We start from the raw sequence: 53,901 nt of genomic DNA, 5'->3' as shown, positions 1-53,901 counted from the left end.
CGCGGGGCAAGCCCGCTCCCACAGGTTTTAACAGTGTACCTGTGGCAGCGGGCTTGCCCCGCGAAGAGGCCTTAACTGACCCACCACCGCCCTGAGAAGTAGCCCGATGAAAAAGACCGTCCTGGCCTTCAGCCGTATCACCCCGGCCATGGCCGAGCGCCTGCAGCAAGACTTCAACGTGATCGTGCCGAACCCCAAGCTCGGCGACATCAGCGCCCAGTTCAATGAAGCATTGCCCGAAGCCCACGGCCTGATCGGCGCGGGGCGCAAGCTTGGCCGCGCCCAGCTTGAAGGCGCGGCGAAGCTGGAAGTGGTATCGAGCGTGTCGGTCGGCTATGACAACTACGACGTCGACTACTTCAACGAACGCGGCATTGCCCTGACCAACACCCCCGACGTGCTCACCGAGAGCACCGCCGACCTTGGCTTCTCGCTGATCATGGGCTGCGCCCGCCGCACCGCCGAGCTGGACGCCTGGACCAAGGCCGGGCAGTGGCAAGCCACAGTCGGCCCGGCGCACTTCGGCAGCGATGTGCACGGCAAGACCCTGGGCATCGTCGGCCTGGGCAACATCGGCGCGGCCGTCGCCCGCCGTGGCCGCTTCGGTTTCAACATGTCGGTGCTGTATGCCGGCAACAGCCGCAAGGCGGCGCTGGAGCAGGAACTGGGCGCGCAGTACCGCAGCCTTGAGCAGCTGTTGGCCGAGTCCGATTTCGTCTGCATCGTGGTGCCGCTGTCTGACGCAACCCGCAAACTGATCGGTGCTCGCGAACTGCAGCTGATGAAACCGAGCGCCTTCCTGATCAACATCGCCCGTGGCCCGGTGGTCGACGAAGCGGCGCTGGTCGAGGCACTGCAGAACGGCACCATTCGCGGCGCCGGCCTGGATGTGTACGAGAAAGAGCCGTTGAGCGACTCGCCGCTGTTCAAGCTGCCCAATGCACTGACCCTGCCACACATCGGCTCGGCCACCGCCGAAACCCGCGAGGCCATGGCCAACCGGGCGATGGGCAACCTGCGCGCGGCGCTGCTGGGTGAGCGGCCGCAGGACCTGGTGAACCCGCAGGTGTGGAAGGGCTGAGCCCCAGCCTAGCGCGCCAACACCATTGCCGGCTTGACCTTCGGCTTGCGAAACACCAGCACATTGCCCGCCATCACCGCGACCAGCCCCAGCAACGCTGGGGCAGTCCATTGGTAGCCCTCGGCAAACGCCGATACGTTCAGCGCCACCAGCGGGAACAACACCGTGCAATACGCCGCCCGCTCGGGCCCCATGCGCCCGACCAAGGTCAGGTAAGCGGTAAAGCCGATCACCGAGCCTGGAATGACCAGGTACATCAGCGAACCGATGTAGCGCGTGTTCCACTCCATGGCGAAAGGAATACCGCTGACCACGCAATACCCCGCCAGCATCGCAGCACCATAAGCCATGCCCCAGGCATTGGTGGTCATCGGTTTGAGCCCGGCCCTCTGCTGCATGCTCGACAGCATGTTGCCCGCCGAGAAACACAGCGTGCCGAGCAGGGCCAGGCCCAGGCCATACAGGGTTTCGCGGCTGGCTGCATGGTGTGAAAGCTCCGGCCAGAACAGCAGGCCCAGGCCCAGCAGGCCGAGCGCGCCACCCCCGAGCACATTGCTGGCGATCCTTTGGCCGAAAAAGACCCGTGCATTCAGCGCATTCCACAGTGTCGCGGTAGAGAACACCACGGCGATCAGGCCACTGGCGATCCACTGGCTGGCGGTGAGGAAGCACATGAAGTTGACGCAGAACAGGCACAGGCCCTGGGCCAGGCAGATCAGGTGACCGCGGCGGTTCATCGGTTGCAGGCGGCGGGTGAGCAGCAGGATGGCGAACAGGATCAGGCCGGCCAGCGCAAAGCGGTAGACGATCGAAACCGCAATGGCGACCACGCCCAGCTGCAGTTTGAGGGCGATCCAGGTGGTGCCCCAGATCAGGACGGTGAGCAGGTACAGGGACAGGTTCATGCGGTTGGCTCCAGAGGGGTTCAATCATGGGGCCGCCTTGCGGCCCATCGCTGGCAAGCCAGCTCCCACACGTACTGCGCAAACCTCGAGGAGGGCGCTGAATCTGTAGGAGCTGGCTTGCCGGCGATCGAGGGCGCAGCCCTCGCCAGCGCCATCAGTGTCTGCCCAAGCCACAACGGCGCACTTGCACAAACTTGCGCTTTTCCATCTCAGCTAGCTGTCACCGCCCCACAAGCGCAGTACGATGGCCCCCAGAGGAGCCGCCCATGACCCCACTCAGCCAGTTGCAAGTGTTCAACGCCATGCACGCCTCGCCCCACGCGCGGCTGGAGCTGAGCGCGCAGCTGGGCGATGGCCTGGCGGCGGCGTTGTGGCGCAACCGCGATGATGCCCGCGACTATCAGGCGCCCAGCCATCACACCCTGTCTTGCTACATTGCCGACGGCACTGGCACCTTTCGCCGCCAGCGCCCCGCCGACAAGGGCGCGCCGAACAAACTTTGCATCATGCCGGCCGGCCATGAGTCGAACTGGGTGGTCAATGGCGCGATCCGCCTGGCGCACCTCTACATCAGCGAGGCGCAATTCGCCCTGGGCTGCGTGCGCCTGCTCGACCGCGAACCGCGGGAGTTGCAGCTGCAGGAGGCGACGTTCGTCGACGACCCACAGCAGTCGGTGCGCTTTCGTCAGCTGATCACCCTCGACTGGGACGAACCCGGCGAGCGGCTGCTGGCCAGCAGCCTGGCGCACGACATCGTCGACCACGCCGTGCTCAGCCAGGTCGGCCTGCGCCAGGGGTTGCGCTTGAAAGGCGGCCTGGCGCCGAACCTGCGTCGGCAATTGGCGGAGTACGTCGAGGCCCACCTGGACCAGCCCATCACCCTGGGTGAGCTGGCGGTGCGCTGCAACCTCTCCGAATACCACTTCGCGCGCATGTTCCGCACCAGCTTTGGCCTGCCGCCGCACCAGTACCTGCTGGCTCGGCGGCTGCACCGGGCTTGCCAGCTGCTGCGCATGGGGCAGCTGCCGCTGGGCGAGGTTGCCTTGCTGTGCGGGTTTGCCAGTGCCAGCCATTTCAGCAACCGCTTCCGCCAGGCGCTCGGTGCGACACCCGGCGACTATCGCGCAGCATTCCAGGGTTGATGGGGGCCGCTTTGCGGCCCTTTCGCCGGCAAGCCGGCTCCCACAGAGATTTCAGCGCTGCAGACTTTTTGGAAGTTGGCGCAATTCCTGTGGGAGCCGGCTTGCCGGCGAAAGGGCTGCGCAGCAGCCCCTGCAATTCAGAACTCGAAAGTGCTCGACAGGCTCACCTGCCGCGCATCGCCAATGGCGACGAAATACTGGTTCACCGCCGAGCTGTAGTAGACCTTGTCGAACAGGTTCTTGACGTTCAACTGCAGGCGCACGTTGTGTTCGTCGAACTTGGTTTCATAGCTGGCAAAGGCATCGGCGACGGTGTAGCTCGGCAGGTCGAAGGTATTGGTCGCATTGCCCGACCGCTCGCCCACATAGCGCGCCCCCGCACCCAGGCGCAGGCGATCGCCACCGAACAGGCTGCCGAAGTCATACACCGCCGACAACGAGCCACTGTGCCTGGCCACGTTCTGCAGGCGGTTGCCCTTCAGGTCCGGGTCCTTGGTCACCTTGGCGTCGGTGAAGGCGTAGCTGCCGATAAGGCTCCAGCGTTCGCTCAACTGACCGGTAAGGTCAAGCTCCACCCCTCGCGAATTGACCTCGCCGGCGTTGCTGTACACCGTCTCGCCGGTACCGCTGTCGAAGTTGGCGACCAGCACGTTGCGCTTGGTGATGTCGAACAGCGCCAGGGTGCCGGTGAGGCTGCCCGGCATATCCAGCTTGGCACCCAGCTCCCACGACTTGCCCTCCTCGGGCGCCACGGAACCATCCAGCACGACGCCGCCGGTCAGGGGGGCAATGCTGGAGTTGGGCTTGAACGACTCGCTGTAGCTGCCATAGAACGACAGCTGCTCATCGACCTTGTAGACGATGCCGGCATGCGGCACCCAGGCCTGGCCGCTGCTGTCGGTGTTGGCGGTGAACGGGCGGCCGCGGCCGGCGTACTGGTCGTACTGCTGAAAGCGCGCGCCCGCCACCAGAACCCAATGGTCGTCCAGGTGCAGTGCGTCCTGCACGAACAGCGCGTCGGTGCGCAGCTTGTCGGTTTGGTCGCTGTCGCTGGCGCGTACCGTGCTGCCCTCCACTTCCTGGCCGTAAACCGGGTTCACATAGCTGAAGGTGGACGTGGCAGCCTGGCGGATCAGGTCGCCGCGAAACACCTTGCGGTCCTCGTGGTCGATACCAAACAGCAGGTCATGCTGCATGCCCGCCAACGCTACCTTGCCATTGAGGCTGAGGGTGGCGAACTGGTCGCGGCTCATGGCGTTGTGGGTGCCGTCGATACTGCGGGTGAGCGTGCCCTTGGCTTCGTTGACGCCTGTCACGCGGACCTGGCTGGCGTCATAGGTCTCGCGGTTGAAGCTGTAGCCGACATGCACGTTCCAGTCGTCGGCCAACTGGTGGTCGACCTCCAGGCGGTACAAGTCGGAGCGCCCTTCCATGTCGTTGAAGGGTTCATCCAGGCGGCGTGTGGCCGGGATGTCCAACGGGTGGCCATTGCTGCCGAACGCCGTGCCGCGGTCGAACGGGTAAAGAAACTCGCGGTGCTCGTAGGCCACTACCACTTGGGTGTCCTCGCCAAGCCAGGCCAGCGACGGCGCCACCAGCGATTCGCGGTGCACGCCGTAGTTGCGCCAGTAGTCTTCGTCCTCGTGATCGACGATCAAGCGGTAGGCAAAGTTGCTGTCGCCCAGCGCACCGGTGCTATCGAAGCCGCCGCCACTGCCGTTCTTGCCGCTGCCATAGGTCGAGCCGCGTACGGTCAGGGCATTGTACTGCTGCAGTTGCGGGCGCTTGCTGACCACGTTGATGACCCCGCCCGGGTCCTGGATACCGTACAGCAGCGAGGCCGGCCCCTTGAGAACCTCCACCCGCTCGGTGCTGGCATTGAGGCTGCGGCCCTGCACGATCGGCATCCCATCGCGCATGATCGAACCGTCACGGTTGTCGCCAAACCCGCGTTTCATCACAGTGTCGGAAGTACCGCCGAAGTTGTTGCCCTGGGTGATGCCGCTGACATTGGCCAATGCGTCGTCGAGGTTGCGTGGGGCCTGGTCGCGGATCACCTGGGCCGGGACTACGTTGATGGCCTGGGGGATGTCCTGGGACGGGCCCTGGCCCCGCATGATCGAGGCGCTGGCCGGGGGCTGGTAGCTGTAGGCGTCCATCTGCGAGTTCACCGTGGTGGCCTGCAAGTTGAGGGCGCCGGAGGTGTCCACCGGTTCCAGCGTCAAGGTGCGGGCGTCGACGCGGCGCCAGGTCAGGCCGCAATTGCCCAGCAACTGCTGCAGGGCCTGTTCGGCACTGAACCTGCCGTCGAGGGCCGGCGCCTGCACGGCGGGCAGTTCAAGGGTGTAGACCACGCTTTGCCCGCTGGCACGGCTGAAGGCGTTGAGTGCCTGGGCCAGCGGTTGGCTGGGTTGGGCGAAGGTGTGCAGCTGAAGTCGCTCGGCGGCCACGGCACAAGGGGCGGCAGTGATGGCCGCAAGCGCAGAAAGGCCGAGCCAGAGAGGGACGCAACGCGGGGTGAACTTCATGGACGCTGACCTGTGAGAGGGTTATTACTGCGAATGAATCGCACTTCCACCCATTACACGGATGCCACGCCCTGTTACCTCATCCGCTTTTCATGATTTTTTTTAAGAGCCAGCTTGCCGGCGATGAGGCCGGCACAAACACCTACCTGATGACCGTCAGCCGGCCCAGCACCGTCTGCCGCGAAAAGCCCATCACCTTGCCCAGCGAATCCAGTGCCACCAACGGCTCCTGCACCGGGAAGCTGCCACTGACCTTGCGCTGCCCCAGCTCATCACGGAGCAATACTATGCGCCCCGGGTAATAGCGCCGCAGGTCATCGACCACCTGTGCCAGTGGCACCTGGTAGTAGTTGAGCCAGCCCTGGCGCCAGGCCAGGCGGCTGTCGCTGTCCACACGCAGGGTTTCGCCCGCACGGCCTTCGGCATAGGCCAGTTGCTGGTTGGCCGTCAGCTCGCGGGCAGTTTGCCCCGGCGCCGGGGTGACAGCCACGCGCCCGCTGCGCACGGTCACCTGGGCGCCGTCAGCCTGGTCGCGCACTTCGAATTCGGTGCCCAGCACCCGTACCTGGCCGCCCGCAGCGTCTACCACGAAGGGCTCACCGGTGTGCGTGACCTTGAAGAATGCCGCGCCATGCAACAACCGCACATGGCGCTCGCCCTGCTGGAAATCGACCGCGATGGCACTGCCCGCATCCAGCGTCACCTGCGATTGGTCGGCCAGGGTCAGCTGGCGAATCGTGTCGCTACTGCTGAAGTCGGCTTGCAGGTTCTGCAGCCAGTAACCCGGGTGCCAGCCCCCCGCCACACTCACGGCCAGCACCAGGCACGCTGCTGCCACCCAGGCACCGGCGCGACGCCAACGACCATAGGTAGGCGCCGTGGCCATGGCGTCCAGGTAGTGCTGCAGGTTGGCCTGCTCTTCCTCGGCCAGCCGCGCGGCAGGTGCCGCACTCATGCGCCACAGCGCCTGGGCCTGGGCATAGGCCTGGCGATGGCTTGGGTCTGCCAGCAACCAGCGCTTGAACGCCGCGCTGTGCTGCGCCTCGGGCTGCTCGTTGATGCGGCTCAGCCACTGCAGCGCTGCGTGCGACGGGTCGTCGGTAATCACGTCTGGATCGCTCATCGACGGGTGCTCCCTGGCCTGCGCATGGGGGTCGCGGGCTCGGCAACACTGGCCTTGCACGCTTCGAGGGCGCGCATCATATGCTTTTCCACCGCGCTCTGGGACAGTTGCATGGCCTTGGCGATCTCGCCGTACTTGCAGCCGTGAATGCGGTTGAGCAAGAAGATCTGCCGGGTACGCTCCGGCAAGGCACGCAGCGCGGTTTCGATGCGCTGCAAGTCATGGTCGACCTCAAGCGCCTGTTCCGGGGCCTGGGCCGAGCAGGGTTCATCCAGTGGCAATGACGCTTCGGCGACGCGCTCGCGGCTGCCTTGGTTGCGCAGGTGGTCGATGGCCAGGTTGCCGGCGCAACGCAACAGGTAGGTGTCCAGCGCCTCGACCTTGACCTCGGGGCGGCGCCAGAAGCGCAGGAACAGCTCTTGCACCAGGTCGGATGCGGTAGCGCGGCAGCCGACTCGGCGGTTCACCAACGCCTCCATGCGCGCACGCTGGGCCAGGAACACCTGGACGAAACGGGCGCGCGTGCTGTCGCTATCGGGTTCGGTCAAGGCATCACCCGGCAAACACGGCCAACAGCGGGCCCAGCACCAGGCTGAGCGCGGCAAGCCCCAGCAGCAGGCGCGGCTGGTAGGGCAAACCGAAGACCCACAAAGTGACCCCGGCCATCAACACCGCAACCCATTCCACCAGGCCATGGGCCCAGCCCCGCTGGTGCACCGACAGCACCAGCGACACCAGCAGCAACAGCCAGCCTGCCAGGCGCAGGCTGCGCAACTGGCCACGGCCAGGCTTACGCCCGAGCAGGTCGCTGAAGTGTTTTTCCATGGCCAGGCACAAGGCAGCGAACCCGGCAAAACCCATCAGGGCAATACTCAGCATCACTTCACCTCGACCGCTTCAACCGTTGCCTTGGGCGCCCGGGGCGCGCGCTTGGCAACCGGCTTTGGGGCGCGCAGCATCTTCGCTGCAGCCCAGGCCAGGAACGCCCCAGTGCCAAGCGCGGTGAGGTCGAAGCCGGCCATGGCCCAGTCACCGACGGCCAAGGAGTGGTCCAGGCCCTGCCCTGTCGTCAGTGCATTGAGCAACGGCAGCAAGGCGAACGCCAGCGCGCCCAGCCCTAGCTGTTCACCCCAGGCCCTGCGCCCGGGGCGCAACGCAGCGTGCAGCAGTGACAACGCCCACAGCAGGAAGAAGCTGTTGATCTCCCAGTTGGCCCTGCCCTCCAGCCCCACCGGCAGCAGCCGGTTGGCCCAGAAGAAAGCAGCCACGGCCAGCAGCAGGCCGCTCATGCTGGCGATGTTGAGCACCTCGACCAGGCGCAACTCGCCCGGGATGCGCTCGCTTTTGGCATGTTTGAGCTGGCGTTTGCCCAGCCACATCACCAGGCCTGTACCGATCACTGCCGTGCCGGCCACGCCGAACACGAAGTACAACCAACGCAGCCAAGGGCCGGCGTAGTTGCCCATGTGCAGGCCGGCAAAGCTGAAGGAGGTCATCATCGCCGCGCTTTCTGGCGCGCCCTGGTTCAGCAGCGCCCCCGTGGCACCGTCGAAGGTCCAGCTGGCGCTGCGCTTGTAAGCGACGTGATCGGCGGCGGATTGCGTGAAGGTGACGCGGGCATTGAGGTCGCCTGGGTTCTGCACCTGGATGAAACCGATACGCGCACCGGGCACCTGCTCCTGAACCTTGGCATACAGGCGCTCCAGCGGGACCAGCGGGGTGGCGACATTGGCCACCTTGGGCACCTCGTCGCGACCGAACAGGTCATTGAAATAGCCATTGGTGTTGCCCCCGTAGCTGGCCAGAATACCGGCCGGCATCACCATGTACATGAACAGCACCAGGCTGCTGTAGCTGATCATCAGGTGGAACGGCAGCACCAGCACGCCGATGGCGTTATGGCCGTCCAGCCAGGAGCGCTGGCCCTTGCCCGGGCGGAACGTGAAGAACTCCTTGAAAATCTTCTTGTGGGTGATGATGCCGGTCACGAGCCCAAGCAGCATGATGAAGGCGCAGAATGTCGACAGCCAACGGCCCCAGGGGTACGGCATCTGCAGCTCGAAGTGAAAGCGATAGAAGAAGTCGCCGCCGCGGCTGTCGCGCGCCTCCACCGGCTGGCCGCTCTGCGCGTCCAGGCTTTTTCTGACAAACCCCCGGCGCCCGCCTTCAGGGTCGCGCCAGCCCACGCTCAATGCCGCTTCCCGTTCACTCGGCAGGCGGATCATCCAGCTCGCCGAATGCCCGGCGTTGGCTTCCAGGTAGCCCTGGGCCAGGCCCAGGCTGGCGAGCGGGTCGAGCGCATGGCTGCGCAGTTCGGGCTGTGCCCAGTGGCTGATCTCTTCCTTGAAGTACGACAGCGTACCGCTGAGGAAGATGGCGAACAGCAGCCAGCCGAAGATCAGGCCAGTCCAGGTGTGCAGCCAGGCCATCGCCTGGCGGAAGCCTTCCTTCATGGGTTTTTCATCCAGTAGGCGAGCCCATTGACCATTGCCAGTACCAGGCTCGGCAGCAGCACACCGAGCCAGGCCCGCCAGGCGCTGCGGCAGGCGAAGCACCAGATGAACGCCAACAGGTAGAAGACGAACGACAACAGCAAGCCGGTCAGGGTCGCATCGACCTGCGGCATGGGCGCCAGCAGCGCGACGCAGATGCTGACCATCGACGCCAACAGATAACCGCCCAGCAGCGCGGCCAGGCTGCGTGAGATCACGGCCAGGCGGTAGCTGAGCGGGAGGCCGGCGGCGGTGCGCTTCATGGCGGAGGTCCGGGGAAATTCGGGGATGCAATAGTAATGATTTCAATTCTCATAAGCAAAGTCTGAAAGGTCTGTTGCCGAGGCATGAGCATGCCACTACAATGCGAACAATTCTTACTACCAGTTGCGCTAGTTGGCGCCGGAGTATCACGGTGTCCAGCGCCCTCTCTTCCTCGGTCGAAGGTCTTTACCACGCCCACCACACCTGGCTGACCAGCTGGTTGCGCCGTCGCCTGGGCTGCCCGCAGAGCGCTGCCGACCTGGCCCAGGACACCTACGTGCGCTTGCTGCAGGCACGCGAGGCACCGCAACTGGTCGAGCCGCGGGCATTCCTCGCCACCGTGGCCAAGCGCGTGCTGTGCAACCACTTCCGGCGCCAGGAACTGGAGCGCGCCTACCTTGCGGCGCTGGCGCAAACCCCTGAAAACGTAGCGCCGAGCGAAGAACAGAAGGCGATCATCTTTGAAACCCTGCTGGAGCTCGACCGCCTGCTCGACGGCCTGCCGCCCTTGGTCAAACGCGCCTTCCTGATGGCCCAGGTCGATGGCCTTGGCCAGGGCGAAATCGCCCGCGAGCTGGGGGTTTCGCTGGCCACGGTCAAGCGCTACTTGAACAAGGCAGCGCTGCGCTGTTATTTCGCCCTGTGAACACGTCGTTTTCGCCGCAGGTGGCCGAGCAGGCCGTGCACTGGTTGATCGAGTCGCAGGGCGACGACTTCGACGACACCCAGCAACAGGCGCTGCAACACTGGCTACTGGCCGACCACGAGCATCAGCGCGCCTGGGCGCATATCCAGCAGGTCAACCAGCGCTTGCGTGGGGTCGCCTCGCCGGTGGTGCACGCCACGCTGCAGGCGCCGCCCTCCCCCGCACGGCGCCGGGCGCTCAAGGCCCTGCTGCTGCTGGGCGTGGCCAGTGCCGCCGGCTTGGGCCTGCAATCGCATAACCCGTTGCCCGGCCTGATGGCCGACTACCGCAGCCCGGTCGGCCAGCGCCGGCGGATGCAGTTGGACGACGGCAGCCTGCTGCAACTCAATACCCGCAGTGCCGCCGATGTGCGCTTCGATGGCCAGCAGCGCGTGGTAAGGCTGCTGGAAGGAGAACTGGCGCTGGACGTGGCCCGCGACGCCCGCCCCTTGCTGCTGCGCACGGCCGAAGGTGCCCTGCAACTGGACAGCGGGCGTTTCAACGTGCGCGAGTTCGAAGGCTTCAGCCTGGTGTCGGTGTTCAGCGGCAAGGCCAACTTCTCGGGCCAGGCGCTGCTGCCTGGGCAACGGGCGCGGTTCAGCACCAATGGCTGGCAGGCCATTGCTCCGCTGGACAGCAACAGCGGTGCCTGGGTCGACGGCATGCTGGTGGCCTCGCAAATGCGCCTTGGCGATTTTCTGGCCGAGCTTGGGCGTTATCGCCAAGGCCAGTTGGGCTGCAGTGAGCGCGTGGCCGACTTGCGGGTATCCGGTTCGTACCCGCTGAATGACAGTGAGCGGATTCTGCAGATGCTCGAGGTGGCCTTGCCGGTGAAGGTGCGGCGCTTTACCCGCTACTGGGTCACGGTCGAACCGCGGGTCAGTTGAAAAACTTTTCGATTACCTGAGCCATTTCCTGAACCTCGCGTGACAGAGAAGGCAGAACCCCTTCTCACAGGATCCGCCCCATGCCCCTGCGCCCCAGCCCCCTCGTCCACGCCCTGCTGCTCGCCACCAGCCTCGGCCTTGCCTCGCCGGCCCTGCACGCCGCCGAGGCGCGCACCTACCACATCGCCGGCGGCAGCCTGGAAGATGCCCTGAACCAGTTCGGCCGCGAAAGCGGTGCACTGATCTCGTTCGGCTCTCAGCTGACCCAGGGCCTGAACAGCCAAGGGCTGGACGGCCAATACGATGTCACCGAGGGCCTCGACGCGCTGCTGCGTGGCAGCGGCTTGCAGGCAAGGCAAGAGGCCGACAATGCCTTCAGCCTGCAGCCCGTCGATGCCGCCCAGCCGGGTGCTGCCGTAGAGCTCGGCGCTTCGACCGTGGTTGGCGACTGGCTGGGCGAGGCGCAGCAGGACAACGTCTTCGAGCATCCCGGTGCCCGCGACGTGGTGCGCCGGGAGCAATTCGAACGCAGCGGCGCCACCACGGCACGCGAAGTACTCAACCGCATGCCCGGCGTCAACGCCCCGGACAACAACGGCACCGGCAGCCATGACCTGGCCCTGAACTTCGGTATCCGAGGCCTCAACCCGCGCCTGGCTTCGCGCTCGACGGTATTGATGGATGGCATCCCGGTGCCCTTCGCCCCGTATGGCCAACCGCAGCTGTCGCTGGCGCCGATCAGCATGGGCAACATGGACGCGGTGGACGTGGTTCGCGGCGGCGGCGCCGTGCGTTATGGCCCGCAGAACGTCGGCGGCATCGTCAACTTCGTCACCCGTGCCATCCCCGAGCAGGCGACCTTCAAGGCCGCCATGCAAAACCAGGTCAGCCCATCCTCCAGCCAGGACGGGTTGAAGAACAGCGCCAACCTCTTGGTCGGTGGCACCAACGACAATGGCCTGGGCGGGGCGCTGCTGTACTCCGGTGTGCGTGGCGGCGACTGGCGCGAGCACAGCGACACGCAGATCGACGACTTGATCCTCAAGGGCAAGCTGCAACTGGACGAAGCCAACAGCCTGCACGCCATGGCCCAGTACTACGAGGGCGAGGCGGACATGCCGGGCGGCCTGAGCAGCGCTGACTTCGATGCCGACCCCTATCAGTCGACGCGCCTGAAGGACAAGTTCTGGGGCCGCCGTACCCTGTTCAACTTCGGCTACGACTACAAGCAGGACGAGCGCCAGTTCAGCGTCAACAGCTTCTTCACCAAGACCCTGCGCAGCGGTTACCTGGACCAGGGCAGCTTCGTTTCGCTGTCGCCACGCGAGTACTGGGTGCGTGGCATCGAGACGCGCTTTTCGCAAGGCCTGGCCCTGGGCGAGAGCTGGCACGAACTGGGCATCGGCTACCGCTACGTCAACGAAGCCGGCCACGAACTGCGTTTCCGCGAACCGGTCAACGGCAACCTGCCCACCACCGCCAGCCGCAACGACCGCGACACCCGTGGCAGCACCGAAGCCCACGCCATCTACCTGGATGACCGCATCGACATCGGCCGCTGGACCATCACTCCGGGCATCCGCTACGAGATGATCGACTCCGAGCAGAGCAACACGCTCAGCGGCCAGCGTTACCAGGGCAGCTACAACACGGCCTTGCCAGCGTTGAATGTGATGTACCACCTGACCGACAGCTGGAACCTGTACGCCAACACCGAAGGCTCGTTCGGCAGCGTGCAGTACAGCCAGATGCCCAACCGCGTGACCAGTGGCGAGGTGAAGCCCGAGAAAGCGCGAACCTGGGAAGTGGGCACCCGCTACGACAACGGTGACCTGCAGGCCGAGATCGGTGCGTTCCTGATCAACTTCGACAACCAATACGAGAGCAATCAGACCAACGATTCGGTGATCGCCCGCGGCGAGACGCGCCACCAGGGCATCGAGACCAGCGTGCGCTATGCGCTGGATGGTTTGAGCCCGGCGCTGGCCGGTTTCGATGTGCACGCCAGCTATGCCTTCGTTGACGCGACCATCCGCGAAGATGGGCCGAACAAAGGCAATCAGGTGCCGTTCTCTTCGCGCCACAAGGGCACGCTGGGGGTGGGTTATACCGAGGGGCCGTGGCAGCTGAACCTGGATGGCAGCTTCCAGAGCAGCCAGTATGCAGACAACGCCAACACCAGCGCCGAAAGCGCCGACGGCAGCACCGGGCGCATCCCCGGTTACATGCTGGTGAGCACCCGCGCCGGGTATGACTTCGGGCCGCAGCTGTCGAACCTGAAGGTGGCGGTGGGCGTGAAGAACTTGTTCAACCGCGAGTACTACACACGCTCGTTCGATGACAACAACAAGGGCAAGTACGTGGGTGAGCCGCGCACGGTCTATGTGCAGACGTCGGTAGCGTTCTGATCGAATGGCGGGCCGCGTTGCGGCCCTTCATGTGGATTTGCTACAAGAAATTTATTTTCAGAAAGGGCTTGAATTCGTTCCTCGGTTGCCTGACCTTAGAGTCAAGAGGCGAAGAAATTCCAAGGGCCTCAAGGGCCTAGGCACGCCTCCATGCGAGCAAGCTGAATAAGGATTGAATCATGCAAATCCAGGTCAACAGCAGCAACCATATCGAAGGCAACATCCGTCTCAACGAGTGGGTCCGCAGTACGCTGGAAGCCACACTCGAACGTTACGAGGAAGACCTCACCCGCATCGAGGTGCACCTGCGCGACGAGAACGGCGCCAAGCCCGGGCCGCATGACAAACGCTGCCAGATGGAGGCTCGCCCCAAAGGCCATCAACCGATTTCCGTGACCCACACCGCGACCTCGCTGGACCAGGCGGTCGACGGTGCTGCCAGCAAATTGAACAATGCGCTGGAACACTTCTACGGCAAACTGCGCAGCAAGCGTGGCGTACTGGAACTGAGTGACCCTGACGCCTGAGCTTTGCCAGTCGCGTTCACTTGAAAATGCCAGGGCCGCTCTGCGGCCCTTTCCGACCGCTCCGGCGCCCCGGCAAGGCCGCTCCTGCACCGACCGCGTGATGCACCTGTAAACAGGGCATGCGCGGACCTTGTAGGCGCGGCCTTGTGTCGCGATGGGCCGCAAAGCGGCCCCAATACCTACCTCTGCCATTAAACCAGGTCAGTTTTTGACCGCCTGCAGCAAAGGCTGTGGAAAGAGGTTTTCCAGGGTTTCCAGCAACCGCGCGTGGTAGATGGGCTTGCGGAAGAAGTCCAGCACCTGCAGGCGCAGCAGGTCGCTGACGTCATCCATGCTGGCATGCCCCGACATGACGATCACTGGCAGGTGCTGGCGGAAGGTGTGATCGCGCAGGCGCTTGACCAGGCCCATCCCGCTTTCTTCCGGCATACGCAGGTCAGTGATCACCAGGGCAACGTCCGGGTGGCGGGTGAGCACTTGCAGGGCCGCTTTCACCGAGCCTGCGGTATGGCAGTAGTAGCCTTCGTTTTCCAAGAGTTCGGCCAGCTCGAGCAGGTGCTCTTCCTCGTCATCGACCAAAAGAATCTGCTGACGCGAGGAAGAGTTCTGCATGGGTGGCTCCTGTTCACCTGATTCGATGCTGGTGTTACTCACGGTTGAGCGTGGGTACTAAAGGATCCCGGATATCTTGGTGAACATGGCGGAGATCTGGCCCGAGATGGGGGTGACGAACGCCGCCAGCGCTACCGCCACCATCGCCGCGATAACCGCGTACTCGATACCGGACGCCCCGTCCTTGCGGTGCAGGAAGTTCTTGCAGTGAAGAGTGATCTTGTTCAGCAGCATGACCCAGCTCCTTGCGGCGACAGCGCCGGCGTTAATGGTGTCAAAGTGACGCCTATTTGCCATCAAAGGATCGCCAAGCCTGCGGCGTCTGCAAATGTAAAAAAGTATTAGTCGGCCAGTATTAGCCGGAAAGTATTAGCCCTGAAGAATCCCTTTAACCGGCTGTATTTATTAGGTTTGCAGCACCGCTTGAAAAATTTCCGCCGGCCTCATGGCGAAGAGTAAGGGTTGAGCTACCGTCCAATAGCGAAATAGTAACTTTTTGCCACTACTCGATCCGCGCAGGGAGGCCAGAGATGAGCAGTCGCTTGACCATGGTTCTGGCTGCGCTATTCCTGCTGGGGGCACTGCTGGCCGGCTATTGGGGGTTTGTATTGAGCCGCCCTGTCGCGCCGCCTGTACCCGTCGCCAGCGAAGTCGACCAGCCCACCGCCGTGATCGCACCGCCTGCCCCGCAACCGCCGGAGCCTCAGCGCTCCCCCCTGGTGGTGCTGCGCAAGGCTCTCCCCGCCAATACGCCAGTGACCGAAGACGACGTGGTAGTCGAGCGCCTGCAGGTGGTGCCCGCCGGGGGCTTCCAGGCTATCGAACAGGTGCTGGGACGCACCAGCACCCGGCCCCTGGCAGCAGGCAGCTGGCTCGACGCGTCCAGCTTCGAGGCTGGCGGGCCGCTGTCGCGGATGATCCGCGTGCACGAGCGCGCGGTTGCCGTGGGCGTGGACGACGTGGTCGGTGCTGCGGGGCAAATGCACCCGGGCGATTATGTCGACGTGCTGCTGTTCCTGCGTGAAGAGGCCAACAACCCGCAGTCCTCGGCCCAGGTGGTGTTACCTGCCCTGCGTGTGCTCAGCGTCGGCGAGCAGATGGGCCTGGCCAATGACGGGCGCCCGGCGCAAACCGCCGAAGAACAAAAGGCCCGCCGCGAGCAGGCCACTTCAAACAACCTTGGCTCCACTACCCGCACCGTAGTCCTGGCCGTGCCCGAAGCCTTGGCCAGCCGGCTGATGCTGGCGGCCCAGGTGGGCTCCCTGCGCCTGGCCGTGCGCAGTGCCGACGAACAGCGCCTGGCCCGCTACTGGGCTGAGGCAGATAGCCAACCGCAGGTAGAGAGCATCAAGCGTGAACTCTACCGGTTCAGCCAATTGTCCCAGTCGCCGCTGGCCAATACCGCCCAGGCGCCTGCCGTGGCGAGCATGCAGATCATTCGTGGGGCGCAGGCCGCCGACGCCAACAAGACACCCTGACAAGGCAAGGATGCAGTATGCGTAGTTCCGAGCGTTGCAGTTCAAGACGATTCTTCAGCCCTGCGTGCCTGGCCCTGCTCACGGCGGCGCTGCTGCCACAGGCCGATGCCGCCAGCAAAGGCTGCGAAGCCTTCAGCCAGTTGCCCTCGGTCATCGAAATGGACCAAGGGCTGCAACAGGAGCTACGCCTGCCGTTGACGATCACCCGGGCCGCCGTCGGCGACCCCAAGGTCGCCGATGTGCAGGCCAGCGGTGACCGCGCCGTGCTGGTGACCGCCGTGAGCCAGGGCAATACTACCCTCATGCTGTGGACAGCCTGCGCCCCTGCCCCGCACCGGGCCATGCTGTTCGTCAAGGGCCAGGCCAGTGCCGACATGGCCGAACACAGCCTGCCGCCCTCGCTCGACCCTCAGTTGCCTAGCCAGGTACAGGCCGACATCCGCTTCGTCGAAGTGCGCCGCACCAAGTACAAGGAGGCCGGCGCGCGGCTGTTCTTCAGCGGCTCGAACAACAGCCTGATCGGCTCGCCGGGCACCGTGCCGGGTACCTCGGTGACCCCTGGTGCAGTGCCGATCGTGCCACCCTTGATTCCACTCGACGACGGCGTCTTCAACATCGTCTGGGGTGGCGGCAGCAGCCGCTTCCTGGCCGCCATCAACGCACTGGAGAACAGCGGCTTCGCCTACACCCTGGCGCGGCCCAGCCTTACCGTGCTCAGCGGCCTGACGGCAAGTTTCCTGGCCGGTGGCGAAATCCCCATCCCGGTCCCCAGCTCCGGCAGCGACAACGTCTCGATCGAGTACAAGGAATTCGGCGTACGCCTGGCCCTGACCCCGACCGTGATCAGCCGCGACCGCATCACCCTGAAGGTCGCCCCTGAAGTCAGCGAACTCGACTACACCAATGCGGTGACCATCGCCGGCACGCGGGTACCGGGCCTGAGCGTGCGGCGCACCGACACCAGTATTTCCCTGGCCGATGGCGAGAGCTTCATCATCAGTGGCCTGGTCGGCAACAACACCCGCTCGGCCGTGGACAAACTCCCAGGGCTGGGCAACCTGCCGATTCTGGGTGCGTTCTTCCGGCAGTCGGCACTGGTGCGCGAAGAAACCGAGCTGCTGATGATCGTCACCCCGCACCTGGTCCAACCCCTCGCCGCCAATGCCCGCCTGCCGCAACTGCCGGGCGAAGGGCTGCGCACCTATGACCCAAGCTGGGGCCGGCTGTTCTTCCTGGAAAACGGCAACTTCGATGGCCGCAACGGGTTATCACAATGAACGAGATCCTCAACCAGACCTTCCTGGCCATTACCCGCAACGAAGAAGACCTGCAATGGCTGCAGAGCGCGCTGGCCCCCCAGGGCCAGGTGATCGGCGCCAATGCCGGCAGCCTCGACGAACTGCTGGCGCTGGTCAACGCCACGTTCAGTACCCTGGTGTTCATTGGCCTGGACCGCGAGCAACTGGTCACTCAGTGCGCGCTGATCGAGGGCGTGCTGGAAGCCAAGCCGATGCTGGCGATCGTCGCCCTCGGCGATGGCCTGGACAACCAGCTGGTGCTGCATGCCATGCGCGCCGGTGCCCGCGATTTCGTCGCCTATGGCTCGCGCGCCAGTGAAGTGGCCGGGCTGGTACGGCGCCTGGGCAAGCGCATGCCGACCGTTACCAGCAACCCCAGCCTGGGCGGGCTGACCGTGGTGTATGGGGTGCAATCAGGTGCCGATGGCGCGTTGCTGACCACGCACCTGGCGCGGGTGGTGCAGGAAAGCGGCCAACAGACCCTGCTGCTCGACCTGGGCATGCCGCGCGGCGACAGCCTGGCCCTGCTCGGGCTGGAGGCGTCGTTCTATTTCGGCGATGCCTTGCGCCACCTGCGCCGGCTCGACACCACGCTGATCGACAGTGCCTTCACCCGCGACAAGAAAGGCCTGGGCCTGCTGACCTGCGCGGTGAACGACGAGCCGCTGCACCTGACCAGCCCTGCCGAGCTGTACATGCTGCTCAGTGCCCTGCGTCAGCATTTCCAGCACATTGTCGTGAACCTGACCGGGCATGCCGACAGCGAAGCGCTGCGCACCATCGTCAGCCACTGCGACAAGCTCATCGTCTACACCGACCAGAACATCATCGATTGCCGGCGCAACCTGGAAGTGCTTGAGCTGTGGCGTGACCATGGCATCAAGCTGGAGCATGCCAGCCTGCTGGTCGACCGTTACCTGAACAACGTCGCCCCCGACGCCGACAGCCTGGCCAAGCGCTATGCCCTGCCGCTGCTCAAGGTCTTGCCCGACAGCCCCGAGGTGCGGCTGAACGTCAAGAACCAGGGCCTGAGCCTGTTCGAACTGGCCCCACGGGAAAACTTGACCCAGGCGCTGCGCAGCCTGGGTGAACGCCTGGCGCTGCGTTCGGAAAACCTCCCGCCACCGGCCTTCACCTGGCTACGCCGGCTGTGGGGCAGCAAATGAACGGCGACCTGCCTTTCGGCGGCCACCAGCACAGCGCGAGCGACCCCTATGCGCTCAAACGCGCGCTGCACCGCTTCGCCATCGACGCCATCGAGGACAGTGGCCGCAACTTGCTGGAAGGCGCGCGCCCGGCACTGACCCAGTTCGTGCTGGAGCAGGTCGGCGATTACGTCGCGCGTCTGCGCCTGGCCTTGTCCCGCTACGAAATGGAGCGCCTGGCAGAAGAACTGGTCGATGAGCTGACCGGCTTCGGGCCGCTGGAGGTGCTGCTGCGTGACGCCAGCGTTACCGAAATCCTGGTCAACGGCCCGCACCGGGTATTCGTGGAACGCGCCGGGCAGTTGCAGCAGACCGACCTTCGTTTCATCGACGCTCACCACGTCGAGCGCGTCATGCAGCGCATTCTCGCCCCGCTCGGGCGGCGCCTGGACGAGTCGTCGCCGATGGTGGATGCACGCCTGCCCGATGGCAGCCGGGTCAACGCGATCATTCCGCCGGTGGCGCTGGATGGCCCGTGCCTGTCAATCCGCAAGTTCCGCCAGGACATGCTCAAGAGTGCCGACCTGCTGGCCACCCGCGCCATCGACCAGCACATCTTCGACTTCCTCGAGCGCGCGGTTGGCCGGCGCTGCAACATCCTGGTCAGCGGCGGCACGGGCACCGGCAAGACCACCTTGCTCAATATCCTCAGCCAGATGATCGCCCCGCGCGAGCGCCTGGTTACCATCGAGGACGTCGCCGAACTGCAGCTGAACCACCCCCACGTGGTACGCCTGGAAACCCGCCCGCCGAATGCCGAGGGGCACGGCGAGATCAAGGCCAGCGAGCTGATCCGCAACGCCCTGCGCATGCGCCCGGACCGCATCATCCTGGGCGAGATCCGCGGCACCGAAGTACTCGATGTGCTCACTGCGATGAACACCGGCCACGATGGCTCGATGAGCACGGTGCACGCCAACACCGCGCAGGATGCGCTGCTGCGCCTGGAAACCCTGGTCGGCCTGAGCGGGCGACAGATCGCCGAAAAGACCTTGCGGCAGATGATCTGCGCGGCGCTGGACGTGGTCATCCAGTTGACTCGCCTGCCCGATGGCCGGCGCTGCGTCAGTGAAGTACTGGAGGTGGTCGGCGTACGCGACGACGTGTACGTGACCAACACCTTGTTCCGCCTCGACCGCCGCGGCGGCGACGTGTTCCTGCGTGAAGCGCCCAACCCTGCTGGCAGCAAGCTGCGCAATGAAGGTGTGCTGTGATCGGGCCCGTGCTGCTGGCGCTGTCGCCGTTGTTGCTGGGCGTGTCGCTGATGCTGTTTCGCCTGGGGCTGTACAAGCGCAGCGAACAGCGGGTTCTCCAGCGCCTGGGGCGATCCTTCCAGGTGGTACGCAACGGCAACGTACGGCGCGACTGGCTCGACCCGTTGTTGCAGCGTGCCGGGCTTGGCGCCGCCGAGTGGCAACCGCGGCGCTGGCTGCTGGCCTGGTTCGGCCTGGTGCTGCTGGCGCTGCTCGCCTCCGGCTGGGTGGCCGCGCTGATGATGCTGGTGAGCCTGCCGCTGCTCGGTTATTTCACCCTCAGCTGGCTGTACCGGCAGCGCGTGCGGCAGCTGGTCGAACAATTGCCTGCACTGCTGGATTACAGCGTGCGTAGCCTCAAAGCCGGCCGCACCCTCAACGACGCCGTGCTCGGCGGCATCGACAGCACCCGCGAACCGTTGCGCTCGACCATGACCCGGGTGCGGCGCAACGTGCAGCTGGGGGTACCGCTGGATGATGCCGTGAACGAACTGGCCGAGCTGTATGGCCAGGACGAACTGCGGTTGTTCGCCCTGGGGTTGCGCATCAACCGGCGCTACGGCGGCAACACCAGCGAGCTGCTGGAGAACCTGATCAAGCTGATCCGCGAGCGCGAACAAGGCAGCCGCCAGCTCAAGGCCATGACCGGCGAAACCCGCATCACCGCCATAGTGCTCGGCGCCTTGCCGCTGTGCATGGCCGGTTACTTCCTGATGGCCAACCCGCGCTACCTGCTGGCCATGTGGCAAGACAGCGCCGGGCAGATGATGCTGCTGGTGGCTTTCGCCCTGCAGGCGCTTGGCTGCCTGGTGCTGTGGCGCATGATGAGGAGCTTGTGACCATGGCCCTGCTGCTGTGCGCCCTGTGCCTTTTGATCGCGGCCACCCTGCTTGGCCTGCAGGCCGCTCGCCAGTTGCGCGCCCGTTACCTGGTCGCCCGCCGGCTGCAGGGCCGCCTGGCACGCAATGAACGCCTGGGGGATTGGCTGCACTGGCTGGGCAGCAGCCCACTGGGGCAGCGCTTGCAGAAGCTCGACGGTGAAACCCAGGCCTTGCTCGACCGCGTCGGCTGGCGCCGCAGCCGTCAGCGCGCGCTGTTCGCTGCCGTACAACTGGGGCTGCCGCTGGTGGCGCTGCTGCTGACCTTGATCTTGCAGCAAGGCGTGATGGGCGGTGACGCGGTGCACTGGCTGATCTGGCCGCTGTGCGCACTGGGGGCCTGCTACCTGCTGCCAAAGCGCTTGCTGGCGGTGGCCGCCACGCGCCGCCAGCAACGCATCGCGTTGGAAGTGAGCCTGCTGATTCCACTGCTGCGCATCCTCTTCGAAACCGGCCTTGCCGTCGAGCAGGCGCTGCGCGTGCTGAGCCAGGAAGGCCGAGCGTTGGTGCCGGAGATCAGCGACGAGCTGCGCCAGGTGCTGCAACGGGTGGACTCGGGCCTGGCGCTGGGGCCCGAGCTGGAGAAGACCGCACGCGTTCTGGCGGTGGACGAGTTCATCGATACCTGCGTGATTCTCCAGCAGTTGCTGGTGCAGGGCAGTGGCGCGATGAAGTCGCTGCTGGCGCTCAAGGACTTGCTGGACGACCGGCGCCTGACGCGGATGCAGGAACGGGTTTCGAAAATGTCGGCAAAGATGTCAGCCGTGATGATGGTATTCCTCTTCCCGGCGTTGCTCATTGTTTTGGCTGGGCCGGGGTTTTCCGCTTTGGCGCGGGCCTTGGGCCCCTAGGGAGTGATGGATGAAAGCAATGCTGTTGTTGACCAGCCTGGTACTGCTGGCCGGTTGCGCCGGGCACCCGCCGGAGGGGCTCGGGCAACTGTTCGGTACCCCCAGTTGCGGCAAGCCTGACGCCGACCAGCAATTGGCGCTGAACCTGGCAGACGAGATGCTCAACGACGGGCGCCCGCACGCCAGCCTCGCGCACCTGCAGCAGTTGCCAGACGCCCTCGACCAGGTACGCCTGCGCAAGGCCAGGGTCTCGCGCCTGCTCGGGCTCGGCGAGGCCGAACCGCTGTACCGTAGCCTGCTCGGCGGCTGCCTTGCCGCCGAGGGAGAGCATGGCCTCGGGCAACTTGCCTCGGCCCGGGGTGACGATGTACAGGCCTTGCAGAATCTGCAGCGGGCGGTGCGCCTTGCCCCCACCGACGAGCGGGTGCGCAACGACCTGGGCGTGGTGCTGATGAGCCTGGGCCGGTACGAACAGGCGCGGTTCGAATTCCTCACCGCCATGGAACTCAAGGATGACAACCCGCTGCCAGCCGTCAACCTGGTGACCCTTTCGCTGCTGCAAGACAACTGGCAGCAAGCGACTGACCTGGTCGGCCGGCTGCGGCTGAAACCTGTGCAGTTTGCCGAAGCCCAGGCCCGCGCCAGCCAGATAAAGGCCAACGGGCGTGGGCCGATTGCCTCGGCCAGTGGCACCGGTGTAATGGTCAACTGAGGGAAAGGAGAAGGTCATGATCAGGTATGTGATGCTGATGGCCTGCTGCGCCAGCGTATCGATGGTGTCGGCCGATGACACCCCACGCCAGCCACGCGAAGCGCTGACGGCCACTGAAGCGCTGCTGCGGGTGCAGTCCAGCGGCGAGCAGGCTTCGCCCCGCTTGCAGGTACAAACGGCGCGCGAGCGCGACCTGTCCAAGCAGCGATGGCTGGAAACCTACAAGTACGCCATCCCGGATTTCTACCGCTGGACCAAGGTGACCGAGTCGAACAACTGACACCCCATGCATCACTGAAGGCAGGCGCTGGTCAGCAGAAAACCCGCCAGCACACAGGGCGCGAACGGCTGTTTTTCACCCGCGCGCCCTGCCCCGCGCCCCAGCAACCGCCGCACCAGCGCCCATACCAGCAACGCCGCTCCGGCCCCGATGAACGTGCCGAGCAGGTAATCCTGGCTGGTGGCCAAAGCCAGTGCAGCGAGCAACTTGACGTCGCCGGCACCAAAGCGTCCGAGCACGTAGCCAGGTAGCGTGAGCAGCAGCACGATAGCCAGTGCCCAGCCAGCATCGGTGGCCTGGGCACCGACCCAGGTACGCCCGGTAAACGCCAGCCACGCCAGGGCACAGGCGGCGACGCCCAGGGTCAGGACGTTGGAAATCTGCCGTTCGCGGACATCTTGTCCGCTGCACAAGGCAAGCCATGCTAGCAGGGCAATGCTGGATATTGGCAATTGGCCATCCCTGTTCGTCGAACGGTTCTATGCTGTCAGTCAGGACTCATCGTCAGGGTAGACGCAATCATGCAAGCAGGCCCGGCAGCACGGCAAAAAGGCGCGGCAGCCCTGGAGTTCGTCGCCGTCTTCATGATCTTTTTCACGGTGTTCTACGGCCTGGTCAGCTACACCTTGCCGATGCTCATGCTGCAGTCGTTCAACCAGGCCAGCAGCGAGGCGGTACGCCGCTGCGTCGCCCTCGACCCGAACAGCGCGAGCTATGCCACCGATGTACAAACCCTTGCCCGCAGCGTGATAAGCCAGCAGCTGGCCTGGATGCCCGCCGCGCTCGACTTTCGCCCAGCCAGCGATGCGCAGGTAACCCTCGGTGCAAACAAGGTCCTCACCGTGACGATCAGTTATCCGAAAGCGAAATTGATCAATGTATTGCCACTGCTGGTGGTCCCGCTGATTGGCGAGGTGCCGCGTTTGCCCGCGACCCTGCGCGCTGAAGCGAGCCTGCAGCTGTGAGCGGCCTGTTCGAGCGCTGGCGTGGCAGCCACGCCGCAGAGCCGGCAACCGACCTGCCGCAAAGCGTCGGCCTGCAGGTGTGGCTGGATGATCAAGGGCAGGTGCTGCGGCTGTCCGGGCCGTTGCGCACGGTGCTGGCCGTGCCCAGTCAGGCGCGCCCCCGGGTGCATGATTACCTGTACCGGCACAGCTGGCTGGTGCTCGAAGGCGTGCCCGCCGACTGGCAAGGGCAAGCCCTGGATCTGGACTTTCATACCGTGCACGGCCAGGCCCTGCACACCCGCGGCTGGCTGCAACGGCAGGCTGTCGGCTGGCTGCTGCAGCTGTTCGATATCGGCGACCTGCTGCGCCAGGGCGATCGGCAGGAGCAATGGCTGACCGTGCGCCACCTGGCCGGCGACATGGGCCAGGCCGTGCGTGACTGCAGCGAAGAATGGCTGGCGCAGACCACCGCCGAGCAACTGCAAGGCCTGGCCGAGCACTGGCATGCAGGGTCGGTGCGCCTGCTGCTGGCGGACGAATCAGGCTGGCGTACCTACGCCTGCAGCGAGGGCGACTGGCCCTGGGCCGATGACGAACGCCTGCAACCCTGGCTGCAGGCGTTGCCACCCCGCTTCCACCAGGTGCAGGCAAACTCGGCGCAATGGCGGGCATCGTGTGCAGGGTTGCCGTTGTTGCTCTTGCCGTACAGCCACGGCCATGCCACTCAGGCCTGGTTGCTCTGTGCGGGCGCACGCTTGCCCCCTGCACCAGAGGCAGCCCAGGCGCTGCTGCAAGCCTTGCTCGAACCCTTGCTGGCCCGCCTTCGCCAGTACCAGCTGCAGCAACGCTCGCACCACCTCGACGAACTGCAGCAGCAACTGGGCGCAGGCTGGTGGGAGTGGCCCGTGCAAGGCCCCCTGCATTTCGACCCGGCCCTGGCCGCAAGCCTTGGCCTGCCGTGCGAGGTCAGCATCGAGCAATGGTTGTCGCGCCTGCACCCGGCTGACCGCGAGGCTGCGCACATGGCCCTGGAGCAACTGCGCGATGGCGTTGCCCTGAGCCTCAGCCTGCGGCTGCTCGAAGCCGACAGCGTGGCCACCCCGCGCTGGTTGCACTGGGTCGGGCAGCGGCATGGCCGGCAGGCGCGCGGTTTTCTGCTCGACATCAGCGCGCTGAAGGCCCAGGAGCTTCAAGCCGGGGCCGCCCGCGCGCGGCTGGAGAACCTGATCGCCAGTTCACCTGCGGTGATCTACATCCAGCGCTATGCCGACGGTGCGCTGCACAGCGAGTTTTTCAGCGCCAGCCTGGCGCCGATGCTGGGCTGGCCCAAGGACAGCGAACTGTCGCGCCAGCCAGGCCAGGCGGTGCACCCGGATGACCGCCTGATCTGGCTCGAACGCACACGCACGCTGCTGCGCGAGGGCCAGGTACGCAGCCGTTATCGCCTGCGTGACCACCTGGGCGGCTACCACTGGGTACTGGACGAAGCCCGCCTGCTGCGTGATGACCTCGGCCAACCCGTCGAGGTGGTCGGCCTGTGGCTGGATGTCAGCGAAGCGACCGAAGCCGCCGAACGTGTGCGCCAGAGCGAGGAGCGTTACCGGGTGCTGGTTGAAGACTCACCGGCGATGATCTGCCGCTACACCCCGGACCTGCAGCTGCTGTTCGGCAACCGGCCGCTCGCCGAACAGTTGGAGTGCGCGCCGGAACAGCTGATCGAGATGAACCTGGGCCAGTGGATGTCCGACAGCCAGCGCCTGGCGTTCGTGCAGCGCCTGGCGGCGCTGACCCCACAGCAGCCATTGAGCAGCGCCGAGGTCTGCCTGCAACTGCCGGGGCGCAGGCATGCATGGTGGGTATGGGCCGAGCGTGGGCTGTTCGATGAACACGGGCAACTGCTGGAAGTGCAGGCGGTGGGGCGCGACAACACGCAGGTACGGCACAGCCAGCAGCAACTGCTGCAAGGCGCCAAGATGGCCACCCTGGGCGAACTGGCAACCGGGCTGGTGCATGAAATCAACCAACCGCTGAATGTGATGCGGCTGGCCGTGGCCAATACCCTCAAGCGCCTGCAAAGCGGTGAGGCCGACATCGAATACCTGACAGGCAAGCTGCAGCGCATCGACGCCCAGGTCGAGCGTACTGCACGCCTGGTCGAGCACCTGCGCACCTATGGGCGCCGCTCTGAAGTCGAACGCCAGGCCTTTGCGGCATGGGTTGCGGTGGACGGCGCAGTGGCGCTGCTGGCCGAAGGGTTGCGCGGCAAGGGGCTGGCCTTGCAGATAGAGGAACCGGACCTGTGCCCGGAAGTACTGGGCCATGAAGACCAGCTGGAACAGGTGCTGATCAACCTGATGGTCAATGCCCGGGACGCCTTGCTCGAACGGCAGGTTGCCAACCCGCGGATCCGTGTGACCCAGCACATCGAGCCAGGGCAACTGTGCCTGCTGGTGGAAGACAACGCCGGCGGCATCGACCCGCGCCTGCTCGAGCGCCTCTTCGAGCCATTCTTCACCACCAAACCCGCCGGCGTGGGTACCGGGCTCGGGCTGTCGGTCAGCCACGCTATCGTCGAGGCCATGGGCGGCAGGTTGGAGGTAGTCAACGGCACAGAGGGCGCGTGTTTTCGGGTGCTGCTGCCGGTCTACAGCACCAACTGAGCGCGGCCGTTGGAGCAACTGAGGTTGGCGCCGACCTCGGCGTTGACCAGGTCGATGCCTAGCACTTTCAACAGCACGTTCAGTATCGGGTCGATCAGCGGGCTGAGCAGGCCTTTGATCAACGGGTCGAGAATACCTTTGACCGCGGTGAGCACGTTGCCGACGATCACCAGGACGTCGCCCAGACCGCTGTTGACGGTAGGTTTGAAAGCCTGCAACTGGACGCCCAGCAAGGTGTCGCTGAGGCTGCCAACCACGTTGTCGTTGATCGTGCGCATGCTCAGGTAGGCGGCGGGCTGGCCGATGTTCGGTGGCTCACTGCTGGGTGCCTGGAACACCAGCGAGTGCTCCAAGGGGCCGCTGCCCAGCAACTTGCTGTCGACCCGCAAACCCAGGCCGCCGCCGGCGTAAGGTATGCGCGCCTCGCAGGTGCCGAGGATCAGCAGCTTGGTACAGCGCTTGGTGCCGATGTCGATCAATGGCAACGCCTTGACCGCGGTAGTACCGGTGGTGAAGAACGCCGTGGTGGACTCGAAACGCCCCACCGCAAGCTTGGCCGCAGAGCTTTGCGCCCGGGTGGTCAAGCGCTTGGGCGAGCAACTGAAGGTATCGGAAGACAGCGGGTCGAGGCGCGTCGTGGCTTCGGCGACCTCCAGGCCGATGTCCAGCTGGAGTTTGTCGGGGACCAGCATGATATCGGTCACCGTGCACGGCACCCCCAGCAGGCAGAGCACCGATTCCAGGGTCGATGCCAGGTTGAGGCTGAGCAGGTTGTTGAGCACGTTGGTCAGGGGCGAGACCAGGTCGAGCACGGCGTTGACCAGCCCGAAGATGGTGTTCAGCAACGGCAGGTCGAGCGAAATCATCGCCCGCACCTGCGCAGTGTGCACGCGCAGTTCATCCGTGCGTGGGTCGCCCACGGCCGAAATCTGTTGCGGCTCGATCACCTTCAGGCGCACCCGGCCATTGACCAGGCCCAGCACGCTGAGCGGCAGATCGGCATTGGCAGCGCTCTGGCTGGCCGCCAGCTGGATCACGCCCTGCACCAGCTGCAGCAACTGGATGCTGGCATCCAGGCCGGCTTGGGCGGTGCCGTTCTGGATATCGAGGATGTCGCCCAGGTTCAGCAGTGTGCCGTTGCTGGTACCCAACGCCAGTTTGCCCAGGTTGGTCACCACATCGACGGCAGCGCCGCTCTGCTGCAGTACCTTGACCGCGGCCTGCAGCAGTTGCGTGGCAGTGGCGTCGGCCTTGAGCAACTGCTGGTAGTCACCCACCTGCAATTTCAGGTCGACGGCCAGCTGGTCGAGATAACTGAGCAGGTTGATGTTGGTGGCGGCGATCCCTTTCCAGCCGGCCAGGTCGAGCTGCACGCTGCCGCCCAGGGCACCGAGCAAGGCATTGAGCAACACTGACTGGCGCGAATCGACCGTGGCCAGCGTGGTGCGAATGCTCAGCATGGCCTGCGGCGGCAACGGTTTCGACGCCACCGCGTGGGCGTGCAAGGTGGTGGTCAGGGGCACGCCGCTGCCCTGGACCAGGGTATAGAGACCGCCGGCGATGCTGGTGGTGACGGTGTTGCTGACGTCCACCCTGATCGCTTCGCTGCGGGTGTTGTCGCTGGTGAAGGTGCGCAGGCTGTTGGCGCCGGTCTGCAGATAACCGCAGCTGGCCACCAACGGGTCGTCGGCTGCATGGCCGTTACGGGTGGCGGCAACCCGCGCGATGGCCGTGGCCTGGGGGCCGCTGCCGCTGCACAAGGCGTATTGGCCGGCGGCTTCCAGCGCCGCCATGTCGGCAATGCGTTGCAACTTGCGCTGTTCGAGGTAAAGCCGGCCGCTGTCGAGCACCACCAGCAGGAACAACAGGGCCATGGCCAAGGTGGTCACGGCCATCAGGCCGATCGCGCCCCGTTGGCGGGTTGCGGACGAGGGGACCACGCGCACTCCTTTGCAGGCCTCAGGCCAGCCTTCGCGGCTTCGGTCACAGGAGTGTAGTCACGATAGTGGCTAATTGCCTTGCCCGGTCGTGCATGGCACGGTCGATCAATGGCCGTGAACCAACCCGACGGTTGCCCGGTCAACTTCTGCAGTCAATCTTTGCAGACCCCGACCATGAACAACCCCTTCGAACAGATCAGCGCCGCTTTCGCCCCCGAGTACCGGGTAAACCTGAGCATCGAACGCCTCGATGGCAGCATCATGCTCACCCTGTCCGACGATGCCGGCGCGGTCGCCAAGCGCCTGATCAGCCAGGCTCAGCGCAATGACCCGGTGCGCCTGCAGCGGGTCATCGACAGCATTCGCCTGGGCCTGGCCATCGAACTGGGGCAGAACCCCTTGCAGGTTCTGGCCGCACTGACCCGCGAAGCGGCCCCTGAGGCACGACCGTTTGCGCTAGCCGGCGTGGCCAACTGAGTTATCAGCCCAGCGTCACCAGCATTCGCCCGATTTCACGCTCCAGGTCAGACAGGCTCACGCCCCCTGCCCGGTGCGCGGGGTCGAACGTATGCGGTTTGTGAAACAGGCCAAACAGGCCCTGGTCGTAGGTCGGTTCCTGGTTTTGTTTCAGCCAGTACAGAGACTCCTCCACCAGGGAACGGCTAGCGACCACTTCGAGCTCGATGACATCGGCGACTTCGGTGACATGCACCTCATCGGGGTCAAGCCTCAGCGCGTATTTGAGATGGGCATGTACTTTTTCCGCTGTAATACTCATGGCTGTTCTCCTTGGGCGCCCATCGACCGCAACCGAGTGTCACGATGCTCCCCTGAGCGCCAGCCAGGATTCAACAGCAGCCAAGGCAGACCTTGGCGCTAGATAGGTAGCCCCTTACTTGCCGTCTTCCACTTCCTTGCCGTTGGCGTCCAGCACCTTGGTCGAGGGGTAGCGGTACGAGGCGTAGCGCACCACCAGGATCGAAAACGCCAGCAGCAGGATGCCACCGCACAGGTACAGCAGGCCTTCATCCGGCGCCTTGTGGTGCGAGACATCGCCGATCAGCAGGCGGGTCAGCGCGGTGATCGCCACGTACAACAGGAAGCGGATCGGCATGTGGTTGGTCTTGAAGTAGATACCGACCATCGCCCCGAGCTCCAGGTAGATGAACAGCAGCAGGATGTCATCGACACTGATCCCGCCCTTGCCGAGCATGTCCAGGAACGTCACCACCGCCGCGTAGGCGGTAATCGCGCCGATGCCGAACAGGGCGAGGTAGTGGAATGCCTCGACGCACAGATTGCCCAGCGAGTCGGCCGAGCCATGCAGGCCCTTGCGCAGCTTTTCCGCCCATTTGATGTTCACGATATCCAGCTCCCCGATACGACCTGAAGGATGATGCGTCACCTGTGTGACGCTTGTGTCATGCAGTTAAAGGGCCAGGCCCCTGCCTTGGAAGGCGACCGATTGCCGCAAGGCACCTGTGGGCTACGCTTTTTTGCGGCAACGCTTGATTCAGAGGTGCCATTGCCATTACTGTATGCGCATACAGTAATCGATCAACCAACCGCAAAAAGGCACAGAGGTGATGAATGGCCGTCGAAGTGGTGTACCGCAGCAGCCGCGACCCGGAGCGCTTGTTCATGGATAAGGCCGAAGCAGACCGTCACGACAAGATGCTCGAGCTGGCCGAACGCCTGGCCGAGGTGTTGCAGAAGGCGGTGCCTTCATTGACCGAACAGCAGGTCGAAGAAGCCGGTATTTACATGGCCAAGAACCGTGACGTGTTTGCCCGGGCGTTCAAGAGCCAGCCGGATGCGTTGGCAGAATTGCTGGATGGCAGTGCTGCAGAGTGATTTCGGGGGACTTTGCAGGGGTTACATTGCGTGTTCGCGCAGGTAAATCACAAGGCCCGCTAGCGCTCATCGTATAACAACCGCTCCGCCAGCATCTGCGCCACCCTGGCCGGTGAGCGCTTTTCGGCCTGGGCGTGGGCATACACTTCGGTCAGCCGCTCGGGGATCCGCGCCAGTTGCGCAGTGATGGTGCTCAGCTCTTCGCCGCGGTGTTTCATCGCCACGTAGATCAACCCACCCGCATTGATCACGTAATCCGGCGCATAGAGAATGCCGCGGTTTTCCAGCTGGTCAGCCACCTGCAAGGTGGTGAGCTGGTTGTTCGCCGCGCCAGCCACCGCAGCACAACGCAGCTGCATCACCGTCTGGCCATTTAGCACCGGCCCCACGCCACACGGCGAGAAAATATCGCAGGGCGTGCTGATCAAGGCATCGTTGGTGACCGGGTGAGCATTGAACTGCTCCACCGCCAACCGTACCCGGCCTGGGTCCAGGTCACTCACCAATAGCTCGGCACCGGCTGCATACAACTGCTCGGCCAGGGCATAGCCGACGTTGCCCAAGCCTTGTACCGCCACGCGCAAGCCCTTGAGGTCGCTGCTGCCCAGGCGGGCCAGGCAGGTGGCACGGATGCCGGCGAACACCCCCATGGCCGCATGCGGTGAAGGGTCACCGGATGCCGTGGTGCTGGTGACATGCGGCGTGCTCTGGGCGATGCAGTCCATGTCCAGGGTCGAGGTGCCGCTGTCCACGGCAATGATGAACCGCCCTTGCAAGGTATCGATGAAGCGGCCGAACGCCTCGAACAACGCCGCACGGTTTTCCACATGCGGGTTGCGCATGATCACGGCCTTGCCGCCGCCCAGCGCCAACCCGGCCAGCGCCGCTTTGTAACTCATGCCCTGGGCCAGGCGAATGGCATCGGCCATGGCGCTTTCGTCATCGGCATACGGCAGGTAGCGGCAGCCACCCAGCGCCGGGCCGCGGATTTCGCTATGAATCGCCACCACGGCCTTGAGGCCAGTCTTCGGGTCGGTGAAGAGGTGCAGCGATTGGGTGCGGGTGCTTTGCATCAGCGCGAACATCGGCGGGCTCCCCTGCGAGGTGCTCCTACCAGTATAGGCATCGGCTTACGCCCCACAGGGCGACCGGACCACTGGACGAATCACGGCGTCAGGGCTATTACTCAAACGTATGTGGAGATGCCCCAATGAACCCACGCCAAGCCTGCCTGGCCTGCCTGGAACGCGAGCCGGTCGCCCTGCTGGAAGCCGCCTTGTGGATTGCCGTCGAGCACGATCGGAAGGTCGAGCCCGCAGCCAGCCTTGCCACCGTGAATCATCTGCACAGTGAAATCAGCGCCAGCCTGCCAATGTTGCCACTGGCAGAATTGGCTCAACCCCTGCTGCGCCAGCTCAATACGTTGGGTTTCCAGCAAGACGAATACCACCCCCTGCGCCCGCAGGCGGCGCTGCTGGACAAGGTGCTGCAACGCCGTCGTGGCCAGCCTCTGGCCCTGGCGATCATCACGCTGGAACTGGCCCGGCGCTTGTCCATTCCACTGGAAGGCGTGGCCTTCCCTGGCCATTTCCTGCTACGAGTACCCGGCGCCGATCACCTGCTTGACCCTTGCGGCGGCCGACGCTTGTACCCCAATGATTGCCGCGAGCTACTCGCCCGCCAGTTCGGCCCGCATGTGCCGCTCACGGCCGAGCACCTGCGCGCGGCCAGCCCGACGCAGATGCTGCAACGTCTCTCGCGCAACCTTCGCCAACTGCACATCAGTAACGACAACCACCTGGCGGCGCTGATCGACGCCGAACGGGTCATGCAGCTAGGCCCGGTGCAGGTCAGCGACTACATGACCCGCGCATCGCTCTACCAGCACCTCGATTGCCCGCAGGCCGAACGCTTCGACCTGGAGCATGCCCTGCTGCTGACCGACGACCCGGTGCAACGGCTGAAGCTGTCCGAACGGATCGGCAAGCTACCGCAGGCCAACCGTTCGATTCACTGAGCCGGGGTATCCACCTGGCAAGCAGGGTGCGCTTGGCTGAACGCGGGGTGCCCGGCAGCCAGCGCCGCTACTCGGCGAATACGCGGATACCCGCCAAGGTCGATGTTGAAGCGCTCGGCCGCATACAGCTGCGGGATCAGGTAGACATCCGCCAGCCCCGGCGCCTCACCGAAGCAGAAGCCCTGGTCACCGATCAGTTGCTCCACGGCCGCCAGGCCTTGGCCGACCCAGTGAGCAACCCACTGATTGACCTGTGCCTCGTCGTGGCCAAGCTGGCGCAGCTGGTTGAGCACGCTGACGTTGTGCAGCGGATGAATATCGCAACCGATGATCGCCGCCACCCCGCGCACCTTGGCCCGTGCCGCAGCGCCAGCGGGCAGCAGCGCAGGCTGTGGATAAACCTCTTCCAGGTACTCGATGATCGCCGGTGACTGCACCAGCAACTCGGCATCATCGGTGCGCAGGGCCGGTACGCGGCCCTGTGGGTTCACGGCAACATAGGCCCCAGCACGCTGCTCGCCCTTGAGCAGGTTGACCGGCAGCGCCTGGTAACCCAGGCCCTTGAGTGCCAGGGCGATGCGCACCCGGTAGGACGAGGTGGAACGGTAATAGGTATACAGCTCCATGGCCCTGCTCCCTCAGTTGGCGGCGATGACCTTGCCGCGGCACTCACCAAAGCCGATGCTGGCCACCCCATCGCGCTGGCAACGCGCCCGCAGGATGATTTCATCGCCGTCCTCGAGGAACTTGCGCACCTCGCCACTGGCCAGCTCGACCGGTTGCTTGCCGCCCTCGGTGATCTCCAGCAGGCTGCCGTACGAATCGGCAGTGGGGCCGGACAGCGTACCCGAGCCGAACAGGTCGCCTGGCTGCAGCTGGCAACCGTTGACGCTGTGGTGGGCGATCAACTGCGCCACGGTCCAGTACATGTTGAGGGTGTTGCTCAGTGCCAGGCGGTGGGCCGGCAAGCCTTGCTCACGCATGCGCTCGGTGAGCAGCAGCACCTCCAGTTCGATATCAAAGGCGCCTTTAGCCTGGTCACGCGGGTCCAGCAGATACGGCAGCGGTTGCGGGTCACCTTCCGGGCGCGCCGGCTGGGCGCAGCGGAACGGCTCCAGCGCCTCGGCGGTCACCACCCAAGGTGACAGCGTGGTGATGAAGCTTTTCGACAGGAACGGCCCCAGCGGCTGGTATTCCCAGGCCTGGATATCGCGCGCAGACCAGTCGTTGAGCAGGCACAGGCCAGCCAGGTGCTGGTCGGCTTCGGCGATTGGAATCGCCTGGCCGATGTCATTGCCCTGGGCGATCCAGATGCCCAGCTCCAGCTCGTAATCCAGGCGCGCACACGGGCCGAAGCTCGGTTCAGTGTGGCCGGCCGGCAGCGTCTGGCCCTTGGGGCGGCGCACATCGGTACCCGACGGGCGCAGTGTCGAGGCCCGGCCGTGGTAGCCGATCGGCACGTATTTGTAGTTGGGCAGCAGCGGGTTGTCGGGGCGGAACAGCTTGCCCACGTTGGTGGCGTGCTGGATGCCCACGTAGAAATCGGTGTAGTCGCCGACCTTGGCTGGCAGGTGCAGCTGGCAATCACTGGCCGGATACAACGCGGCCTTGAGCTGGGCCTGGTGCTCGCCATGCTCGCCCAACAGCGCCAGCAACCGCTCGCGCAGGGCTACACGGGCATTGCGGCCGAGGGCGAAGAAGGCGTTCAAGGCGCCACCGCGGGTGGCCTCGACGGCGGCCTTTGCCTGGCCTTCGAACAAGCCGGCAGCCAGCACGGCCTCCAGGTCGAGAATCGCATCGCCGATAGCGACACCGCAGCGCAGCGTTTCACCCGGCCGGCTGAAAATACCCAGTGGCAGGTTCTGCAATGGGAAGTCGCTGTGCCCGTTGGCGTGTTCGACCCAACTGCGGGCAATGGCGGACTGGTTCATGGGTTATCTCCGGTTCGGGTTGAAGGTGCTCGGCAAGGTGGCCCAGCAACTGTCGTAGTCGGCCTGCAATTGCGGGCACTCGAGGGCCTGCTGGCTCGGGCGCAGCACCTGGCTGGTTTCGAACATGAAGGCCATGGTGTCGTCGATCTTGTGGGGTGCCAGGTCGGCGGCAATGGCCTTCTCGCAGGTTTCGGCGTCGGGCCCGTGGGCACTCATCACCCCGTGCAGCGAGGCGCCACCCGGCAGGAAGCCTTCCGCCTTGGCATCGTAGGCACCGCTGATCAGGCCCATGAACTCGTTCATCAGGTTGCGGTGGAACCACGGTGGACGGAAGGTGTTCTCGGCGACCATCCAGCGTGGCGGGAAGATCACGAAGTCCATGTTGGCCAGGCCGTGCACGCTGGTTGGCGAAGTCAGCACGGTGAAGATCGACGGGTCTGGGTGGTCGAAGCTGACGGTGCCGATCGTGTTGAAACGGCGCAGGTCATATTTGTAGGGCACATTGCTGCCGTGCCAGGCCACCACGTCCAGCGGCGAGTGCTGCAGCTCGCAGGCCCAGTGCTCGCCAAGGAACTTCTGCACCAGTTGCACCGGGCCTTCGGCCTCCTCGTAGTGCGCAACGGGGGTCAGGAAGTCACGCGGGTTGGCCAGGCCGTTGCTGCCGATAGGGCCCAGGTCCGGCAGGCGCAGCGGCGCGCCATGGTTCTCGGCGATGTAGCCACGGGCCTGGCCATCGAGCAGTTCGACGCGAAACTTCATGCCGCGCGGAATCACGGCAATTTCCAGCGGCTCGACAGTCATTACCCCAAGTTCGGTGGCAATGCGCAGGCGGCCTTGTTCCGGTACCAGCAGCAGTTCACCGTCGGCGTTGAAGAACACCCGCTCCATCGAACGGTTGGCGCTGTAGATGAAGATGCTGACGCCTGCCGGTTTTTCCGCGGCGGCGTTGGCCACCATCGGTAACCACCCCTCGATGAAATCGGTTGGCTCGACGGGGAGCGGTTGTGGGCTCCAGCGCAGGCGGTTGGGGGTGACCGCACCCAAAGGCACGCTCAACGGCTGGCGCCCCAGGCGCTCGAAGCGCGGGTGCAGCGCCGATGGGCGAATGCGGTACAACCAGGTGCGGCGCAGCTCGCTGCGCGCCATGGTGAACGCCGTGCCCGACAGCAGCTCGGCATACAGGCCATAAGGGGCCTTCTGCGGTGAGTTCTGCCCGATGGGCAAGGCCCCAGGCAGTGCTTCGCTGGCGAATTCGTTGCCGAAGCCGCTCAGGTACTGAAGGTCGGGCGACGCGTCGCGGTTCATCGATGCCTCCGGATTTTGTTTTTATCGTAATCAGATTACGAATAACGTAATTTGCTCCGTGCAGGGCGTCAAGCTATAAAGGCGCGACTCGAAAAAACCGGAAAAATCTTCGCCATGGCCAAAGCCAGCTCCCCCACCGACACCGGCAAGCAGAAGGTCCGCTCGGCGGAAGTCGGCACCGACATCCTCAAGGCCCTCGCCGAACTCTCGCCCTCGACGTCGCTGTCGCGCCTGGCCGAGCACGTGCAGATGCCCGCGAGCAAGGTGCACCGCTACCTGCAGGCACTGATCGCCAGTGGCTTTGCCGAACAGGATGCGGCCACCAACCACTACGGGCTGGGGCGCGAGGCACTGCGGGTGGGGCTGGCGGCCCTGGGCAGTATCGATGTGTTGAAAGTGGCAGCGATGCCGCTGTCACAACTGCGTGATGAACTCAACGAAAGCTGCTTCATCGCCGTGTGGGGCAATCAGGGGGCGACGGTGGTGAGCATCGAACCCGCCGTGCGCGCGGTCACGGTGGTGACCCAGATTGGTTCAGTACTGCCGCTGCTTAGCTCATCCACCGGGCTGGTGTTCGCCGCCTATTTGCCCGAGCGCGAAACCCTGGAGCTGCGTGACAAGGAGCTGAGCGTGCTGCAGCACAGCGCCAGTGACTACGACACCTTGCTGACCGGCATTCGCAAACGCGGCCTGCACCATGTGCATGGCCTGCTGATGCCGGGGGTGGATGCACTGTCGGCACCGGTGTTCAACGCCCTGGGGCAGATCGCGGCGGTGATGACCGTGGTCGGGCCGACGTCGATCTTCCATGCCGATGAACATGGGCCGGCGGCGCAGCGCCTGCTGGCGGCGGCGCAAGAGACCAGCTGGCGTATGGGCCACTCGCCGAAGGCTTGAACGGCGCTGCGGCACTATTGCCCGAAACGTAAAGGTGAATGTCACAAGCCGCTATTTTTCCCACCGGATCAAGCGCTTATTCTTGACTCACTGGCCGGCATGAAGGGCAACTACCCCCCCAGCCCTTCAGGCCCGCGAGGTTTACCGACGTTGATTTTGAAGCTCCTTGATCTAACGTCTCGATTGGCCGCTGCCTTTGCAGCGGCCTTTTTTATGCTCTGAAATCAATCACTCCTGTGGATACTTCTGCAGGTTCGCCATCATCTGCTGCAAAGCCTGAACGTTGTCCTGCGGGTGCACCGCATGCGCGAAATCACCGATCTGCGCCCAGCTTTCCGCCACCTGCTCGGGGGTGAAACCTTCGCGGGGGTCGAAGCCGACGCCCAGGCTGCGCTCCCACCGTACCTTGCCCACCCAGCCTCCACCGACCTCGAACAGCTGCCCGCTGTCCTGGCACTGCTCGCTGCCCAGGTAAACCACCAGCGGGCTGACCAGCTCGGGCTTGAGGCGTTCGAACACCTGTGGCGGGATCAACCCTTCGGTCATGCGCGTGCCTCCGGTGGGTGCGATGGCATTGACCAGCACGCCGTACTTGCGCCCTTCAATGGCCAAGGTGCGGGTCAGGCCATACAAGCCCAGCTTGGCCATGCCGTAGTTGGCCTGGCCGAAGTTGCCGTAGATACCTGAAGTGGAAGCAGTGAAAATCACCCGCCCCCAGCTTTGCTCGCGCAGGTGCGGCCAAGCGGCGCGGGTTACCTTGAAGGCGCCTTCGACGTGCACCTGGTAAACCTGGTCCCAATCACTGTCGTCCATCTTGTGGAAGGTCTTGTCGCGCAGAATCCCGGCATTGTTCACCAGCACATCGACCCGGCCGAAGCTGTCCAGGGCCTGTTCGACGATACGTGCACCGTCACTGACCGAATCGTGATTGGCCACCGCCGTGCCACCTGCAGCGCGGATCTCCTCGACCACCCGATCGGCCGCCGAAGCGCTGGCGCCTTCACCGTGGCTGGAACCGCCAAGGTCGTTGACCACCACCTTGGCGCCACGCGCGGCAAACAGCAGCGCATGGGCGCGCCCCAGGCCACCACCGGCCCCCGTGACGATCACCACACGGTCTTGCAGACGTACCGGCTCGCTCATGCTCATGGCTCCAGGTCAGGTTGAAGACGTCGAGTGTCCGCCAGCCCCTGCCGGCGGACAATCAAGCTCACTCAGGCTGAATGCCAGGCAATAACGCTGAACGATTTCACCCGCTCAGGACCAGGCGACCTTCTGCGGCAAGTAGCTCAGCGGCTGCTCGCGAAAGGCCAGGTAGTGGCGCAGCACCTGCACGGGCGCTTCGGTGTGCGGGTAATGGCCAATGCCTTGCAGTTGCACCGTGTCCGGGTTGGGTACCAGTTGCCGATAGCGCTCGACCATGCGTGCGCCGGATAGCGGGTCGACCACACCATTGATGAAGCGCAGGGGCACACCCTCGCGCTGCAGTGCACCCACCCATCGCTCGCGATGCACCCGGCGCTCGGTCACGAAACCCACCAGCTTGTGCAGGATGCGCGTACCGCCATTCGAGGCAATCAGGCTCCAGAAATCATCCAGCGCACTTTCACTGGGGTGCGTGCATGGCCCGTACACCTGCGTGACATTGCGCACCAGGTCGTCGCGCCCGAACGAGCGGGCCACCAGCCAGCCCAGGCGGCTGAGCAGCAGCTTCTGAATCAGCAGCACCTGGCAGCTTTCAGCGAACAGGCCGCTGTTGAGGAACACGCAACTGGCGATTTCCGCGCGCTGTTCATGGTGTCGCGACAGCAGTTCCTGGGCCACACTGCCGCCGTAATCATGTGCCAGCAGGTGCACAGGCTGGTCGACCTCGAGGTGGGCAAGCAGCGCCTGCTGCAGGTCGGCTTGCTCCATCAGGCTGTAGGCATGGTTGAGGGGTTTGGCCGAATCGCCAAACCCGAGCATGTCGCAAGCGATCACGCGAAAGCGCTGGGCCAGCGGCGTCCAGAGGTAATGCCAATCCCAACTGGCGGTCGGGAATCCATGCAGAAGCAGCAGGGGCTCTCCTTGCCCTGCGGTCCAGTAGCGGATGCTCTGGCCCCGGAATGAAAAACTCTGACTCCGGGTACGCCAGACGCACAATGGTATCTCGGCCAGAGGCATCAGAGTCGTCCCGGATAGGAGGGGGGATTGAGGGTATAGGGCAAGGCTGCGGTCATTGCATGTCACCTCGGCACATACATGTGCTCTCTATGTCGAGGCTGAGTCTAGTCAGGCGCAGACCCTGTGAAACTTGCGTTGCCAGCCAGCTTGATGACCGAGCGAGTCAGTGGCACGAACGGTCATAGCAGCAGGGCCAGCAGCGGCGCGGCGAACAGGTTGAGCAAGCCGGTCAGGACCATGACCAGGCCGGCCACGGAACCTTCTTCGCGGCCCACTTCCTGGGCCCGGCTGACCCCGGCACCGTGCGCACCAACGCCGAACAGTGCGCCACGTGCCAGCGGTGTGCGCAGCGGCAGCCAGCGCAGCAGCACGCCGCCGAACATGGCACCGAGCACGCCGGTGAACATGACGAACACCGCTGTCAGCTCCGGCACCCCGCCCAAATCGTGGGCCAGGGGCATGGCAAAGGGCGTGGTGATCGAGCGCGGCACCAGCGAAAGGCTGATCGCGTCATCCAGCGCCAGCAGGTGCGCCAATCCCCAGGAGCTGCCGATCGATGCCGCACTGCCGGCGACCATGCCCACCAGCAGCGCCGGCCAATGCCGCGCCAGCATGGCCCGCTGCTGCCAGATCGGCACCGCGAAGGCCACGGTCACCGGGCCGAGTACGCTCATCAGCCAGTGGGTGTTGCGCGCATACTCGGCATAGGCGGTGTGCAACGGCACGGCCACCGCCAGCAACAGTGCGGGCACCAGAATCAGCGGCGACATCAGGTAGCGACCGGTACGCCGGTACAGCCAGCGGCTACCGAGGTACGCCAACAGCGTCAGCGCCAGCCAGAACAACGGCATGGGTTCAAGGCTCATGGCGCAACCCCCAGCGGCATACAACCTCGACGGTCACGGCCGTGACCACCATGACCATCAGCGTGCTCACGGCAATCACCACCAAGATGCGCCAGCCTTCTTCGCGCACCAGGCTGCCGTAATCGAGCAGGCTCATCAGCGCGGGAATGAAAAACAGCAGCATTTCGGCCATCAGCCAGCCAGCGCCCATTTGCAAGGCGGCCGGCCTGACCACACCGCAGGCAAACAACAGCAGAAGCACGGCCAGGCCCATCACACCGCCCGGTACAGGCCAGCCCAACCAACCGGCCAACTGGCCACCCAACAGGAACAATGCCAACAGAGCCGCCAACTCAACGAGCAGGCGCAGGGACTTTTTCAATAACGCGGGTTTCATGGAGGGTTCCTCGACAGGCCCTCATTTTAAGATTTGCCTGCCTAGGCCAGAAGCGAATTGTTAGACTTGCCACCATTCCATAATGGAATTCAGACCATGGAATTCAAACAGCTGCGCAGCTTCATCGAAGTGGTTCACCGCGGCGGCTTCACCCAGGCCGCGCACACCCTGCATATCAGTCAGTCGGCGGTAAGCAAACAGGTTGCCCAGCTGGAGCAGGATGTGGGCCAGCCTTTGCTCGAGCGCCAGGCTTCGCAACTGCACCTGACCGCTGCCGGGCGCATCGTGCTGGAACGTGGCGAAGCGTTGCTACGCCAACGCCAGGCCTTGCTCAGCGAGCTCGATGACCTGAGCCAGATGGCGCGCGGCGAACTGCGCCTGGGCCTGCCGATGCTGGGCAGCGATGCGCTGTTTGCCGGTTTGTTCGCCGCGTACCGGCGCCAGCACCCGAACATCTCGATTCAGTTGCTCGAAGGAGGCAGCCGCAGCGTCGAGCAGGCCGTGCGCAGTGGCGAACTGGAGTTGGGCGGCAGCCTGACGCCGAACGATCCGGCGTTCGAATATCAGCCGTTCTGCAACGAGCCGTTGGATGCGTTGCTGCCGGCGGGGCATGCATTGGCGGGGCAGATGCAGGTCACCCTGAGCCAGTTGGCTGACACGCCCTTCCTGCTTTATCAGCGCAGTTTCGTGCTCAATGATCGGTTGCTCAAGGCATGCCAGCAGCAGGGCTTTACCCCGAAGGAAGGTGGGCGCAGTGGCCAGGCAGACTTTCTGGTGGCGCTGGTGGCGGCCGGCCAAGGCGTAGTGTTGCTGCCCCGGGTGGTGGCCAAAGCGCTGGAGCGCCCTGGGGTGGTGCGTTTGCCGTTGAGCGCGCCGGAGGATCTGCGCTGGGACATTGCGTTCATCTGGCGGCGGGGGGCGTATCTCTCGCGGGCGGCGCGGGCCTGGCTGGCGCTGGTCAGTGCGGGGGCAGGCACTCGGGAATAGGCTGGTCGGCATGGCCTCATCGCGGGCACGCCCGCTCCTACAGGTTATTCACAGCACTCAGGCTCGGCTGTAGGAGCGGGCTTGCCCGCGAAGAGGCCGGCGCGGCAGTAAAGAAACCTCAGGCTTTCAAAGCCTGCGCAAACTCCGCCAACCAAGGCTCGGCATCAGTCTCCGGGGTTACCGTCTCGCTGGCATCCAGCTGGAGCATCGGCTGCACTTCACGCACGCCCAGCTCTGCAAACAGCTCGCGCATCTGCTCGCCACCGCCGCAGTAGGTATCGCCATAACTGGAATCGCCCAGGGCAATCACCGCCCCCGGCAGGCCGCGCCAGGCGGCGGGCAGGGTGTCGCGGATAGTGCTGTACAACGGCATCAGGTTATCGGGCAGCTCGCCCATGCCGGTGGTCGAAGTCACTGCCAGCAGCGCTTCGGGTGCAAAGCCTTCGAGGTCCTGCTGGGTGGCGCGGGCCGCGTGCCAGGCTTCGAAGCCTGCGGCCTTGAGCAACGACTCGGCGTGGCGGGCAACTTCTTCGGCGGTGCCGTACACCGAGCCGGAAATAATGGCGACTTTCATCGGGAGGTGGATTCCGAAACTGAGTGAAAACGTAGGATACTAGCATCCAGCGGTGGCAAAAGGCCGCCTCTACCAAAGTCCCTTCTTTGCCCAATGGCCCGAACATGATCAACGCGCAATTGCTGCAATCCATGGTCGATGCGTCCAACGACGGAATCGTGGTCGCCGAACAGGAAGGCGATGACACCATCCTGATCTACGTGAACGCGGCGTTCGAACGCCTGACCGGTTACAGCCGGGACGAAATTCTCTATCAGGATTGCCGCTTCCTGCAGGCGGATGACCGTGACCAGCTCGGCCGTGCACGCATCCGCAAGGCACTGATCGAAGGGCGCCCGTGCCGCGAAGTGCTGCGCAACTATCGCAAGGATGGCAGTGCCTTCTGGAACGAGTTGTCGATCACCCCGGTGAAGAACGATGCCGATCAACGCACGTATTTCATCGGTATCCAGAAGGATGTCAGCCGCCAGGTGGAGCTGGAGCGTGAACTGGCTGAAATGCACGCGCGTCGGAATTTCGACACGCACCTTTGAACCAAGCGCCTACGGCACGGTCAATCACGTTGAAGAAACCGTCACCTCCGAGTTCGATCATGCACGCCGATGCGCTTTTGACCCAGGATGAGCTGGATTTCATCCAGGACATGCAGCACTCCCCGCAATTGAACCTGGCCGACCCCATGTCGAGCCTGCTGGTCAATGGCGACCGTCGTATACAGTCTTTGCTGGCGCGCCTCGTAGCCAACGAGCAAGTCACCCTGCAGGCGCAATTCAACAACCAGCAGATCAGCTTCCCGCTGCAGCTGGTAGAAGACGAATTCCACGCCGTACACGTGCAAATCGGCTCGCCGGAAATTTACGAAGACGGCCCGATGCTGCGCCCTTGGCGCCTGTCGATGGACCAGCCCTGCGCGCTGCTGGATGCAAAGGGTCGGGTAAGTGGCCTGTTCGTGCGCGACATCTCCTTCAAAGGTGCGTTGCTGGAAGTCCGCGGCTTGCCGGAGGCACCCTCACGCTTCGACCTGCGTTTCGCGCCAGGGGGCATCCCGGCCATCACGCTGCATGGCCGCCTGCGCCGACGAATCGGCCCGGACCTCGCAGCCTATGACCTCAGCCGCAGCCCGGCTGAAGAAATCGACCGCCTGCGTGAATACATCCTTCAGGCGCATCGCCAGGCCCACCCGGAGCTGCACGCTCAGGTATCGAGCTGACCTGCCAGATACTGCCGCAGCCGCCGGCGCATCAGCTCACCCTCCGCGCCCAGGCACGCCACCGGGCGGCCTGCCAGACTCTGCTGGGCCATTTCGCCCGCCTCGCCCGCCAGTAGCAATGGGCACTCCAGGCCGACTGGGAGCCGGTTCAAGCGTCTGCTCAGCTCGGCTGTGGGTGCGTGATTGGAGAACAACACCAGCGCATCCGGCTTGAGCCTGCCGCACACCACGGCCAGCTCGTCCAAGGGCTGCCCAGGCATCAGCAGGGTCGCCCCGACATCGTCGCTGCACAGCAGCAAGCCGGTGACCAGCAGTTCCAGCTCCATGCATTGCCCAGGCAGCGGCGCCACCAGCACGCTGCGCCTGCGCGGTAGGTGGGTAAGCTGCAGGCGCGAGAATACCCGGGCACGTAAAAACTGATCGAGAAACAGCCATTCACTGGCCTGGCCGAACGCCGCCTGCGCGGCCGCCAGGTCGTGCCAGACGGGCATGAATACCTCGGCGAATACCTGGTCCTGGCTGATGGTGGCGAACACCTTGTCGAACAGCCGGTCCAGGCTGGCGGCATCAAAACGCTGCACCGCCTCACGCAACTGAGCTTGCCAGCGGGCGGCGCAACCTGCCGGGAGCATGCCCTGCACGTGCGCCTGACCGCGGGCGAGAATGCTGCCAACCTTGCTCACCGCAACACCGCGCTCAAGCCAGCCGAGGATACGGCGGATATCGTCGACATCCGCTTGCGAGTACAGCCTGTGACCGCTGTCGGTACGGGTTGGCTGGATCAGACCGTAGCGCCGCTCCCAGGCGCGCAGGGTCACCGGGTTGACCCCGGTGAGCCGGGAAACTTCACGTATCGGGAACAGGTCCTGGTGTTCCAGCCCTGCTTCGACGTGCGTGGTACGTCCCTGTTTGTTCATCTGCACTGAATAACCTGTGCGCGGAAGTTGAACGCGCATTCTACTACGAGCCGCCACGCCACAGGTTAGCAACCGTTTGCCACCCGATATTTCCCGATCGAAGCCTTTAAGCGATAATTCGCGCCCGATTCTTGCATGTACGCCTGCGTTGCCCACCACCCCGGGCACGCAGACAAGGGGCCGGCTACCCGCCCGCCCCGTCGCCAGGAGATACACGATGTCTACCCCTCCCGTCACCTTGATGGTGTCGCGCCGCGCCGCTCATGGCCGCTACCAGGCCTTGCTTGCCTGGCTGCACGAAGGCGAGCAGCTGGCCACCGACTTCCCCGGCTACCTCGGTTCGGGCATCCTTGCACCGCCCCGTGATGGCGATGAATTCCAGATCATTTTCCGCTTCAGTGACGAACCTACGCTGCATGCATGGGAGCATTCCGCCTCGCGTCGCGCCTGGCTGCAACGCGGCAACGGCCTGTTCGAGCGCCCCAAAGAGAGGCGTGTGAGCGGCATTGACGACTGGTTTGGCACCCATACAGTGCAAAAACCGCCACGCTGGAAGCAGGCTGTGGCGATCTGGCTGGCGTTTTTCCCGGTATCGCTGCTGTTCAACGTTCTGTTCGGCCATTGGCTGGCAGGGCTGGAGCTGGTGCCGCGGGTAATGCTCAGCACCCTGGCCCTGACGCCAGTGATGGTCTACCTGTTCATCCCGCTCTCCACCCGCCTGCTGGCGAGTTGGCTGCACGCCTCGCCGCCCACTGCCGCTGCACTGCGCGGCCGCTGAGGGCAGGCCATACAAGAGGGAAACAGTTCGGGTATGCTGGGCGGCAACGACAGGATAGACAAGTTGACCGCCCGCACATGAACAGCCCAATTCTCGTTACCGGAGCCAGCCAGCGCGTCGGGCTGGCCCTGGCCCTTGAACTGGCAGAGGCCGGCCATACCGTGGTCAGTGCCAGCCGCAGCGCCCAGCCACACGCCGCACACCCGAACATCGTGCAGTTCCAGGCCGACCTGTGCCTGGCTGCCGACCGCCAGGCGCTGATCGACTACCTGCAGCAGCATTACGACGGGCTGCGCGCGATCATCCACAACGCATCTGTGTGGCTGGACGACGGCCTGGACAACCTCGAGACCATGTTCCGCCTGCACGTCGAGGCGCCGTACCACCTGAACCTGGCGCTGGGCGACCTGCTGGCCAAGGTCGACAAGGCCGACATCATTCATATCTGCGACGAAACCTCGTCGCGCGGCAGCAAGAGCCATATCGGCTATGCCGCCACCAAGGCTGCGCTGCAGAACATGGTGCTGTCATTCGCCGAAAAGTACGCGCCCAAGGTGCACGTCAACGGTATCCTGCCCGGGCTGCTGATCCTCAAGGAAGGGGGTGACGACGCCTACCGCCAGCAAACCCTGAACAAGGCCTTGCTGCCGTTCGAACCCGGCGCCGGCCCGCTGATCGAGACGGTCAAGTACCTGCTCGCCAGCCAGTACAGCACCGGCAGCCAGGTGGTCATCAACGGTGGCCGCCACCTGAAGAACCGCATGACCTGAGAGAAGCCCATGACCCCTCAACAACAGCTCGAACTCGAAGCCGCCGCCTTCCGGCGCCTGGTCGCACATCTGCAGAACCGCACCGACGTGCAGAACATCGACCTGATGAACCTTTCCGGCTTCTGCCGCAACTGTTTGTCCAAGTGGTACAAGGCCGCTGCCGATGAGCAGCAGGTCGACATCAGCCTGGATGACGCCCGTGAAGCGGTGTATGGCATGCCCTACGCCGAGTGGAAAGCCCAGTACCAGAAAGAAGCCAGCGCCGACCAGCAAGCGGCGTTCGAAAAAGGAAAACCTCGTGACTGATCTGAATACCCTGCGCGCCAGCCTGGCCAGCGGCCAACACGCCTTTGCCGACACCCTGGCGTTCATCGCTGACCACTACAGCTACCAGCCTCAAGCGTTCAACAATGGCGGCGTGGAAAACGCCGCCGGGCAGAACGAAGGCTCGTGCAAGACCTTGGGCCTGGCCCTGCTGGAAGGCCTGAGCGACCAGGAGGCCCTGCTGGCCTTCGGCGAACACTACCGCGACGTGGTGGCCACGCCTGAGGGCAGTGACCATGGCAATATCCGCGCGCTGATCAAGCACGGCCTGGCGGGTGTGAAATTCACTGGCCAGCCGCTTTCGCGCAACGCTTGAAAGTGCCGGGGCCGCCATGCGGCCCAATCGCCGGCAAGCCGGCTCCCACAGGTTGGACTGCCTCCCAAAAGTTGGACAGTTCCAAGCTGCAGCCTGAGCCCTGTACTCCACAGGGCTCAGGCCATTGAGCCTCAGTTGGACTGCCCCTGGAAGTAGGACACCAGTCCACCCCTGCGGGCAGTCCAGGTGGTTTCGCAAGCCTTGAGTGCTGTGCATTCCCTGTGGGAGCCGGCTTGCCGGCGATTGGGCCGGGCAGGCAACATCAGCCGATGATCTGCCCCGGCCTGCTCGCCAACAACGCACCGCGCTGCAACCACTCCAGCGCAATCGGCCACAGGCTCTCGCGGAAGCGCTCATGGAAAAACGCGAAATGGCCAATGTCCTCGACCGAGATATCCACAGGCGCGATCCGCAGATGCTGATGTTCAGCGCCCTGCAAATAGCCTAGCAACCGCTCTGTAGCCGCCACCGTGCCAAACGGGTCATCGGTCAGGCTGATGGCCAGCGTCGCCGCCCGCACATGGGCAAACGGCAACTGGTCCAACACACGCCCGCTGGGCCGGTGCTCAAAGCGCGGGGTACGGGTCGTCCAGTCCTGCACCACGCCTGCTGGCGTGTCTTCCATCCAGCCCAGCCGCTTGCCGGGGAAGTAACCGAACACGCGGGTCAGCAACGGCATCGCCACATGCCACTTGCCGAACAGCCGCCAACGCTGATCGACGGCGTAATCACGCCAGTAGGCAAACTGCGCGCCTACCATCACCACCCGCCGCACCTGCCCGGCAGATGGCGCGAGCCCCACGGCGCACCCACCGAAGCTATGCCCGACTACATCCACCGGCTGGCCGGGGAACGCCTGCGCGGCGTGCGCCAGCATGGCTTCGAAATCCAGCCGGCCCCAGTCGCTCCACGACGCCTGGAAGCCGCGCAAGGAAGGCGGCCGGGATTCGCCGATACCCCGGTAGTCGTAGGTCAGCACATCGCAGCCTTGAGCGAACAGGTAGTCGGCAAAACGGGAGTAATAACGGCAGCGCACGGACGTGGCCGCGTTGATGATCACCAGCGGGCGCAGGGGGTTGGCCTGGGTGTGGCGCCAGCAGAAGCCACCGAGGCTGTAGCCGTCGGCTGCGGTCTGGCGAAAGGGCGTGGCCGGTTGGGTGAGGCTGCTCATGGCGCGCTTCCTGTTGTTGTGCGCCAACGCTAGCAAAAAATCGTGTGCTTGTGCCGGCCTCTTCGCGGCGGTTCGGCGCGAAGAGGCCAGCCCGGTCAGCTTACAGCTCGATGCAGTCGAACTTCACATCGGTCGCCACGTCTTCGTCATAGTTGACGTCAGCGCGCTCGAAGCCGAACAGGTTGAGGAACTGCTTCTTGTAACCGGCGTAGTCGGTCAGTTCGAACAGGTTCTCGGTGGTCACCTGTGGCCACAGAGCTTTGCAGTCGTTCTGCACGTCGTCACGCAGCTCCCAGTCGTCCAGGCGCAGGCGACCCTCCTCGTCGACTTCAGCCGGCGCACCGTCGGCCCGATACAGGCGGTCACGGTACATGCGGTCCAGTTGGTCCTGGGTGCCTTCGTGCACGCCTTTCTCCTGCATGATCTTGAAGACCATCGACAGGTACAGCGGCATCACAGGGATAGCCGAGCTGGCCTGAGTCACCACCGACTTGAGCACGGCCACGTTGGCGCCGCCTTTGACTTTGTCATCCAATGTCTTATTCAGGCGCGTGGCAGTTTCGTCCAGGTCCTGCTTGGCCTTGCCCAGCGCACCGTGCCAGTAGATCGGCCAGGTGATGTCGCTGCCGATGTAGCTGAAGGCCACGGTGCGAGCGCCTTCGGCCAGTACGTTGGCGTCAGCCAGGGCGTCGATCCACAGCTGCCAGTCCTGGCCACCCATGACGGTGACAGTGTCGGCGATTTCCTGCTCGGTGGCCGGCTCGATGCTGGCCTCGATGATGGTGTCTTTGTTGGTGTCGATGGCAGTCGACTTGTACGACTCGCCGATTGGCTTGAGCGCGGAGCGGATCACTTCACCGGTCTTTGGCAGCTTGCGCACCGGCGACGCCAGCGAGTAAATGACCAGGTCGACCTTGCCGCCCATTTCATTCTTGATCAGCTCGATGACCTTGGCACGGGCTTCGTCGGAGAAGGCGTCACCGTTGATCGACTTGCTGTACAGGCCCTCGGCCTTGGCGAACTTGTCGAAAGCCGCGGAGTTGTACCAGCCAGCGGTACCGGCCTTGGTCTCGGTACCTGGTTTCTCGAAGAACACGCCCAGGGTGTCGGCTTTGAAGCCGAAGGCTGCGGTGATGCGCGCCGCCAGGCCATAGCCGCTGGATGCGCCAATGACCAGGACCTTCTTCGGGCCATCCTCGCGCACGCCCAGCTTGCGGGTGGCTTCGATCTGGTCACGGACGTTGAGCTCGCAGCCCTTCGGGTGAGTCGTGGTGCAGATGAAACCGCGAACCTTAGGATGAATGATGGCCAATGTCTGTACCTCGTCAGGTTTATGCAGGGAAGCGCCGCCTTGGGCGATTCCGTTTGATCAGAGGGTGAGACTACCCCCGCAGGTTATCCGACACATATTACGGGGTGTTTGAGGGGATGCAAAACTGCGCTTGCTCAGCCAGCTGGCCTTGCAACCACTGCAGAAACCGCCGCGCCAGTGGATCGTCCTGGCTGTCGCGGTGCACCAGGCAGGCCCACGCCGGCCCACGCACCCGCTTGGGCGAAAGCGCCTGCAGGTGCCCCTCCTCCACTGCCCGCCGGGCGAGCAGCTGGCTGACCAGGGCGATACCCAGCCCTTCACTGGCCGCATCCAGCAGTAAACCTGGGTCGGAGAAATTCAGCCCCTTGCCCTGCTGCCCGACATCCTCGCCGCCTTCCAGCTGCCAATGGCTCCAGTCCATTTCCCGTTCGCCGTGCAGGGTGGTGCGCGCAGTTGCCGACAGCAACGAAGGATGGCAGGCCGGATACAGCTCATCCTGGAACAACACGCTGAAGCTGCATTCGGCCTGGGCGCTGAGGTCGTCGCGGATGGCCAGGTCGATGGTCTCGCTGGCCATGTCCGGCACTTCGAAACTGGTGAACAACCACAGGTCGACCTCCGGGCAGCGTTGATGAAAATCGGCCAGCCGCGGCAGCAGCCAGTGCCGGGCAAAAGCCGGGCTGGTGTTGACCACCAGCTGGTTGGGTTTGCGGTACTGATCAAGCCTTCGAATACCCACGGCAAGGTGCTGCAGCAGCGACTGGGTGGTGCTGAGCAGGTCATGCCCGGCATCGGTCAGGCTCACGCTGCGTCCAGCTCGATGAAAAAGCGGCTGCTCCAGGTAGGTTTCCAGGCTGCGGATCTGCTGGCTGATCGCCGACTGGGTGAGGTTCAGGGCTTCGGCTGCCCTGTGGAAGCTGCCGAGCCGCGCAGCGGCTTCGAAGCCCCGCAGCGCATTGAGGGGTGGCCAGTGTTTGAGCATTATCGATAAGCCCTGCTAATCAGATTTGCGCTAAATCTATCGTTTGTCGCGCTGCCTTCATAGCCATAGCATTGGCACCAACACCCGCGACGGCGGGCTTCGTTGATAAAAATCCTTAATTGATCGGAGTTCACTATGCACCTGTCCCTCGACAGCGGCTGGCGCATGCCTGCCGAATGGGCCCGCCACGCTGCCACCTGGATGATCTGGCCACACAACCAGGCACTGTGGGAAAGCGGCTGGCAGGTCAACCTTGCCGACGTGCAGCGCGACTATGCACGGGTCGCCGCCGCCATCGCCCGCTTCGAGCCGGTGAAAATGGTCGTCGATCCCTCGGCACTGCAGAGTGCTCGTGCCCTGTGTGGCGCCAACATCGAACTGGTCGAGCTGGCCGTGGACGACAGCTGGTGCCGTGACAGCGGGCCGAGTTTCGTTTGCCATCCGCAGCATGGCCTGGCCGGGTTGAGCTGGCGCTTCAATGCCTGGGGCGGCAAGTCGCAGCATGGCCACGACCGTAGCCTGGGCCGACGGATCCTCGACCAGCTTGGCCTGGACGGCTTCAGCACGCCGTTGTGCAGCGAAGGTGGTGCGATCCATGTGGACGGCGAAGGCACGCTGATCACCACCGAGTCGGTGCTGCTCAACCCCAACCGCAACCCCGGCGTCAGCAAGGCCGAATTCGAAGCATGCTTCGCCCGTTACCTGGGCATCAGCAAGACCATCTGGCTGCCGGGCGACCCGCAGTACGTTACGGGCGACATGACCGACGGCCACGTGGACGGCGTGTGCGCCTTCGCCCGCCCCGGCGTGCTGCTGGTCGATGCCACCCGCGAGCACGGCTCGGTCTACGCCGAGGTGGTACGGGAAAACCGCCGCGCCCTGGCGCTTGCCACCGACGCCCAGGGCCGGCATTTCGAGCTGCTCGACCTGTATGAAGCCAGCGCTGCGGTCGACCAGGACGCCGAAGTGTTCTGCGCCTCCTACACCAACTTCTACATCGCCAATGGCGCGATCATCATGCCGGCCTACGGTATCGCCGCCGACGCCGATGCGGCGGCGCAACTGGCCCACGCCTTCCCCGGCCGGAAGATCGTGCCGGTGCGCATCGACCACATCGCCCACGGCGGCGGCGGTATCCATTGCATCACCCAGCAACAGCCGGAGGTTTGCCGATGAGCCTGCTGCGCGTCGCCACCACGCAGATGCCGTGCAGCTGGAACCTGCCCGCCAACCTCGACCGCGCCGAACAGCTGGTACGCCAGGCGGCCGCGCAAGGTGCCCAGGTGATCCTGCTGCAAGAGCTGTTCGCCACACCGTACTTCTGCATCGAGCAGGACCACCGCCACCAGGCCCTGGCCGAGCCGTATCCGCACAGCCCTATCCTGCAACGCTTCGCCGCGCTTGCCGGTGAGCTGGGTGTGGTGCTGCCGCTGAGTTGGTACGAGCGGGCCGGCAATGCCTTCTTCAACTCGCTGACCGTGGCCGACGCCGATGGCCGCCTGCTGGGGGTGTATCGCAAGACCCATATCCCCAACGCCATCGGCTATCAGGAGAAAGAGTACTTCAGCCCCGGCGACACCGGTTTCAGGGTCTGGGACACCGCCTTCGGCTGCCTGGGCATCGGCATCTGCTGGGACCAGTGGTTCCCCGAAACCGCCCGCTGCCTGGCCTTGATGGGCGCTGAAGTGCTGTTGTTCCCGACGGCCATCGGCTCCGAGCCCGGCGCCGCCGAACTGGACTCCCGCGACCATTGGCAGGTCGCCATGCGCGGCCATGCCGCCGCCAACCTGCTGCCGGTGGTGGCGGCTAATCGCGTAGGCCGGGAAGTGGCGCAAAGCGACGAAACGCTGGCCATGCGGTTCTATGGCTCGTCGTTCATCTGCGACCACAAAGGTGCGCTGCTCGCCGAAGCCGACCGCGACAGCAGCGGCATCTGGCTGCACGACCTGGACCTTGCGCGCATGCGCGAGGATCGCCTGAGCTGGGGCATCTACCGCGACCGCCGCCCAGAAATGTACGCGCCGCTTTTGACCCTGGACGGCACTCACCCACACGTCGCGAGGACCTGAACATGAAGCTGCCCCGACTGGCCGCCCTCACCCTGGCGCTTTGCGCCGCCCAGGCCCAGGCCGAACAACCCACCCTGCGCCTATACAACTGGGCCGACTATTTCGCCGAGGACACCCTCAAGCAGTTCACCACCGAGACCGGTATCCAGGTGATCTACGACGTGATGGACGGCAGCGAAGTGCTCGAAGCCAAGCTGATGTCCGGGCGCAGCGGCTACGACCTGGTATTCCCCGGCGACACCGTGGCCGAGCGCCTGATGCGCGCCGGCAGCCTGCAACCGCTCGACCCCAGCCGCCTGAAGGCCCTGGGCGACATCGAGCCTGGCCTGCGCAAACTGCATGGGCAGTACCCCAAGGCCAGCCAGGCCACAGTGCCCTATACCTGGGGCACCATCGGCCTGACGGTGAATGCCGCCAAGGTTCGCGAACGCATGCCTGATGCGCCGCTGGACGACCTCGACCTGCTGTTCAAACCCGAGCTTGCGGCCAAGTTCGCCGACTGCGGCATCTCGGTCATCGACTCGCCAGACGAAGTGCTGGCCGTGGTCCTCAATTACCTGGGCCGCGAACCGCGCAGCGCCAAGCGTGAAGACCTGGCGGCGGCGAGCGAACTGCTCAAGGCGGTGCGCCCGTACATCCGCAAGTTCCAGTCGCAGCCAGTGACCGAGCTGGTCAACGAAAACCTCTGCCTGTCGCTGGGTTACAGCGGCGACGTGATCCAGGCCCAGCGCACGGCATCCGCCGCCGGCAAGGCGCTCGACTTCCAATACCGCGTGCCGCGTCAGGGCACCACGGTATGGATGGACACCATGGCTATCCCCGCCGACGCCAAACACCCCGAATACGCCTATCGTTTCATCAACTTCGTCATGCGCCCGGCGAACATGGCCGCAATCAGCAACTTCACCGGCTACCCCACTGCCAGCGCCAAAGCGCGCGAGGCGGTTGACCCGCAAATGCGCGACAACCCCGACATCTACCTCGACCAAGCCACTTACGCCCGGCTGATTCCGGGCCGGGACATCCCGCAAGCCGACATGCGCGCCCGCATGCGCGTGTGGACCCGCTTCAAGACTGCACAGGACTGAGCCATGCCAAGCCGTAGAACCTTCCTGCAACTGTCACTGGCCGCAGGCCTCGGTGCCGGCCTCGGCCTGCCCCTGAGCCTGGCCCGCGCCGACGAGCCCGGGCGCTGGTTCATGCCCGACGAAGGCGAACCGCAGCAACGGGCGTTCATCGCGTTCGGCGCGCAGGACGCCATCTGGGAAGACTTCACCGCCGACGTGCAGGCGGCCCTTGGCCGCATCGCCCAGGCCATTGCGCGCTACCAGCCGGTAACGGTGTTCTGCCGCGCCAACGAACGGGAGCTGGCCCAGCAGCGTTGCGGCAGCCACAACACAAGCTTCGTCACTTGCGGGCTCGACGACATCTGGATGCGCGACATCGGCGCCAACTTCGTCGTCGATGATGACGGCGCCCTCGGCGCGGTGGACTTCAACTTCAACGGCTGGGGCAACAAGCAACGCCATCGTAGCGACGCTCAACTGGCCAAACGGGCCGCCACGCTCGCTGGCGCGCACTATCAGCCCAGCGAACTGGTTGGCGAGGGTGGCGCAATCGAAGTGGACGGCCACGGCACCGGCATCATGACCGAAAGCAGCTGGGTCAATGCCAACCGCAACAAAGGCTGGAGCAAGGCCGAGGTCGAGGCCGAACTCAAGGAGCGCCTGGGCTTGAGCAAGGTCATCTGGTTGCCGGGCATCGCCGGTGAAGACATCACTGACGGCCATGTGGATTTCTATGCCCGCTTCGTTCGGCCAGGTGTGGTGATTGCCAACCTGGACAATGACCCCGAATCCTATGACTACGACGTGACCCGCAAGCATCTGCAGATTCTCAAGCAGGCGACCGACGCCGAAGGCCGGGCTCTGCAGGTGCACCTGGTTTCGCCACCGATGCGCGGGCGCCGCAACAGGTTCAGCAAGAACGCCGATTTTGCTGCGGGCTACATCAACTATTTCGTCATCAACGGTGCAGTCATCGCCCCGCAGTTCGGCGATGCCCAAGCCGATGAAAAAGCGCGAGCGTTGCTGGCCGCGCTGTACCCAGGGCGCGATATCGTGCAGCTGGACATCGATGCAATTGCTGCGGGTGGCGGAGGCATCCACTGTGTGACACATCAATGCCCGGCAGTCTGAACACTGTACCCGCGAAGAGGCCGGGCCAGGCGCTGTACATCACTGGTCGTGGTCAGGGCCGCGGCGGCGCCCGGTGATCATCGACAGCGGCAGGTTTTCGCCCAGGCGCACGCTTTCGACGATGGCCGCCAGCACGTGTACGCCCACCAGCGCCAGCACGGCGTCTGCCAGCAAGCTGTGCACGTCCATGGGCCAGTCGGCGCCCCATAGTGCGTCGATTTCCTGCGAGGCCCAGCCGGTCAGCCCCAGCCCGGTGATACCGGCCAGCATCAGCAGCATCACCAGTGCACCGATCGGTGAATGCCCCAGCCGATGGTACGGCTCACCCCGCAACAGCGCCCGGGCATGCGCTGCAAGGCGCGAGGGCGTCGGCCAGAAGTCTGCCCATCGGGCGCTCTGCGGCCCGACGAAGCCCCATACCAGGCGCACCACGACACACCCCAGTGCGTAATAACCGAGCCACTGGTGCCAGTCGTCTCCCTCTTCGGTGAAAAAGTAATCGGCAATGAACACGGTGGCGAAAGACAGGTGGCACAGCCGCAGGAGCGGGTCCCACAGCTGTACCGTTGGTGTCTGCATCAGTCTTCGATCTCGGTCTTGACCGCTTTGCCAGTGACCGGGTCATGGTAGATCTCGACCTTCTTGCCGTCCTTGTTGAAGCCGTAGATTTCGTAGCAGTTGCCTTTGGTGACCTTGAACTTGTTGATCTTGTAGCCCTGCTCCTTGAG

59 protein-coding genes (1 of these 59 running past the window's edge) are annotated in these 53,901 nt (G+C 64.5%); 31 read left to right on the top strand and 28 right to left on the bottom strand.

The genetic code is table 11. The features are described 5' to 3' along the window. The first annotated feature begins 106 nt into the window (after positions 1-106). On the top strand, positions 107-1,081 hold the full coding sequence (locus ABEH27_RS12990; RefSeq protein WP_346613973.1) for a D-glycerate dehydrogenase: 975 nt from the start codon (positions 107-109) through the stop codon (positions 1,079-1,081). Between the two features lie 8 nt (positions 1,082-1,089). Here ABEH27_RS12990 and ABEH27_RS12985 read toward each other — a convergent pair whose 3' ends face one another. Next, positions 1,090-1,986, bottom strand: a complete 897-nt coding sequence (locus ABEH27_RS12985) for a DMT family transporter (RefSeq protein WP_346613972.1) — start codon at positions 1,984-1,986, stop codon at positions 1,090-1,092. 266 nt (positions 1,987-2,252) lie between these two features. Here ABEH27_RS12985 and ABEH27_RS12980 point away from each other — a divergent pair, with 266 nt between their 5' ends. Then, positions 2,253-3,128 carry an AraC family transcriptional regulator gene (locus tag ABEH27_RS12980; RefSeq protein ID WP_346613971.1) on the top strand — a complete coding sequence of 292 codons (876 nt, stop codon included), beginning with the start codon at positions 2,253-2,255 and terminating at the stop codon, positions 3,126-3,128. Between the two features lie 137 nt (positions 3,129-3,265). Here the strand turns inward: ABEH27_RS12980 and ABEH27_RS12975 are convergent, their stop codons facing one another. From ABEH27_RS12975 to ABEH27_RS12950, 6 genes are all read right to left on the bottom strand, one after another. Beyond that, positions 3,266-5,656, bottom strand: a complete 2,391-nt coding sequence (locus ABEH27_RS12975) for a TonB-dependent receptor (protein ID WP_346613970.1) — start codon at positions 5,654-5,656, stop codon at positions 3,266-3,268. A 142-nt stretch (positions 5,657-5,798) separates the two neighbouring features. Continuing rightward, positions 5,799-6,779 carry a FecR domain-containing protein gene (locus tag ABEH27_RS12970; RefSeq protein ID WP_346613969.1) on the bottom strand — a complete coding sequence of 327 codons (981 nt, stop codon included), beginning with the start codon at positions 6,777-6,779 and terminating at the stop codon, positions 5,799-5,801. Further along, positions 6,776-7,327: a sigma-70 family RNA polymerase sigma factor gene (locus ABEH27_RS12965; RefSeq protein ID WP_346613968.1), complete on the bottom strand. Its 552-nt coding sequence runs from the start codon at positions 7,325-7,327 to the stop codon at positions 6,776-6,778. Before ABEH27_RS12965 ends, ABEH27_RS12970 begins: the two co-directional genes overlap by 4 nt. Before the next feature lie 4 nt (positions 7,328-7,331). Next, on the bottom strand, positions 7,332-7,658 hold the full coding sequence (locus tag ABEH27_RS12960) for a DUF3325 domain-containing protein (RefSeq protein ID WP_346613967.1): 327 nt from the start codon (positions 7,656-7,658) through the stop codon (positions 7,332-7,334). Then, on the bottom strand, positions 7,658-9,232 hold the full coding sequence (locus ABEH27_RS12955; protein WP_346613966.1) for a PepSY-associated TM helix domain-containing protein: 1,575 nt from the start codon (positions 9,230-9,232) through the stop codon (positions 7,658-7,660). Before ABEH27_RS12955 ends, ABEH27_RS12960 begins: the two co-directional genes overlap by 1 nt. Further along, the gene (locus tag ABEH27_RS12950) at positions 9,229-9,534 is read right to left on the bottom strand and encodes a DUF3649 domain-containing protein (protein WP_346613965.1); all 306 of its coding nucleotides are present in this window, start codon (positions 9,532-9,534) and stop codon (positions 9,229-9,231) included. Before ABEH27_RS12950 ends, ABEH27_RS12955 begins: the two co-directional genes overlap by 4 nt. Positions 9,535-9,635: 101 nt before the next feature. Here ABEH27_RS12950 and ABEH27_RS12945 point away from each other — a divergent pair, with 101 nt between their 5' ends. The 4 genes from ABEH27_RS12945 to ABEH27_RS12930 all read left to right on the top strand — a co-directional run bounded on the left by ABEH27_RS12945 (position 9,636) and on the right by ABEH27_RS12930 (position 14,042). Beyond that, positions 9,636-10,181 carry a sigma-70 family RNA polymerase sigma factor gene (locus tag ABEH27_RS12945; protein ID WP_346613964.1) on the top strand — a complete coding sequence of 182 codons (546 nt, stop codon included), beginning with the start codon at positions 9,636-9,638 and terminating at the stop codon, positions 10,179-10,181. Next, the gene (locus ABEH27_RS12940) at positions 10,178-11,107 is read left to right on the top strand and encodes a FecR family protein (RefSeq protein ID WP_346613963.1); all 930 of its coding nucleotides are present in this window, start codon (positions 10,178-10,180) and stop codon (positions 11,105-11,107) included. Before ABEH27_RS12945 ends, ABEH27_RS12940 begins: the two co-directional genes overlap by 4 nt. Positions 11,108-11,187: 80 nt before the next feature. After that, a complete protein-coding gene (fecA, locus tag ABEH27_RS12935) occupies positions 11,188-13,515 on the top strand; it encodes a TonB-dependent Fe(3+) dicitrate receptor FecA (protein ID WP_346613962.1) in 2,328 nt (775 codons plus the stop codon). Between the two features lie 179 nt (positions 13,516-13,694). Then, positions 13,695-14,042, top strand: a complete 348-nt coding sequence (locus ABEH27_RS12930) for an HPF/RaiA family ribosome-associated protein (protein ID WP_016395445.1) — start codon at positions 13,695-13,697, stop codon at positions 14,040-14,042. 201 nt (positions 14,043-14,243) lie between these two features. On the opposite strand, the gene ABEH27_RS12925 is transcribed toward ABEH27_RS12930, so the two are convergent. Together ABEH27_RS12925 and ABEH27_RS12920 are read right to left on the bottom strand one after the other, a co-directional pair. Further along, positions 14,244-14,654, bottom strand: coding sequence for a response regulator (locus tag ABEH27_RS12925; protein ID WP_346613961.1), 411 nt, complete (start codon positions 14,652-14,654; stop codon positions 14,244-14,246). Between the two features lie 57 nt (positions 14,655-14,711). After that, entirely contained in the window at positions 14,712-14,888 is a 177-nt protein-coding gene (locus tag ABEH27_RS12920) for a Flp family type IVb pilin (protein ID WP_346613960.1), read from the bottom strand. 296 nt (positions 14,889-15,184) lie between these two features. On the opposite strand from ABEH27_RS12920, the gene cpaB reads away from it, so the two are divergent. The 8 genes from cpaB (at position 15,185) to ABEH27_RS12880 (ending at position 22,609) form a co-directional block, all read left to right on the top strand. Then, a complete protein-coding gene (gene cpaB / locus ABEH27_RS12915) occupies positions 15,185-16,132 on the top strand; it encodes a Flp pilus assembly protein CpaB (protein ID WP_346613959.1) in 948 nt (315 codons plus the stop codon). Positions 16,133-16,149: 17 nt separating this feature from the next. Beyond that, complete coding sequence (locus tag ABEH27_RS12910; protein WP_346613958.1) at positions 16,150-17,409, top strand: type II and III secretion system protein family protein; 1,260 nt, start codon at positions 16,150-16,152, stop codon at positions 17,407-17,409. Next, positions 17,406-18,596: a pilus assembly protein gene (locus ABEH27_RS12905; protein WP_346613957.1), complete on the top strand. Its 1,191-nt coding sequence runs from the start codon at positions 17,406-17,408 to the stop codon at positions 18,594-18,596. Before ABEH27_RS12910 ends, ABEH27_RS12905 begins: the two co-directional genes overlap by 4 nt. Beyond that, positions 18,593-19,849 (top strand): CpaF family protein, encoded by a 1,257-nt coding sequence (locus ABEH27_RS12900; RefSeq protein ID WP_346613956.1) that lies wholly within the window; start codon positions 18,593-18,595, stop codon positions 19,847-19,849. Before ABEH27_RS12905 ends, ABEH27_RS12900 begins: the two co-directional genes overlap by 4 nt. Further along, the gene (locus tag ABEH27_RS12895; protein WP_346613955.1) at positions 19,846-20,727 is read left to right on the top strand and encodes a type II secretion system F family protein; all 882 of its coding nucleotides are present in this window, start codon (positions 19,846-19,848) and stop codon (positions 20,725-20,727) included. Before ABEH27_RS12900 ends, ABEH27_RS12895 begins: the two co-directional genes overlap by 4 nt. A 2-nt stretch (positions 20,728-20,729) precedes the next feature. After that, the gene (locus tag ABEH27_RS12890; protein ID WP_346613954.1) at positions 20,730-21,617 is read left to right on the top strand and encodes a type II secretion system F family protein; all 888 of its coding nucleotides are present in this window, start codon (positions 20,730-20,732) and stop codon (positions 21,615-21,617) included. Positions 21,618-21,627: 10 nt separating this feature from the next. After that, positions 21,628-22,329: a tetratricopeptide repeat protein gene (locus tag ABEH27_RS12885; RefSeq protein ID WP_346613953.1), complete on the top strand. Its 702-nt coding sequence runs from the start codon at positions 21,628-21,630 to the stop codon at positions 22,327-22,329. Between the two features lie 61 nt (positions 22,330-22,390). Further along, on the top strand, positions 22,391-22,609 hold the full coding sequence (locus ABEH27_RS12880; protein ID WP_346614063.1) for a DUF3613 domain-containing protein: 219 nt from the start codon (positions 22,391-22,393) through the stop codon (positions 22,607-22,609). Between the two features lie 11 nt (positions 22,610-22,620). On the opposite strand, the gene ABEH27_RS12875 is transcribed toward ABEH27_RS12880, so the two are convergent. Then, on the bottom strand, positions 22,621-23,055 hold the full coding sequence (locus ABEH27_RS12875; RefSeq protein ID WP_346614062.1) for an A24 family peptidase: 435 nt from the start codon (positions 23,053-23,055) through the stop codon (positions 22,621-22,623). 75 nt (positions 23,056-23,130) lie between these two features. Between ABEH27_RS12875 and ABEH27_RS12870 the strand changes: the two genes are divergently transcribed. Beyond that, positions 23,131-23,574: a TadE/TadG family type IV pilus assembly protein gene (locus ABEH27_RS12870; RefSeq protein WP_346613952.1), complete on the top strand. Its 444-nt coding sequence runs from the start codon at positions 23,131-23,133 to the stop codon at positions 23,572-23,574. Next, positions 23,571-26,216, top strand: a complete 2,646-nt coding sequence (locus tag ABEH27_RS12865) for an ATP-binding protein (RefSeq protein WP_346613951.1) — start codon at positions 23,571-23,573, stop codon at positions 26,214-26,216. The genes ABEH27_RS12870 and ABEH27_RS12865 overlap by 4 nt, the downstream gene beginning before the upstream one ends. Here the strand turns inward: ABEH27_RS12865 and ABEH27_RS12860 are convergent. Further along, positions 26,201-28,156: a pilus assembly protein TadG-related protein gene (locus ABEH27_RS12860; RefSeq protein WP_346613950.1), complete on the bottom strand. Its 1,956-nt coding sequence runs from the start codon at positions 28,154-28,156 to the stop codon at positions 26,201-26,203. The two genes, ABEH27_RS12865 and ABEH27_RS12860, sit on opposite strands and share 16 nt — an antisense overlap. Before the next feature lie 174 nt (positions 28,157-28,330). Between ABEH27_RS12860 and ABEH27_RS12855 the strand changes: the two genes are divergently transcribed. Then, positions 28,331-28,633 (top strand): DUF3509 domain-containing protein, encoded by a 303-nt coding sequence (locus tag ABEH27_RS12855; protein WP_346613949.1) that lies wholly within the window; start codon positions 28,331-28,333, stop codon positions 28,631-28,633. 4 nt (positions 28,634-28,637) lie between these two features. On the opposite strand, the gene ABEH27_RS12850 is transcribed toward ABEH27_RS12855, so the two are convergent. Then, entirely contained in the window at positions 28,638-28,934 is a 297-nt protein-coding gene (locus ABEH27_RS12850; RefSeq protein ID WP_346613948.1) for a hypothetical protein, read from the bottom strand. A 114-nt stretch (positions 28,935-29,048) separates the two neighbouring features. Further along, entirely contained in the window at positions 29,049-29,519 is a 471-nt protein-coding gene (locus ABEH27_RS12845; protein WP_346613947.1) for a phosphate-starvation-inducible PsiE family protein, read from the bottom strand. Positions 29,520-29,746: 227 nt separating this feature from the next. Here ABEH27_RS12845 and ABEH27_RS12840 point away from each other — a divergent pair, with 227 nt between their 5' ends. Next, the gene (locus ABEH27_RS12840; protein ID WP_346613946.1) at positions 29,747-30,010 is read left to right on the top strand and encodes a YebG family protein; all 264 of its coding nucleotides are present in this window, start codon (positions 29,747-29,749) and stop codon (positions 30,008-30,010) included. Positions 30,011-30,069: 59 nt separating this feature from the next. Here the strand turns inward: ABEH27_RS12840 and ABEH27_RS12835 are convergent, their stop codons facing one another. After that, positions 30,070-31,095: a Glu/Leu/Phe/Val dehydrogenase dimerization domain-containing protein gene (locus tag ABEH27_RS12835; RefSeq protein WP_346613945.1), complete on the bottom strand. Its 1,026-nt coding sequence runs from the start codon at positions 31,093-31,095 to the stop codon at positions 30,070-30,072. A gap of 125 nt (positions 31,096-31,220) precedes the next feature. Between ABEH27_RS12835 and ABEH27_RS12830 the strand changes: the two genes are divergently transcribed. Beyond that, positions 31,221-32,027 (top strand): tetratricopeptide repeat protein, encoded by an 807-nt coding sequence (locus ABEH27_RS12830; protein ID WP_346613944.1) that lies wholly within the window; start codon positions 31,221-31,223, stop codon positions 32,025-32,027. On the opposite strand, the gene maiA is transcribed toward ABEH27_RS12830, so the two are convergent. From maiA to hmgA, 3 genes are read right to left on the bottom strand one after another with little or no spacing between them, the layout of a single operon-like run. Beyond that, a complete protein-coding gene (gene maiA / locus ABEH27_RS12825) occupies positions 32,021-32,653 on the bottom strand; it encodes a maleylacetoacetate isomerase (protein ID WP_346613943.1) in 633 nt (210 codons plus the stop codon). The two genes, ABEH27_RS12830 and maiA, sit on opposite strands and share 7 nt — an antisense overlap. Positions 32,654-32,665: 12 nt before the next feature. Next, positions 32,666-33,958 carry a fumarylacetoacetase gene (gene fahA / locus ABEH27_RS12820; protein WP_346613942.1) on the bottom strand — a complete coding sequence of 431 codons (1,293 nt, stop codon included), beginning with the start codon at positions 33,956-33,958 and terminating at the stop codon, positions 32,666-32,668. A gap of 3 nt (positions 33,959-33,961) precedes the next feature. Continuing rightward, positions 33,962-35,263, bottom strand: coding sequence for a homogentisate 1,2-dioxygenase (gene hmgA, locus ABEH27_RS12815; RefSeq protein WP_346613941.1), 1,302 nt, complete (start codon positions 35,261-35,263; stop codon positions 33,962-33,964). Positions 35,264-35,377: 114 nt separating this feature from the next. Between hmgA and ABEH27_RS12810 the strand changes: the two genes are divergently transcribed. Then, positions 35,378-36,160, top strand: coding sequence for an IclR family transcriptional regulator (locus ABEH27_RS12810; RefSeq protein WP_346613940.1), 783 nt, complete (start codon positions 35,378-35,380; stop codon positions 36,158-36,160). Between the two features lie 228 nt (positions 36,161-36,388). On the opposite strand, the gene ABEH27_RS12805 is transcribed toward ABEH27_RS12810, so the two are convergent. The 4 genes from ABEH27_RS12805 to ABEH27_RS12790 all read right to left on the bottom strand — a co-directional run bounded on the left by ABEH27_RS12805 (position 36,389) and on the right by ABEH27_RS12790 (position 39,565). Continuing rightward, positions 36,389-37,303 carry an SDR family oxidoreductase gene (locus ABEH27_RS12805; protein WP_346613939.1) on the bottom strand — a complete coding sequence of 305 codons (915 nt, stop codon included), beginning with the start codon at positions 37,301-37,303 and terminating at the stop codon, positions 36,389-36,391. A gap of 114 nt (positions 37,304-37,417) precedes the next feature. After that, positions 37,418-38,323, bottom strand: coding sequence for an alpha/beta hydrolase (locus ABEH27_RS12800; RefSeq protein ID WP_346613938.1), 906 nt, complete (start codon positions 38,321-38,323; stop codon positions 37,418-37,420). Positions 38,324-38,502: 179 nt separating this feature from the next. Next, positions 38,503-39,189, bottom strand: coding sequence for an LrgB family protein (locus tag ABEH27_RS12795; protein ID WP_346613937.1), 687 nt, complete (start codon positions 39,187-39,189; stop codon positions 38,503-38,505). Next, positions 39,179-39,565, bottom strand: a complete 387-nt coding sequence (locus tag ABEH27_RS12790) for a CidA/LrgA family protein (RefSeq protein ID WP_346613936.1) — start codon at positions 39,563-39,565, stop codon at positions 39,179-39,181. Before ABEH27_RS12790 ends, ABEH27_RS12795 begins: the two co-directional genes overlap by 11 nt. A gap of 96 nt (positions 39,566-39,661) precedes the next feature. Between ABEH27_RS12790 and ABEH27_RS12785 the strand changes: the two genes are divergently transcribed. Continuing rightward, positions 39,662-40,552: a LysR substrate-binding domain-containing protein gene (locus ABEH27_RS12785; protein WP_346613935.1), complete on the top strand. Its 891-nt coding sequence runs from the start codon at positions 39,662-39,664 to the stop codon at positions 40,550-40,552. Positions 40,553-40,670: 118 nt separating this feature from the next. Here ABEH27_RS12785 and ABEH27_RS12780 read toward each other — a convergent pair whose 3' ends face one another. Continuing rightward, positions 40,671-41,126 carry a flavodoxin gene (locus tag ABEH27_RS12780; RefSeq protein ID WP_346613934.1) on the bottom strand — a complete coding sequence of 152 codons (456 nt, stop codon included), beginning with the start codon at positions 41,124-41,126 and terminating at the stop codon, positions 40,671-40,673. Positions 41,127-41,230: 104 nt separating this feature from the next. Here ABEH27_RS12780 and ABEH27_RS12775 point away from each other — a divergent pair, with 104 nt between their 5' ends. Then, positions 41,231-41,659, top strand: coding sequence for a PAS domain S-box protein (locus ABEH27_RS12775; protein WP_346613933.1), 429 nt, complete (start codon positions 41,231-41,233; stop codon positions 41,657-41,659). A 59-nt stretch (positions 41,660-41,718) separates the two neighbouring features. Continuing rightward, positions 41,719-42,336 carry a PilZ domain-containing protein gene (locus ABEH27_RS12770; protein WP_346613932.1) on the top strand — a complete coding sequence of 206 codons (618 nt, stop codon included), beginning with the start codon at positions 41,719-41,721 and terminating at the stop codon, positions 42,334-42,336. Here ABEH27_RS12770 and ABEH27_RS12765 read toward each other — a convergent pair. Beyond that, entirely contained in the window at positions 42,321-43,253 is a 933-nt protein-coding gene (locus ABEH27_RS12765; protein WP_346613931.1) for a MerR family transcriptional regulator, read from the bottom strand. The genes ABEH27_RS12770 and ABEH27_RS12765 overlap by 16 nt on opposite strands. A 217-nt stretch (positions 43,254-43,470) precedes the next feature. Between ABEH27_RS12765 and ABEH27_RS12760 the strand changes: the two genes are divergently transcribed. The 4 genes from ABEH27_RS12760 (at position 43,471) to ABEH27_RS12745 (ending at position 45,441) form a co-directional block, all read left to right on the top strand. Further along, positions 43,471-44,031, top strand: coding sequence for an antibiotic biosynthesis monooxygenase (locus ABEH27_RS12760; RefSeq protein WP_346613930.1), 561 nt, complete (start codon positions 43,471-43,473; stop codon positions 44,029-44,031). Between the two features lie 77 nt (positions 44,032-44,108). Continuing rightward, positions 44,109-44,801: a dihydromonapterin reductase gene (gene folM, locus ABEH27_RS12755; RefSeq protein ID WP_346613929.1), complete on the top strand. Its 693-nt coding sequence runs from the start codon at positions 44,109-44,111 to the stop codon at positions 44,799-44,801. A gap of 9 nt (positions 44,802-44,810) precedes the next feature. Beyond that, on the top strand, positions 44,811-45,107 hold the full coding sequence (locus ABEH27_RS12750; protein ID WP_346613928.1) for a DUF1244 domain-containing protein: 297 nt from the start codon (positions 44,811-44,813) through the stop codon (positions 45,105-45,107). Further along, on the top strand, positions 45,100-45,441 hold the full coding sequence (locus tag ABEH27_RS12745; RefSeq protein ID WP_346613927.1) for a HopJ type III effector protein: 342 nt from the start codon (positions 45,100-45,102) through the stop codon (positions 45,439-45,441). Before ABEH27_RS12750 ends, ABEH27_RS12745 begins: the two co-directional genes overlap by 8 nt. A gap of 262 nt (positions 45,442-45,703) precedes the next feature. Here ABEH27_RS12745 and ABEH27_RS12740 read toward each other — a convergent pair whose 3' ends face one another. The 3 genes from ABEH27_RS12740 to ABEH27_RS12730 all read right to left on the bottom strand — a co-directional run bounded on the left by ABEH27_RS12740 (position 45,704) and on the right by ABEH27_RS12730 (position 48,906). Next, complete coding sequence (locus tag ABEH27_RS12740; protein WP_346613926.1) at positions 45,704-46,612, bottom strand: alpha/beta fold hydrolase; 909 nt, start codon at positions 46,610-46,612, stop codon at positions 45,704-45,706. A 100-nt stretch (positions 46,613-46,712) separates the two neighbouring features. Continuing rightward, on the bottom strand, positions 46,713-47,924 hold the full coding sequence (fabV, locus tag ABEH27_RS12735) for an enoyl-ACP reductase FabV (protein WP_346613925.1): 1,212 nt from the start codon (positions 47,922-47,924) through the stop codon (positions 46,713-46,715). A gap of 97 nt (positions 47,925-48,021) precedes the next feature. Next, the gene (locus ABEH27_RS12730) at positions 48,022-48,906 is read right to left on the bottom strand and encodes a LysR substrate-binding domain-containing protein (protein WP_346613924.1); all 885 of its coding nucleotides are present in this window, start codon (positions 48,904-48,906) and stop codon (positions 48,022-48,024) included. Between the two features lie 135 nt (positions 48,907-49,041). Between ABEH27_RS12730 and ABEH27_RS12725 the strand changes: the two genes are divergently transcribed. The 4 genes from ABEH27_RS12725 to ABEH27_RS12710 are packed head-to-tail and all read left to right on the top strand — an operon-like array spanning position 49,042 to position 53,173. Beyond that, positions 49,042-50,082 (top strand): agmatine deiminase family protein, encoded by a 1,041-nt coding sequence (locus tag ABEH27_RS12725; protein ID WP_346613923.1) that lies wholly within the window; start codon positions 49,042-49,044, stop codon positions 50,080-50,082. After that, the gene (gene aguB / locus ABEH27_RS12720) at positions 50,079-50,975 is read left to right on the top strand and encodes an N-carbamoylputrescine amidase (protein ID WP_346613922.1); all 897 of its coding nucleotides are present in this window, start codon (positions 50,079-50,081) and stop codon (positions 50,973-50,975) included. Before ABEH27_RS12725 ends, aguB begins: the two co-directional genes overlap by 4 nt. Before the next feature lie 2 nt (positions 50,976-50,977). After that, a complete protein-coding gene (locus tag ABEH27_RS12715) occupies positions 50,978-52,063 on the top strand; it encodes an extracellular solute-binding protein (RefSeq protein WP_346613921.1) in 1,086 nt (361 codons plus the stop codon). A 3-nt stretch (positions 52,064-52,066) separates the two neighbouring features. Continuing rightward, positions 52,067-53,173 carry an agmatine deiminase family protein gene (locus tag ABEH27_RS12710; protein ID WP_346613920.1) on the top strand — a complete coding sequence of 369 codons (1,107 nt, stop codon included), beginning with the start codon at positions 52,067-52,069 and terminating at the stop codon, positions 53,171-53,173. Between the two features lie 39 nt (positions 53,174-53,212). Here the strand turns inward: ABEH27_RS12710 and ABEH27_RS12705 are convergent, their stop codons facing one another. Both ABEH27_RS12705 and ABEH27_RS12700 read right to left on the bottom strand, forming a co-directional pair. Further along, entirely contained in the window at positions 53,213-53,752 is a 540-nt protein-coding gene (locus tag ABEH27_RS12705) for a cytochrome b/b6 domain-containing protein (RefSeq protein ID WP_346613919.1), read from the bottom strand. After that, a protein-coding gene (locus ABEH27_RS12700) for a PepSY domain-containing protein (protein ID WP_346613918.1) crosses the window boundary here: on the bottom strand, positions 53,752-53,901 show its 3' portion. Its footprint extends 117 nt past the window's final position; only the last 150 of its 267 coding nucleotides appear in the window; the start codon falls outside the window, past its right edge; the stop codon is at positions 53,752-53,754. Before ABEH27_RS12700 ends, ABEH27_RS12705 begins: the two co-directional genes overlap by 1 nt.

The organism is Pseudomonas sp. P39-UII1, assembly GCF_039672635.1.
Taxonomy (GTDB): domain Bacteria; phylum Pseudomonadota; class Gammaproteobacteria; order Pseudomonadales; family Pseudomonadaceae; genus Aquipseudomonas.
This window is presented reverse-complemented; position numbering and strand designations above follow the sequence as displayed.

Coding starts and splice junctions, on each gene's coding strand:
- ABEH27_RS12765 (WP_346613931.1), bottom strand. CDS start 43,253: ATGAACAAACAGGGACGTACCACGCACGTCGAAGCAGGGCTGGAACAC.
- ABEH27_RS12750 (WP_346613928.1), top strand. CDS start 44,811: ATGACCCCTCAACAACAGCTCGAACTCGAAGCCGCCGCCTTCCGGCGC.
- ABEH27_RS12805 (WP_346613939.1), bottom strand. CDS start 37,303: ATGAGCGAGCCGGTACGTCTGCAAGACCGTGTGGTGATCGTCACGGGG.
- ABEH27_RS12890 (WP_346613954.1), top strand. CDS start 20,730: ATGGCCCTGCTGCTGTGCGCCCTGTGCCTTTTGATCGCGGCCACCCTG.
- ABEH27_RS12945 (WP_346613964.1), top strand. CDS start 9,636: ATGCGAACAATTCTTACTACCAGTTGCGCTAGTTGGCGCCGGAGTATC.
- aguB (WP_346613922.1), top strand. CDS start 50,079: ATGAGCCTGCTGCGCGTCGCCACCACGCAGATGCCGTGCAGCTGGAAC.
- ABEH27_RS12835 (WP_346613945.1), bottom strand. CDS start 31,095: ATGTTCGCGCTGATGCAAAGCACCCGCACCCAATCGCTGCACCTCTTC.
- cpaB (WP_346613959.1), top strand. CDS start 15,185: ATGAGCAGTCGCTTGACCATGGTTCTGGCTGCGCTATTCCTGCTGGGG.
- maiA (WP_346613943.1), bottom strand. CDS start 32,653: ATGGAGCTGTATACCTATTACCGTTCCACCTCGTCCTACCGGGTGCGC.
- ABEH27_RS12785 (WP_346613935.1), top strand. CDS start 39,662: ATGGAATTCAAACAGCTGCGCAGCTTCATCGAAGTGGTTCACCGCGGC.
- ABEH27_RS12870 (WP_346613952.1), top strand. CDS start 23,131: ATGCAAGCAGGCCCGGCAGCACGGCAAAAAGGCGCGGCAGCCCTGGAG.
- ABEH27_RS12840 (WP_346613946.1), top strand. CDS start 29,747: ATGGCCGTCGAAGTGGTGTACCGCAGCAGCCGCGACCCGGAGCGCTTG.
- ABEH27_RS12985 (WP_346613972.1), bottom strand. CDS start 1,986: ATGAACCTGTCCCTGTACCTGCTCACCGTCCTGATCTGGGGCACCACC.
- ABEH27_RS12780 (WP_346613934.1), bottom strand. CDS start 41,126: ATGAAAGTCGCCATTATTTCCGGCTCGGTGTACGGCACCGCCGAAGAA.
- ABEH27_RS12770 (WP_346613932.1), top strand. CDS start 41,719: ATGCACGCCGATGCGCTTTTGACCCAGGATGAGCTGGATTTCATCCAG.
- ABEH27_RS12710 (WP_346613920.1), top strand. CDS start 52,067: ATGCCAAGCCGTAGAACCTTCCTGCAACTGTCACTGGCCGCAGGCCTC.
- ABEH27_RS12990 (WP_346613973.1), top strand. CDS start 107: ATGAAAAAGACCGTCCTGGCCTTCAGCCGTATCACCCCGGCCATGGCC.
- ABEH27_RS12880 (WP_346614063.1), top strand. CDS start 22,391: ATGGTGTCGGCCGATGACACCCCACGCCAGCCACGCGAAGCGCTGACG.
- ABEH27_RS12790 (WP_346613936.1), bottom strand. CDS start 39,565: ATGAAACCCGCGTTATTGAAAAAGTCCCTGCGCCTGCTCGTTGAGTTG.
- ABEH27_RS12725 (WP_346613923.1), top strand. CDS start 49,042: ATGCACCTGTCCCTCGACAGCGGCTGGCGCATGCCTGCCGAATGGGCC.
- ABEH27_RS12910 (WP_346613958.1), top strand. CDS start 16,150: ATGCGTAGTTCCGAGCGTTGCAGTTCAAGACGATTCTTCAGCCCTGCG.
- ABEH27_RS12970 (WP_346613969.1), bottom strand. CDS start 6,779: ATGAGCGATCCAGACGTGATTACCGACGACCCGTCGCACGCAGCGCTG.
- ABEH27_RS12955 (WP_346613966.1), bottom strand. CDS start 9,232: ATGAAGGAAGGCTTCCGCCAGGCGATGGCCTGGCTGCACACCTGGACT.
- ABEH27_RS12855 (WP_346613949.1), top strand. CDS start 28,331: ATGAACAACCCCTTCGAACAGATCAGCGCCGCTTTCGCCCCCGAGTAC.
- ABEH27_RS12920 (WP_346613960.1), bottom strand. CDS start 14,888: ATGCTGCTGAACAAGATCACTCTTCACTGCAAGAACTTCCTGCACCGC.
- ABEH27_RS12740 (WP_346613926.1), bottom strand. CDS start 46,612: ATGAGCAGCCTCACCCAACCGGCCACGCCCTTTCGCCAGACCGCAGCC.
- ABEH27_RS12930 (WP_016395445.1), top strand. CDS start 13,695: ATGCAAATCCAGGTCAACAGCAGCAACCATATCGAAGGCAACATCCGT.
- fecA (WP_346613962.1), top strand. CDS start 11,188: ATGCCCCTGCGCCCCAGCCCCCTCGTCCACGCCCTGCTGCTCGCCACC.
- ABEH27_RS12850 (WP_346613948.1), bottom strand. CDS start 28,934: ATGAGTATTACAGCGGAAAAAGTACATGCCCATCTCAAATACGCGCTG.
- ABEH27_RS12980 (WP_346613971.1), top strand. CDS start 2,253: ATGACCCCACTCAGCCAGTTGCAAGTGTTCAACGCCATGCACGCCTCG.
- fahA (WP_346613942.1), bottom strand. CDS start 33,958: ATGAACCAGTCCGCCATTGCCCGCAGTTGGGTCGAACACGCCAACGGG.
- ABEH27_RS12950 (WP_346613965.1), bottom strand. CDS start 9,534: ATGAAGCGCACCGCCGCCGGCCTCCCGCTCAGCTACCGCCTGGCCGTG.
- ABEH27_RS12715 (WP_346613921.1), top strand. CDS start 50,978: ATGAAGCTGCCCCGACTGGCCGCCCTCACCCTGGCGCTTTGCGCCGCC.
- ABEH27_RS12775 (WP_346613933.1), top strand. CDS start 41,231: ATGATCAACGCGCAATTGCTGCAATCCATGGTCGATGCGTCCAACGAC.
- ABEH27_RS12925 (WP_346613961.1), bottom strand. CDS start 14,654: ATGCAGAACTCTTCCTCGCGTCAGCAGATTCTTTTGGTCGATGACGAG.
- ABEH27_RS12730 (WP_346613924.1), bottom strand. CDS start 48,906: ATGCTCAAACACTGGCCACCCCTCAATGCGCTGCGGGGCTTCGAAGCC.
- ABEH27_RS12885 (WP_346613953.1), top strand. CDS start 21,628: ATGAAAGCAATGCTGTTGTTGACCAGCCTGGTACTGCTGGCCGGTTGC.
- folM (WP_346613929.1), top strand. CDS start 44,109: ATGAACAGCCCAATTCTCGTTACCGGAGCCAGCCAGCGCGTCGGGCTG.
- ABEH27_RS12760 (WP_346613930.1), top strand. CDS start 43,471: ATGTCTACCCCTCCCGTCACCTTGATGGTGTCGCGCCGCGCCGCTCAT.
- ABEH27_RS12800 (WP_346613938.1), bottom strand. CDS start 38,323: ATGCCTCTGGCCGAGATACCATTGTGCGTCTGGCGTACCCGGAGTCAG.
- ABEH27_RS12705 (WP_346613919.1), bottom strand. CDS start 53,752: ATGCAGACACCAACGGTACAGCTGTGGGACCCGCTCCTGCGGCTGTGC.
- ABEH27_RS12900 (WP_346613956.1), top strand. CDS start 18,593: ATGAACGGCGACCTGCCTTTCGGCGGCCACCAGCACAGCGCGAGCGAC.
- ABEH27_RS12905 (WP_346613957.1), top strand. CDS start 17,406: ATGAACGAGATCCTCAACCAGACCTTCCTGGCCATTACCCGCAACGAA.
- ABEH27_RS12960 (WP_346613967.1), bottom strand. CDS start 7,658: ATGCTGAGTATTGCCCTGATGGGTTTTGCCGGGTTCGCTGCCTTGTGC.
- ABEH27_RS12975 (WP_346613970.1), bottom strand. CDS start 5,656: ATGAAGTTCACCCCGCGTTGCGTCCCTCTCTGGCTCGGCCTTTCTGCG.
- hmgA (WP_346613941.1), bottom strand. CDS start 35,263: ATGAACCGCGACGCGTCGCCCGACCTTCAGTACCTGAGCGGCTTCGGC.
- ABEH27_RS12810 (WP_346613940.1), top strand. CDS start 35,378: ATGGCCAAAGCCAGCTCCCCCACCGACACCGGCAAGCAGAAGGTCCGC.
- ABEH27_RS12795 (WP_346613937.1), bottom strand. CDS start 39,189: ATGAGCCTTGAACCCATGCCGTTGTTCTGGCTGGCGCTGACGCTGTTG.
- ABEH27_RS12830 (WP_346613944.1), top strand. CDS start 31,221: ATGAACCCACGCCAAGCCTGCCTGGCCTGCCTGGAACGCGAGCCGGTC.